Consider the following 55948-nt stretch of genomic DNA (forward strand, 5'->3'; position numbering starts at 1 on the left):
GCGGCAACATCCGCCAGGTGTTCCTCTTCAACCCCGAGCGGGTCTCCTTCACCGAGCGCGCGGGCGGGGACGCGACGACGGCGACCGAGGTCGTGCGGGCGGGCAAGCGGGCCGCGCTGAGCCACTCCCCCGGCCGGATCGACCCGCAGAACGAGGCGTGGACCAACAGCCGCAAGCCGCTGGCCGGGGAGTTCACCTTCCGTGGCCGCACGGTCATCGTGATCGCCAACCACTTCAGCTCCAAGGGCGGCGACGAGGGCCTCACCTCGCACCACCAGCCGCCGGTGCGCTCCTCGGAGACGCAGCGCCTCAAGCAGGCGCAGGCGGTGAACGGCTTCGTGAAGGACATCCGCGAGGTACAGCGCGACGCGGACGTCGTCGTGCTCGGCGACATCAACGACTTCGAGTTCTCGGCGACCGCCAAGGCCCTCCAGGACGGCGGCGCCCTGTACGCGGCCGTCAAGTCGCTGCCGAGGAGCGAGCGTTACTCGTACGTCTACCAGGGCAACTCGCAGGTCCTCGACCAGATCCTGACCAGCCCCGGCGTCGGCGACGGCTTCTCGTACGACAGCGTGCACATCAACGCGGAGTTCGCCGACCAGAACAGCGACCACGACCCGCAGGTGCTGCGCTTCAGGCCGTAGCACTTCAGGCCGTAGCTCTTCAGGCCGTAACGGGCAGGCGGCGGGGCCGGCTCAGCCGTAGAGGTGGTGGAGCCAGTCCTGCCAGGCCAGTTCGGTGCGCTTGGCGTCCGCGCGCGGGCCGAAGTCGTGCACGCGGACGGCCACCGGCGCGCCGAAGTGGTTGCGGCCGAAGAAGCGGTGCAGGGTGTCGTCCGTCCGCAGGCCGATGAAGTACCGGCTGCGGAAGTCGATCACGGCGTCCAGTTCCGCGCCCGGCGCCTCCACGCGGACGCGGGCCCCCTCGCTCGCGTCGTCGGGCAGGCCGAGGGCGCGGGCCAGGCGCGCGAAGGCGTCCGGTCCGGCCGAGCCGGGCGGACCGTTGAGGGCGCAGAAGACGGCGGCGCGGCCCCCGAAGTAGGCCAGGTACTGGCGCAGGGTGTGCAGATGGAAGTCGACGCGCTTCGCGGCGTCCTCGTACTGGTCGTGCCCGTGCTCGGTGAAGACGCCGCTGTGGACGTAGCGCAGCCAGGAGCGGCGGCCGCCGTCGCGGGGCTCGATGGTGTGGTCCAGCCGGTCGAGGCCCTGGCCGCGCACGCCGTCGGGGTCCTCGACCCGGGCGGTGAGGCGGTGCGGTGGGTCCCAGCGGGTGACGGTGCCGCCGAAGGGGGCGGCGCCGCCCTCGCGCGGTTCGTAGCGCATGGGCCACAGCCAGCCGCCGGTGCCGGTGGTGAGGGCGGCCCAGACCTCGGCCGGCGAGCCCTCGACCTCGAACTCGCGGGCTATCTCGAACTCCTTGCCGCCGCCGCTCATACCGACTCCCTCGGGGTCCCCGTCGACTCCGGTCGCCACCGAGCGGCGCCGTCCGCAGCCTTCCACCGTCCCGCCACCGTCCCGCCGCCGGCCCCGGCTGTCCAGGCGGGCGCGGCGAGCGGCGGCAGGCGGCCCGGGATCTACGCTCAGCTCGGTATGAGGCGGTACGCGAAGCGGTACCGGGCGACCGATCCGCCGGAGGCGACGCCGGGGAAGTCGCGCACCCGCCGCCACTGCGGTGTCGGCGAGCCGACGCCCTCGCCCGCCGCGGCGAGCGCGTCGATGTGGGCCTGCTCGGTCTCCCACCGCGCGTAGTTGACGACCCTGGTGCCGTCCGTGGTGGTGTGGAAGTGCGCCGAGATCAGCCCCTTGTCCTGGACCGGGTCGCTGTCCAGTGCCGTCAGCACGCCGTCGATCCAGGCGCGCTGCCGGTCGGCGTCGGGACCGTCGAAGTCGACCTGTACGACCACGATCGCGCCGACCGGCCGGTCGTCGCGGCCCGCGTCGGCGTACCAGCCGCGGTGGAGCCGCGTCTTGGAGAGGGAGAGGCGGGCGATGCCCGGCACGGCCGCGTCGATGTCGGCGTTGCGGGCGTCCCTGCCGTTCGCCGGGCTCGCGAAGAAGTCCTGGTAGGCCTCCTCGTCGCGCCACTGGGAGTGGTGCAGGAGCGTGGTGCCGTCACCGCCCGCGTACACCGTGTAAGACAGCAGCCCCTCGTGTGGCCAGGATCGGCTCTCCCAGGCCCGCGCGATGGCGTCCAGGGTGGCCTGCTGCCGTTCGGGCGAGCCGGTGTCCCACGTGCTGAAGAAGGTGAGGCCCGCGTCCGGGTGGTCCGGGTCGGGCAGGGTGGCGGTGCTGAGGGTCCTGGTCGCAGACATGACTGTCCATCCGTCCGTCGGTGCGTGTCGTCGCGGTGCCGGTGGGGTCCGGCTCCGGTGCACGCACCACGCTCCGACCTCAAGCGCGGTTCAGGTCAAGCCCGTTCACGCTCCGGTGTGCACCGCGCCGAGGACGGGGCGCTTGGCCTGCCGGCCGTCCCCCGACGAGCGCCCCCGCATCCGCCGCCACAGCCACGGCCCCATGAACCCCGCGAACCAGCGTGCCTCCGCCGTCACCTGCGCGAACACCGACGCCCGGGCGAGCGGCGGCAGCGCGGTCAGCCAGCTCCGGTGCCCCGGCAGGCCGAGGGCGTCCGCCATCCCGGCGGCGATCCTCGCGTGGCCCAGCGGGCTCGCGTGCATGCGGTCGCCGCTCCACAGGCGCGGGTCGGTGGTGATCCGGTGCGGGAACGTGTCGAGCACGGTCACGCCGTGCCGGTCGGCGGCCGCCCGGATCCGGGCGTTCAGGTCCAGGACGCGGGGCAGCGCGCGCCGCGCGAGCGGGGAGATGCGCCCGAGGTCGGGGAAGGTCACGGTGGCGACGTGCGCGCCCGCCGCGGTCAGTTCGGTGAACATCTCCTCGATGTCGGCGGCGACGCGCGCCGCGTCGAAGCCCGGCCGCACCAGGTCGTTCATGCCCGCCATGACGGTCACCAGATCGGGCTTCAGCGCGAGGGCGGGGCCCAGCTGCTCCGCCTTGATCCCCGCCGTCAGCCGGCCGCGCACGGCGAGATTGGCGTAGGTGAGATCGGGGTTGGCAGCGGCGAGTATCTCGGCGAGCCGGTCGGCCCAGCCCCGGTAGCCGTACGTCTCGTCGCCGTCCACGAGGCCTTCGGTCTGGCTGTCCCCCAGCGCGACGTAGCGTGCGTACGGATGGTGCTGCGTGGTGGTCATGGGCCGAGCTTCCTCCGCCCACCGGACCCCGTCAACGCGCCCTCACAGCCCTTCCCGGCCCACGGGCGACCCGCCCCGGCGCCCTCTCGCCGAAGGCCCACAACCCACGAAGGGCCCCCTGCCCGGGGTGCGCCACAAGGCGCCCGCCCCGGGCCGGGGGCCCCGCGAAGGGCGTTTCAGCCGGGCCAGCGGCCCGTCACACGGCGTACGCCGACCGCGCCGCCGCGTTCCACCGCCGCCTTGACCACGGCGAAGATCGCGCCCTGGAGCGCGGCGGCGGCGAGGATCTCGCGCAGGTTCCGGTCCTCGTCGTGGGCGTCCGGGGCGTCGTCCTCGCCCGCCACCGCCTTCCACGTACGGGCGAACAGGGCGCTCGCGACCATGCCGCCGAGCATGCCGAAGGCCATGCCGAGCGGCTTGTACAGCACCGTGGCCTTGCTCATCGGCGCCCACCCCGCTTCCGGCCGCGCAGCAGCACGTACGCGAGCAGCACGCCCGCTCCCGCCGCGACGAACGCGCCGGGGCGCCGGCTGCCGGCCCGTACGACGCCGTTCGCCACGGCCTTGACCTGCTCGGGGGTGTTCTCCTGCACGAGCCGGGCCGCCTCGGCGACCTTCTCCTCGGCCTGGGCCACGGCCTGGTGCTCCTCCGCACGCGCCTTGGCCCCGAGCACGGCGCCCTTCACCTGAGCGGCGCCCTCGATGGCCTTGCCCTTGGCCAGAGCGGCGCCCTCGATCGCCTTGCCCTTCACCTGGGCCGCGCCCTCGATCGCCTTGCCCTTGGCCTGCGCCGTCCCCTCGGCGGTCGCGCTCTGCGCGTGCCCCGCCTCGTCCGTCGCCTTGCTCTTCACGCGCGCCGCCTGCTCCGTCATCTTTTCCTTCACCTGTGCCGCCGTTCCTCGTACCTGGCCCTTGACCGCCTCGGCGCGCTGCCGGGCGCGGGTCTTCACATCCGCCTTGGCGGCCAGCTCCTCGACGGTCTCGCCGAGTCGGCCGCGGGTCTCCTCGATCTGCCGGCGCAGCTCGTCCGGACCCTTCACGCCCGTCTTCTCGGAATCCTTCGGCGTATTCGTCATCGGTGCGCCCTTTCCTTGATCTCCTCGACGTCCGCCTTGACGCTGTCGATGGCCTCCTGCGGCACGGGCGGAACCGCGCGGGCCAGCTGACCGCGCCCCATCACGGCCAGTACCCCGGCCACGACGAAGAGGACGCCGGTGACGATCAGAGCCGCCGCCCAGACGGGCAGGGCGAGCGAGAGCGCCGCGATCGCCGTGGCGGACAGGGCCATGAGCCCTACGTACGAGATCGCGCCGGCCGCGCCGATGAGCCCGCCGCCGCGGCCCGCGCGTTTGCCCTTCTCGGCCATCTCCTGTGCGGCGAGCCGCATCTCCTGGCGCACGAGCTCCGAAAGCTGTGTGGTGGCCTGCTCGACGAGCTGACCCACCGAGTGCTGCGCGTTCTCGCGCGTCGGCTGCTCGTCCATGGTCCCGGTCACGGGTGCCGCCTCCCTTCTGGCTGGGAGGCCCGAGTACCCGCGCCCGGCCGCGCTATCCCCGCTGATCCCCGGCCAGCCGGGACAACTCGGCCTGGAACCAGTCCAGGCGTGCCTGGAGGAGCGCGGCCTCGGCCATCAGTTCGGGCATCCCGACCCCCGCGAGCGGGCCCACGGGCCCGTCCGGGGCGGCGGGCGGGGCGGGCGCGACGACGGTGAGCCCCTCGCCCGCCAGCCGCGCGAACCCGGCGACGGACACGGCCTGCCGCCCGCCCCGGCACCGCCCGCACGCCGCTTCGAGCACCCGCCACCCCGGCCGGCCCCACCCGGCGTCGGCCAGGAGCGAGGCGGGGGCGCCGCAGCCGCACGGCGGCACGGTCGCGCCCCGCACCCGCTGCCTGGCGTACCGGAAGCCGCGCTCGAAGCGGATGTACGCCCCGAGCACCGTCACTTCGAGGAGCACCGCCCCGCGGTGTTCGGCGGTGCACAGCAGCCCCTCGGCGGTGGCGCGGTCGTGCACGCAGTGGAAGCCGCAGTCACAGCGGCGGCTGGGGGCGCTGTGCCGTCTGCCGTAGACGCAGCGCGCCTCGTCGAGCACTCCGTAGGGCAGGCCCGCGCCGAGGGAGACGCCGGTGAAGGCGGCCCGGGTGCCGTCGTGGGACAGCACCGGGCGGGCGATCTTGTATCCGGTCGGCGGCTCCGTCGGGCGTTCCTCGGGGAGCCGCGCCCTCATCGGGTGACCGCGGCCTCGACGGGCCGGGGCTCCGGCACCGACTCCGGGGCCTTCGGGCCGGGACGGGACGCGGACGCCCTGTCCGCGCGTGCCGTCTCATCCGCGCGCGCCGTCTCCTCCTGTCGCGGCTGTTCTTCGGCGATACCGGTCGCGAGTGCCTTGCCGAGCCTCATGACGCCTCCTAGGGACCGACTGTCGTGCCATGGTGACCCATACAGGGCCGAGTTGGCACCAGTGCGTACGTCATCTCCTCACCGTCGCGCACGGTTCCGCACCGCTCCTCACCGTTCGGCGAAGACCGGCGTCCAGCGTCCGGCGGAGTCCTCCTTCGCGGAGCGGTAGCCGCTGAGCGGAACGGTCTTGCGCTCGCCGATGGTGACCAGGACGAGCCGCTGCCGGTATTCGCTCGTGCCGGGTTCGATGTCCCAGGCGATGAGCCGCCGCGAGTCGGCCCAGGCGAGCAGCTGCTGGCCGGGCACCTTGGTGACGCGCTTGCCGGTCGCGGGGTCGATGATCTCGGACGCGGTGGTTCCGGCGCTCCCCGCGAAGTCGCCCGCGGCGAGCTTCCCGTCCGGCGAGAGCCCGGCCTCGTTGTACGGGCGCAGGTGCTTCTCCTTCGGCGGGGCGCTCCGCTCACGGCCCTCGAAGTCGTAGTACTGCTGGTACGGTGCGATGGTGAGACCGGAGAGGACGAGGGTGCCGTCCCGGCTGAACCCGAAGTCCTCCCGGGCGTTGATGCCGGAGAGCCCGAACTCGTCGGGCTTGTCGGACTTCATCTCCACGGCGCTCCAGTGGGCCTTGCCCGACGCCACGTCGATGACGTAGAAGCCGGTCCTGCTCGGTTCGCCGGGGCCGGGCCGCTTGTGGTTGCCCTCGTGGATCGGCCGGTCCATGTCGAGCCGGTCCGGGTTGTTCGCGTAGGTCGTGGCGACGAGTTTTCCGCCGTCCGGCGAGAAGGCGAGCCCGGCGACGCCCCGCCGCACCGGGATCCAGCGCTCGACCTCCCCGGTCAGCAGGTTCAGCAGACCGACCCGCTGTGCGGGCAGCCCGCGCTCGACGACGGCGGCGGTGCGCAGGCCGGGGGCGACGGCCAGCCACGCCCACCGGGCGTCCTTGCGGTAGGTGCCCGTCCGCTGGTCGAGCAGGTGGTAGGTGCGCTCGACCAGTTCGTCGCCGCCCGGCAGCTTGACGCGGCTGCGCGTGCTGTACGCGGCGAGCGCCGTGTTCCCGACGGCGATCAGGTCCCGGGGCGGTGTCTGCCCGGGATGCGCGACGATGTCACCGCTCCGCAACTCACTGGCCGGGCGCGCCTCGTGGGGCCCCGGGTCGCGACTCGGCACCGCGACGGCCACCACCGCGGCCGTCACGACGGCGAGCGACGCGCCGGTGAAGGCCCGGGCCCTGCGGCGGCGCCGCGCGGCCAGCACCCGGTCGGCGAGGTCACCCGGCGGGGGCGCGCCCTGGTCGGCCTGCTCCCGCAGCGAATCGCGCACCAGTTCTTCCACGTTCACGGTCATACCTCCATGGGCGAGAAGTCGCGGGACGCCGGCCGGGGTTCGCCGTCCGGCCGGTCGAGGCGCTCCAGGTCGGGAGCGAGGCTGCGCAACCGGGCGAGGGAGCGGTGCGTCGTGCTGCGCACCGTGCCGACGGAGCAGCCGAGGAGCCGGGCGACGTCCGCCTCCGGCAGGTCCTCGAAGTAGCGCAGCACCAGTACGGTCCGCTGGCGCGTGGTGAGCTTGGCGAGCGCCCCGCGCAGCACGACGCGCAGCTCCGCGGCGGACGCGCCGTCCCCCGAGGCGGCGCTCTCCGGCGGGTCGGCGACGGCCAGTTCGCGGCGCGGCCACTTCAGCCGCCACCGGCTGACCTGCTGGCGGTAGAGGACGCGCCGTACGTACGCCTCCGGCTCGTCGATCCGGCGCCAGCGGGCCGCCGCCTTGACCAGCGCGTTCTGCAACAGGTCCTCGCCGGCGTGCCGGTCGCCGCCGCTGAGCAGCACCGCGGTCTTCAGCAGCGCCGGCGATCTGCTCGCCACGAACTCCCGGAAACTGTCCTGCTCTTCGGCATCCATCGTCACCTTCGCTCCCTGGGGGGCCTGTTGCCCTCCCGTACCAGTGAGGACGGGTCCGGCAGGGCCCCGCTATGCCTCCTGCCGGGAGGAAAGAGAAAAAGGAGCGGCCACCCCGAAGGGCGACCGCTCCTGGAATGCGGGGAGAGGCGGGAATTCAGCTCCCGGTGGGGAAGCCCGCCGCCTTGGTCCAGCGCAGCGTGGTGCCGCCCCGGCTGAAGGTGACCTTCTCGCCCCCGGAGGCGACTGCGATCTTCTCCCAGCCGTCGAAGTTTTTGGTGAGGTGCTTGTCCCAGGTGGTCAGCCGGCCCGTGGCCACGGTGGCGACCGACTCGGTGGGCGGCTCGCCGTCCGCGCAGTACACACCGAAGTCCCCGAAGGCGGCGACGGTGCCGTCCTTGGCCTTGAGGGTGATGCCCTGGCAGGCGTCGGTCCTCGTCTTGTAGATCACGGCGGGCTTGGACCAGCCCCTGGCCCGGGGGCTGTAGTCCTGTACGAAGAGTCCCTTGCCCCGCATGTAGTGCATGGCCACGCGCCGCCCGTCGGCGAGCTTGACCTGGGCGTTGAAGGGGCTCGGGCTCCCGCTCCAGGGGATGTCGCTCTTGCGCAGCGGGTAACCGTGGTCGCCCGCCACGGCCCGGCTGACCTCCCGCTCGACGCCCCGGCCGTCCCCCTGGACCTGCCCGGCGCTCTGCCCGCACCCGACCAGCAGCCCGCACACGGTCACGGCCCCCAGAGCCAGCGCCCGCACACCTGTTCCACGCATAGGACTTCCCCCTGTCGCCCGGCCCCGCGCCCAGCGGCGGCCACCCCGCAGTTGTAGCAGGTCGACGGGCGCGGAGGGCCGGCGGCGGCTCGGCGCGCGCGGGGGGCGGGGCGGCCGCGGGCGCTCGGCCGCCCCGTCGTGGGTCAGTTGTGGCTGTGCAGGATCTCGTTCAGGCCGCCCCAGACCGCGTTGTTCGGGCGGGCCTCGACCGTGCCGGTGACGGAGTTGCGGCGGAAGAGGATGTTCGAGGCGCCGGACAGCTCGCGGGCCTTGACGATCTGCCCGTCGGGCATGGTCACGCGGGTGCCGGCCGTGACGTACAGGCCCGCCTCGACGACGCACTCGTCGCCCAGCGCGATGCCGACGCCCGCCTCGGCGCCGATCAGGCAGCGCTCGCCGATGACGATGCGGACGTTGCCGCCGCCGGACAGGGTGCCCATCGTGGAGGCGCCGCCGCCGATGTCGGAGCCGTCGCCGATGACGACGCCGGCGGAGATGCGGCCCTCGACCATGGAGGTGCCGAGCGTGCCCGCGTTGAAGTTCACGAAGCCCTCGTGCATGACCGTGGTGCCCTCGGCGAGGTGCGCGCCGAGCCGGACCCGGTCGGCGTCGGCGATGCGGACGCCCTTCGGCACGACGTAGTCCGTCATGCGCGGGAACTTGTCGACGGACGTCACGGCGAGGTGCAGCCCCTCGGCGCGGGCGTTGAGCCGCACCTTCTCGACGTCGTCGACGGCGACCGGGCCGAGCGAGGTCCAGGCGACGTTGGCGAGGAAGCCGAACTGGCCGTCGAGGTTGACGCCGTGCGGCTTGACCAGGCGGTGCGAGAGCAGGTGCAGGCGCAGGTAGACGTCGTGGGCGTCCAGCGGCTTGTCGTCGAGGGAGGCGATGACCGTACGTACGGCGATGATCTCCACGCCACGGCGGGCGTCCGGCCCGATGGCCTTGGCGGCGCCCTCGCCGAGCAGCTCCACGGCGCGCTCGGCGCTCAGCCGCTCGCTGCCGGCCGGGCCGGCCTCGGCGACGAGTTCGGGCGCGGGGAACCAGGTGTCGAGGACGGTGCCGTCGGCGGTGACGGTGGCGAGGCCTGCGGCGATGGCGCCGGTGGTGCGGGGTGCGTTCGTGTCGGTCATGGGTGAAACCTAACCGGAGCGGCCTCGCGCGGGCGAACCGGTCTCAGGGTCCGGGCCGCTCGCGCGCGGGCGCCAGCAGCCGGCCGAGCATCTCGCGTGCGTACGCCTCGTCGTACGTCCCGCCGGTGAGCAGCACCTGGAGGCAGATCCCGTCCATCAGGGCGACCAGGGCGCGCGCCGTGACGGGGTCGGTGCGGGGCGCGAGGACGTCGGTGACGCCCCGGCACCACTCGGCGGCCACGGGGCGCAGGGCGGGTCTGCGCAGGGCGGCGAGATAGAGCTCGTACTCCAGCTCGACGCCGGTGCGCTCCCCCGCGAGCCAGTCGCCGAGGAGCCGGGCGAGCTCCCCGGCGAGGTCGGCGCGCGGATCCGCGAAGGCGCCGCTCGCGGCCACCGCCTTCGCGAAGCCCTCGTTGGCCTGCCGCAGCGCGGCGACCAGCAGCTCGTCGAGCGTCTTGAAGTGGTACGTGGTGGAGCCGAGCGGCACGTCGGCCTCGGCGGCGGCCGAGCGGTGGCTGAGCCCGGCGATCCCCTTCGCGCCGACGACGCGGATCGCGGCGTCAATGATCCGCTGGCGGCGCTCGGGGTCATGGCGGCGGGGCATCAGTGGGCCCCGCCGAGGTTGAGCACGACGACGCCGACGATGACGAGGGCGAGGCCGACGAGCTTGACCGGACCGGCCGATTCCCCGAGGAAGAGCATGCCGATGGCGGCGACGGCCGCGGTGCCGACCCCGGCCCAGATCGCGTAGGCGGTGCCCACGGAGAGCGTCTTGAGGGTCTGCGCGAGGAGGGTGAAGGCGATCAGATATCCGGCGAGCGTGATCAGCGAGGGCCATAGCCTGCTGAACCCCTCGCTGTACTTCATGGCCGTGGTGGCCGCCACCTCCGCGGTGATGGCCCCGGCGAGCAGCGCGTATCCCATGCGTACGAGTGTACATATCGTTGTGTACGGTTGTACGTAAAGGCGTCCCGTTCGCAGCGGTTAGGGTGACGCGATCTCTGTGGGGGGCCACAGGACGCACGACGCACACCATGGAGCGCGAGAGCGATGCGGGACACGCCGGGGTGGGGACCACACGGATCGCAGGGGCCGCAAGGACCGCAACAGCCACCGGGGCCGCAGGCGGGGCCGGGTCCCGGGTGGGGTCCGTACGGCTGGCAACAGCACCCCTGGGGCCCGCCGCCGCCTCCCCCGCCGAAGCCCGGCGTCATCCCCCTCGCCCCGCTCGGCGTCGACCACGTGTTCGGCGGCGCCTTCGCCACGATGCGGCGTCACGCCAAGCCGCTCTTCGGCACGGCGGCCGCGGCGTACGGCCTGCTGGCCGCGGTGATGGCGGGCGCGCTCCTGCTGGCCTACGCCGTCACCCGCGACGAGTTCCGGGCGATGTACGCGCCGGGCGCCACCTTCTCCTGGGAGCACGGCCGGCCGCTGCTGCTGGCCTTCGGCGCCGTCTGGCTCACGGGACTGCTGGGCAGCCTCGCCGTCAACTCCTTCCTCCAGGCCGCGTGCGCGAAGACCCTGCAGGAGGCGGTCCTCGGCCGCCGGGCGACGTTCCGGGCGGTGTGGCGCGGGGCGTGGGCGCGCACCCCGTCGGTGGCCGCCGTGACGCTGCTGCTCGCCCTCGTCCTGCTGCTGCCGCTCGTGGTCCTCGCCGTGCTCTTCGTCGCCTTCTTCGTCTCCGTCATGACCGATTCGAGCGCCCCCTTGGGCCTGATCTTCCTCCTCTTCCTCCTCGTGACCCCGCTGTCGGCGTGGCTGTACGTCACCTTCGCCTTCGCCCCCGCCGCGGCGGTCCTGGAGACGGCGGGCCCTTACACGGCCCTCCGCCGCTCCGCCCGCCTCGTACGCGGTGCCCGGTGGCGCACGTTCGGCATCTCACTGCTCGCGGGGCTCATCGTGCTGATCGTGTCCCTGGCGCTGCGGCTCCCCCTCCAGCTCGCCGCCCCGGAGCCGCCCGTCGTGACCCCGGACAGCGACACGTCGGAGATCTTCTTCGACCAACTGCGCGGCCAGTTCGGCCTCTACGCCCTCGCGGGCCTGGCGGCCGGCCTCCTCACCCAACTCCTGGCCTCACTCTTCCTCCCCCTGGTGACGACCCTGCTCTACATCGACCGCCGCATCCGCACGGAGGGCCTCGCCCAGGCGCTGACGGAGGCGGCTTCGGCACACGGGAAGTAATGCCGGTCTCCCGGCGGCCCGCCCAGCGCTTGCAGCACAATGGCGCCGATGTCGTCGACACCACGGGGACCTTCCATGACCGATGCGCGTTACCCGGAGTTCGGAGCGGCGGTCCAGCAGCTCATACGTGATTCGGGCCTGTCACTCGACCGCATCGTGACGGCCAGCCGCACCCGGCGCCGCGTCCCCCTTTCCCGCGCCTCGCTGAGCAGTTGGCAGCGTGGCAAGGCCCGGCCCGCCACCTGGGCGTCCCTGCAGAGTCTGCTGAGCGTCGTGAGTGAGCTGTCGAAGCTCCCCCCGGCCCGCCTCGACCCACAACGCTGGCAGTCCCTCTACCGCCGCCCCGCCGCCCCCGCACCCGCCCGGGAGCCTGTTCCCGTACATCGGGACGTACGTCTCGTGCGGGACGCGGATCCCATCTTGCTCGGCGTCCGGCAGGCGCAGAGGACGGAGGGGCTCACCCCGGTGCCTCCCTATGTGGAGCGGGACGTCGACCCCGCCGTGGACAGGGCCCTGCTCAGAGCGGCTGGCACCGGCGGAATGGTTCTCCTCAAGGGCGATTCGACCGCCGGGAAGAGCCGCACGGCCTTCGAGGCCATGGTCCGCGTACTTCCGGACCTGCCCCTACTGTGCCCGCGACGGGAAAGCGCGCTCGACTCCTGCGTGACCACCGTCCGCGCCCTGGCCGAGCGGGGCGGGCAGAGTGTGATCTGGCTGGACGAGCTGGAGCACTTCTTGGGGCCCGGCCGCCTCGACGCCGACGCACTGCGGCAGCTGCTCGACTGCCGGGCGGTACTGGTGGGGACGATCCGTCTCTCCGAGTACAACAGCCGCGGGCCCCGCCCCGCACGTACGGCCAAGGGCAGCGATGCCTACGCCCGGATCGACGTCGCGGACCCCGTCGTCCGGACCGCCGAAGTGATCGACCTGCCCCGTGTGTGGAGCACGTCCGAACTGGAGCGAGTGGCGACGCAGACCGATCAGCGCCTGGTGGATGCTCTCCGCCACCACCAGCGGCACGGCATCGCCGAACATCTGTCGGCGAGCCCCTACCTCTGGGACCGCTGGCAGAACTCCCGCTACGTCGGCGGAAATCCGCGCGGCCATGCCCTGGTGGCCGCCGCTGTCGACCTCGCCCGATCGGGCCTGGGAAGCCCCCTCCCCACCGAGCTGATTACCGCGCTGCATACCCACTACCTCCCGGACGAGACCGGCGCATTACTCAGGGCGGAGTCGCTCGATGAAGCACTGGCCTGGGCCTGCGCGGACACGATCGGCGTCAGCAGTCTCCTGGAGCCTGTCGGAGTCGAAGTATGGCGGCCCTTCGATTATCTGGTCGACATGCTCGCGCTGGATCATGCCGCCCCAGCCGTGCCGGACAAGGTCAGAGAAGCGGCCGTCGCCCACGCCTCCTCGGAGCAGGAGCGCTACGGCGTGGGGGTCTCCTGCTACAACGCGGACCGGGTCGACCTCGCACTGCGCGTCTTCCTGCCCGCCGCGGAGGCCGGGCACACGGACTCCATGCTGTACGTCGGGTCGATCCTGCTGGATCAGGGCCGGGAGGAAGCGGCACAGGAGTGGTGGTTGCGTCTGGCGAAGGCCGGCGACGCCAAGGGCATGCTCAACCTCGGTGTGCGGTACTCACGCAGGGGACGCGGCAAGAAGGCCGAGAAGTGGTGGCGGCGGGCCTATGAGGCGGGGCTCGCGGAAGCGGGCGCCAAGCTCGCCAACGTCCACGAGGACCGCGGGGAGCACGACGAGGCCGAGCGCCTGTGGCAAGAGGCGCTCGAAGCGGAAGTTCCGGATGCCTTCTTCAGGTTCGGGATCCTCGCCTACAACCGGGGGGACCACGAGGAGGCGACGAGGCTCTACCTCGAAGCCGCGAGGAAAGGGCATCGGGAGGCGACGACCAACCTCGCTCAGGTCTTCTTCGCCCAAAACGACCTGGAAGATGCCGAGAGGCTCTACATCATCGCCGCAGAGGCGGGCGATGCCGTTGCCATGCGGGCACTCGGCATGCTCAACGAATGGCGCGGCAAGTTCTATCCGCCGGATGAGTCCCCGCACCAGCGGATGCGGCGGGTGTCCGATTCCCTGCAGAGGTTGTTCGACGAGGCCGAGCACGAGGGCAGGTGGAACGGGCAGGCCAAGACCGCCAAGTACTGGTATCGCCGAGCCGCCGAGCAGGGCGATCTGATGTCGCTTCGGCTGCTGGGAAATCTTTATCAGCGCTGCCACAAATACGAAAAGGCCCACAAGTGTTACCGGCGGGCGGCGAAGCTCGGGGACCCGCTCTCCGTCGCGTACTTCAATCAACCGCTGCTCACCGACGCCCGGCCGCCGGCCAGGGATCCGAACTGCTCAGACGAAGAGCTGCCTGACCCGTGGCGGCCCAGCCCTCGCACGCTGGCCGTCCTGCAGGCCGCATTGGAGATCGAGGCCGACATGGCCGCGGAGGCGCTGAAGAGTCTCGGGGGCCGTCCCGTCAGCCCGCACGACTGGGCCCTCGGCTGTTTCGACCTCCTGCCCGCCCAGACCTGGGAAAGGGACGCGCGATGGCGCCGGGAGATGGTTCGCTGCTTCGACGATCTCATCGACGACATCGCCCACGGCCGTCTCCCGCTGCCGCGCTGCACGGGCGAGGAAATGGCCCTGCATCTGGCCCTGGAGCAAGCGGCCGCCATCACGGAGGACACACCGGACCTGGCTGAGAGCTTCGCCGAGGGTATCCCGGAGCGGAGTGACGACTACGACTGGTGGACCTGCAAGGAAGCCCTCCTCGAGGACCACGACGTGCTGATGCTCTACGAGCCCTGGATGGAAGGCATCGAGCGTACCGACCATCACGTCAACCAGTACATGAGGTTGGTGAACCTCGCCCCCGAGGACTGGTTCACACCGTTCAGCGGGGACCGGTCCCGACCGGCCGAGCGCGGATTCCGGCACTGATCAGGACCGCCCTGACCCTCCGGTTCACAGCGGCTGACCTGCGCAGACGCCTGTACGGCGTGGTCCAGTCCGCGCCGGACGGCAGGGCCCGGCGCTTCGATCGGCGTGTCAGGCCACCAGGCCACCGCTGCTGAAGGGACCACCCATGTTGCCGACCGAGCTGATTCTCGTGATCCTCGTACCGCTCGTCTTCGTCCTCGCCCTGCTCACCGGGCTTCTCGCCGCGCTGCGCGGGCTGCGAGGAGCCCAGCGGCTCAGCGCCTTCCGGACGTTCGTCCGCGCGCTGCGTCGCTGAGCACACGAGCACGACGAAGCCCCCCGGAGATCCTCCGGGGGGCTTCGCGGTGTACGTGGCTCAGACGTTGAAGCCGAGCGCCCGCAACTGCTCGCGGCCGTCGTCCGTGATCTTGTCCGGGCCCCACGGCGGCATCCAGACCCAGTTGATCCGCAGCTCGTTGACGATGCCCTCCGTCGCGGACTTCGCCTGGTCCTCGATGACGTCGGTCAGCGGGCAGGCCGCCGAGGTGAGCGTCATGTCGATCGTGGCGATGTTGGCGTCGTCGACGTGGATGCCGTAGATCAGGCCGAGGTTGACGACGTCGATGCCCAGCTCGGGGTCGACGACGTCGTAGAGCGCCTCGCGGACCTCTTCCTCGGAAGCGGGCTTCGTGGTCAGGGTCTCGTTCTCGCTCATGCGGTCTTCCTCTCAGCGGCGGCGCCCGAAGCGGCGGCACCGTCGTTCTCGCCCAGCGCCTGCGCCGTCGCGTCCTTCCACGCCATCCAGCTCAGCAGCGCGCACTTGACGCGCGCGGGGTACTTGGAGACCCCGGCGAACGCGACCGCGTCCTCCAGGACCTCCTCCATGGCGTCGTCGGGCTCCACCTTGCCCTTGGACTGCATCAGCTCCAGGAACACTTCCTGGATCTTCTGCGCCTCGGCCAGTTCCTTGCCGACCAGCAGGTCGTTCAGGACGGACGCGCTGGCCTGGCTGATGGAGCAGCCCTGGCCCTCGTAGGACACGTCGGCGATCGTCGACCCGTCGTACTTCACGCGCAGGGTGATCTCGTCACCGCACGTCGGGTTGACGTGGTGCACCTCGGCGTCGCCATCGCGCAGACCACGCCCGTGCGGGTGCTTGTAGTGGTCCAGAATGACTTCCTGGTACATCGAATCCAGCTTCACGTGCTCAGCCAGCCCCTCAGCCGAAGAAGTTCCGTACGTGCTCCAGGCCGTCGACGAGGGCGTCGATCTCGCCGGGCGTGGAGTACAGATAGAACGACGCTCGCGTGGTCGCGGGAATTCCGTAGCGCAGGCAGACGGGGCGGGCGCAGTGGTGGCCCACGCGGACCGCGATCCCTTCCTCGTCCAGGACCTGGCCCACGTCGTGCGGGTGGATGTCGCCGAGCGTGAACGAGATCGCGGCGCCGCGGTCCTCGGCCGTCGTCGGACCGATGATCCTGAGGTCCGGGACCTCGAGGAGGCGCTTGACCGCGTACTCGGTGATCGCGTGCTCATGCGCGGCGATCTTGTCCATGCCGATGGCCGAGAGGTAGTCCACGGCCGCGCCCAGGCCCACGGCCTGGGAGACCGGGGGCGTGCCCGCCTCGAACTTGTGCGGCGCGGGAGCGTACGTCGACGAGTTCATCGACACGGTCTCGATCATCTCGCCGCCGCCGAGGAACGGCGGCAGGTCCTCCAGGAGCTCCTGGCGGCCCCACAGCACGCCGATGCCCGTCGGCCCGCACATCTTGTGGCCGGTGAAGGCCACGAAGTCGGCCTGGAGCGCCTGCACGTCCAGCGGCATGTGCGGCGCGGCCTGCGAGGCGTCGATGAGGACGAGGGCGCCGACCTCCTGGGCGCGGCGCACGATCGCCTCGACCGGGTTGAGCGTGCCCAGGATGTTCGACACCAGCACGAAGGAGACGATCTTCGTCTTCTCGGTGATGATCTCGTCGATGTTCGACAGGTCGAGACGTCCGTCGTCGGTGAGGCCGAACCACTTCAGCTTCGCGCCCGTGCGCTGCGAGAGCAGCTGCCACGGCACGATGTTGGAGTGGTGCTCCATCTCGGTGATGACGATCTCGGTCTCGTGGTCCACGCGGTAGGGCTCATCGGCCCAGCCCAGCATGTTGGCCACGAGGTTCAGCGACTCGGAGGCGTTCTTGGTGAAGATCACCTCGTTGCGGCTGGGCGCGTTGATGAACGCCGCGACCTTGTCGCGGGCGCCCTCGTACAGCGCCGTGGCCTCCTCGGCGAGGACGTGCACGCCGCGGTGGACGTTGGCGTTGTGCTGCTCGTAGTACTCGTTCAGTACGTCGAGGACCTGGCGCGGCGTCTGGGACGTCGCCGCGTTGTCCAGGTACACGAGCTTCTTGCCGTCGTGGATCGTGCGATCCAGGATCGGGAAGTCCTTGCGGATCGCCTCGGTGTCGAGGAGGCCCGGCAACTGTGTCACGCGGATGCGCCGCCCTTCGTGTAAGCCTCGTAGCCCTCGGCCTCAAGCTTGTCGGCGAGCTCGGCGCCGCCGGACTCGGCGATGCGACCGTTCGCGAAGACGTGCACGAAGTCGGGCTTGATGTAGCGCAGGATGCGCGTGTAGTGCGTGATCAGCAGGGTGCCGACCTCGCCGGTCTCGCGGACGCGGTTGACGCCGTCCGAGACCTGGCGCAGCGCGTCGACGTCCAGACCGGAGTCCGTCTCGTCGAGGATCGCGATCTTCGGCTTGAGGAGCTCCATCTGGAGGATCTCGTGGCGCTTCTTCTCACCGCCGGAGAAGCCCTCGTTCACGTTGCGCTCGGCGAAGGCCGGGTCCATCTGGAGCTGCTCCATCGCGGACTTGACCTCCTTCACCCAGGTGCGCAGCTTGGGGGCCTCGCCGCGGATCGCCGTCGCCGACGTACGCAGGAAGTTGGAGACCGAGACGCCGGGGACCTCGACCGGGTACTGCATGGCGAGGAACATGCCGGCGCGGGCGCGCTCGTCGACGGACATCTCCAGGACGTCCTCGCCGTCGAGGGTCACGCTGCCCTGGGTGATCGTGTACTTGGGGTGGCCCGCGATGGAGTAGGCGAGGGTCGACTTGCCGGAGCCGTTCGGGCCCATGATGGCGTGGGTCTCGCCCTGCTTCACGGTCAGGTCGACGCCCTTGAGGATCTCCTTGGTGGAGTTGTCGGCCTCGACGGTGACGTGCAGGTCCTTGATTTCAAGCGTTGCCATGGGTGCCTCAGGACTCCTGGGAGAGGGAGACGAGCACGTCGTCCCCTTCGATCTTTACGGGGTATACGGGGACGGGGCGCGTCGCGGGAAGGCCGGACGGCTTGCCGGTGCGGAGGTCGAACGCGGAGCCGTGCAGCCAGCACTCGATCTGGCAGTCCTCCACCTCGCCCTCGGAGAGGGAGACGTTCGCGTGCGAGCAGATGTCGTGGATCGCGAACACCTCGCCCTCGGTGTGGACGACCGAGACGGGCGTGCCGTCGAGTTCCACCCGCTTGGGGGTGTCCTCCGTCAGCTCACTCAGTCCGCAGACGCGTACGAAGGTCATGCGACCGTCGCCTCCAGCTCCTCTTCGATCTTGGCGAGGAGGCGCTCCTCGACGTCCGGCAGACCGATCTGCTGGACCAGCTCGGCGAAGAAGCCGCGCACGACCAGGCGGCGCGCGTCCTCCTGCGAGATACCGCGCGACTGGAGGTAGAAGAGCTGCTCGTCGTCGAAGCGGCCGGTCGCCGAGGCGTGGCCGGCGCCGACGATCTCGCCGGTCTCGATCTCCAGGTTCGGGACCGAGTCCACGCGGGCGCCGTCGGTCAGCACGAGGTTGCGGTTCAGCTCGTAGGTGTCCGTGCCCTCGGCGGCGGCCTCGATGAGGACGTCGCCGATCCACACCGCGTGGGCGCTGTCGCCCTGGAGCGCGCCCTTGTAGACGACGTTCGACTTGCAGTGCGGGGTGTTGTGGTCGACCAGGAGGCGGTGCTCCTGGTGCTGGCCCGCGTCGGTGACGTACAGGCCGAACAGCTCGGCCTCGCCGCCGGTGCCCGCGTAGGCGACGCGCGGGTGCAGGCGGACCAGGTCGCCGCCGAAGGTGACGACGACGGACTTGAAGGAGGCGTCGCGGCCGATCAGCGCGTTGTGCTGGGCGACGTGCACCGCCTTGTCGTCCCAGTCCTGGACGGAGACGACGGTGAGCTTGGCGCCGTCGCCGACGATGAAGTCGACGTTGGCGGCGAGCACGGCGTCACCGGTGTGGTCGATGACCACGAGGGCCTCGGCGAACGCGCCCACCTCGATCACCTGGTGCGCGAAGGCGGTGCCGCCCTCGCCGTGCACGGAGATCCGGATGGGCTCGGTGAGCACCGTCTCCTTGGGGACGGACACGACCGAGGCCTTCTCGAAGGAGGAGTAGGCCTGCGCGGCGACGCGGTCGACGGGCGTGCCCGCCCTGCCGACGCGCGCGTCGTCCCGGCCCACCGTCTCCTGGGTGACGCCGTCGGGGGCGCTCACCTCGACACGGATACCGCCGTCGGCCACCGCCGTGCCGTCGTGCAGCCCGCGCAGCCGCTCCAGCGGCGTGAACCGCCACTCCTCCTCGCGGCCGTGGGGGACCGGGAAGTCCGCCACGTCGAAGGACGGGGGGGCGCTCATGCGGGTGGCGACGGTGGACTCGGCGGCCACCGCGATGGATCCGGCGGTCGTCGATCCCACCGGGGAATTCTGGGCCTCAGCCATGGCTGTCGTCGTGCTCTCTCTCTGCGCTCTGCGTAAGAAGTCTGCTCGCTGCGGGGATGGTCGCCGGACTCAGCCGACCGACCCTTCCATCTGCAGCTCGATCAGCCGGTTGAGCTCCAGGGCGTACTCCATGGGCAGCTCCTTGGCGATCGGCTCGACGAAGCCGCGCACGATCATCGCCATGGCCTCGAACTCCGTCAGGCCGCGGCTCATCAGGTAGAAGAGCTGGTCGTCGGAGACCTTGGAGACGGTCGCCTCGTGGCCCATCGACACGTCGTCCTCGCGGACGTCGACGTAGGGGTAGGTGTCCGAGCGCGAGATCGTGTCGACGAGCAGCGCGTCGCACAGCACGTTCGACTTCGAGCCGTGAGCGCCCTCACCGATCTCCACGAGACCGCGGTACGAGGTGCGGCCACCGCCGCGCGCCACCGACTTGGAGACGATGTTGGAGGACGTGTTCGGCGCCATGTGGACCATCTTGGAGCCGGCGTCCTGGTGCTGGCCCTCGCCCGCGAAGGCGATGGACAGCGTCTCGCCCTTGGCGTGCTCGCCCATGAGGTAGACGGCCGGGTACTTCATCGTCACCTTGGAGCCGATGTTGCCGTCGATCCACTCCATGGTCGCGCCCTCGTAGGCCACGGCGCGCTTGGTGACCAGGTTGTAGACGTTGTTCGACCAGTTCTGGATCGTCGTGTAGCGGCAGCGGCCGCCCTTCTTCACGATGATCTCGACCACGGCGGAGTGCAGCGAGTCCGACTTGTAGATCGGCGCGGTGCAGCCCTCGACGTAGTGGACGTAGGCGCCCTCGTCGACGATGATCAGCGTCCGCTCGAACTGGCCCATGTTCTCCGTGTTGATGCGGAAGTAGGCCTGGAGCGGGATGTCGACGTGCACGCCCTTGGGGACGTAGATGAACGAGCCGCCGGACCACACGGCGGTGTTCAGCGACGCGAACTTGTTGTCGCCGACGGGGATGACGGTGCCGAAGTACTCCTTGAAGAGCTCCGGGTGCTCCTTCAGCGCCGTGTCGGTGTCCAGGAAGATGACGCCCTGCTCCTCCAGGTCCTCACGGATCTGGTGGTAGACGACCTCGGACTCGTACTGGGCCGCGACACCGGAGACGAGGCGCTGCTTCTCCGCCTCGGGGATGCCGAGCTTGTCGTACGTGTTCTTGATGTCCTCGGGCAGGTCCTCCCAGGACTCCGCCTGCTTCTCCGTGGAGCGCACGAAGTACTTGATGTTGTCGAAGTCGATGCCCGAGAGGTCCGAGCCCCAGTTCGGCATGGGCTTCTTGTCGAACAGGCGCAGCCCCTTGAGGCGGAGCTTGGTCATCCACTCCGGCTCGGACTTCTTGGCCGAGATGTCCCGGACGACGTCCTCGCTGATGCCGCGCCTGGCGGAGGCACCGGCGACGTCGGAGTCGGCCCAGCCGTATTCATACGTGCCCAGACCCTCGAGTTCGGGGTGGGCAGTCTCCGTGGGGAGCGTCATGCGGGGTTCCTCCCGGCCGTACTTGCTGATGCTGATGGGGTGGTCTGAGTGGTGCCGGCGCCGCTGCCGCCGCTGCGCGGGATGAACGTCGTGCAGACGCCGTCCCCGTGGGCGATGGTGGCCAGGCGCTGCACATGCGTGCCGAGCAGCGCGGAGAACATCTCTGTCTCCGCCTCGCACAGCTGCGGGTACTGCTCGGCGACATGGGCCACCGGGCAGTGGTGCTGGCACAGCTGCTCGCCGACCGGCGCGGTGCGCGCCGTGGCAGCGTACCCGTCGGCGGTCAGCGCCCTGGCCAGCGCCTCGGTGCGCTGCTCGGCGGGTGCGGCGTCGATCGCGTTCCGATACGTCTCGGCCTGGGCGGTGATCCTCGCCCGGGCGAACGCGACGACCGCTTCCTCGCCGTGCTGTTCGGTGATCCACCGGAGCGCGTCCGCGGCCAGCTTGTCGTACGACTGGTCGAAGGCGTCGCGCCCGCAGTCGGTCAGCGCGAATACCTTGGCGGGGCGGCCGCGGGTGCGGGCGCCGTAGACGCGCTGCTCGCGGGGCTCGACGACGTTCTCATGGGCGAGGGCGTCGAGGTGCCTGCGGACGGCGGCCTGGGTCAGGCCGAGGCGCTTGGCGAGATCGGCGACGGTGGAGGGGCCGTGGTCCAGGATGGAGCGCGCGACGCGGTTGCGGGTGGACCGCTCACCGGTCGCGAGTTCCTCCTGCGGAGCCTCGCCAACGTTTTTCACAACGCCATTGTTGCGTAATTCCTCAGAGGCTGACAACCCGCGCCATGATCACCGCGTGGTGCGCTGCATCACTTAGGCAAACCTAAGCTGACCTGCGGAAACGATCATTGACCGGTGCCCCGCCCGCCCGCCGCCCGCGATCCGTCCCTAGACTGGTCCACCATGCGAGAAGAGCCCGTCGTCCAGATCGAGAGTCTGGTCAAGCGGTACGGAACCAAGACCGCGGTCGACGGTCTCGATCTGACGGCCCGGGCGGGCATCACCGCCGTCCTCGGCCCCAACGGCGCCGGCAAGACCACCACGATCGAGACGTGCGAGGGATACCGCAGGCCGGACGCGGGCACCGTCCGTGTCCTCGGCCTCGACCCGGTGCGCGAGGCCGCCGCGCTGCGGCCCCGCCTCGGCGTGATGCTCCAGTCGGGCGGCGTCTACTCCGGCGCCCGCGCCGACGAGATGCTGCGCCACGTCGCCAAGCTGCACGCCCACCCGCTGGACGTGGACGCCCTCATCGAGCGCCTGGGGCTCGGCTCGTGCGGCCGCACCACCTACCGGCGCCTCTCGGGCGGCCAGCAGCAGCGCCTCGCGCTCGCGATGGCCGTCGTCGGCCGGCCCGACCTGGTCTTCCTGGACGAGCCGACCGCGGGCCTCGACCCGCAGGCCCGCCGGGCGACCTGGGACCTCGTACGCGATCTGCGCCGCGACGGCGTCAGCGTCATCCTCACCACGCACCACATGGACGAGGCCGAGGAGCTCTCCGACGACGTCGCGATCATCGACGCCGGCCGGGTCATCGCGCAGGGCAGCCCCGACGCGCTGTGCCGGGGCGGCGCCGAGAACACCCTGCGCTTCACCGGCCGCCCCGGTCTCGACGTCGGCTCGCTCCTCAAGGCGCTGCCCCCGGACTCGGCGGCGGCGGAGCTGACCCCGGGCGCCTACCGCGTGAGCGGCACGGTCGACCCGCAGCTGCTCGCCACGGTCACCTCCTGGTGCGCCCAGCACGGGGTGATGCCCGACAGGATCTCGGTCGAACGCCACACCCTGGAAGACGTCTTCCTGGAGCTCACGGGTAAGGAGCTGCGCGGATGAGCGCCGCCGGAACGTACACGCCGAGGCCGGGCGGCGCCCCGCTGCCGCGCATGATCGCCGCGCAGGCCGCGCTGGAGACCAGGATGCTGCTGCGCAACGGCGAGCAGTTGCTCCTGACGGTCGTGATCCCGACCCTGCTGCTCGTGCTGTTCAGTGCGGTCGACGTCGTGGACACGGGGGACGGTGAGGCCGTCGACTTCCTCGCGCCCGGCATCCTCGCGCTCGCCGTGATGTCGACGGCGTTCACCGGCCAGGCCATCGCGACCGGCTTCGAGCGGCGCTACGGCGTGCTCAAGCGGCTCGGCGCCTCCCCGCTGCCCCGCTGGGGCCTGATGACGGCCAAGACGCTCTCCGTGCTGGTCACCGAGGTGCTCCAGGTCGTGCTGCTCACGGCCATCGCGTTCGCGCTCGGCTGGTCGCCGCACGGCAACCCGCTGTGGGTGCTGCTGCTCCTGGTGTTCGGCACGGCGGCCTTCTCGGGCCTCGGCCTGCTGATGGCGGGCACCCTGAAGGCGGAGGCCACGCTGGCCGCCGCGAACCTCGTCTTCCTGCTGCTGCTGGTCGGCGGCGGGGTGATCGTGCCGCTCGACAAGTTCCCGGACGCGGCCCAGACGGTGCTCGGGCTGCTGCCCATCGCGGCGCTCTCCGACGGGCTGCGGGACGTGCTGCGGCACGGCGCGGGCCTGCCGTGGGCGGACCTGGCGATCCTCGCGGTGTGGGCGGTGCTCGGACTGGGCGCGGCGGCGAGGTTCTTCCGCTGGGAGTAGCGGACGGGAGCAACGCGCGGGGGCAGCACGCGGCAAAAGCCCGTGGAGCGGCGCGCCACGCGGCCCGAACGCCGGATACGTCCCCCTCGTGAAGCCGTGCACAAGCGGCCCCCTACGATGGTGGGCGTGCCAAACGTGACCCGAGCCGACCTCGCTCAAGCCGCGCGGAATCCGCTCGCCTTCATCGCCGAGCGCTGGACCCCCGCCCAGCGGACCGTCCAGCGGGCGGCCTTCCTCTCGCTCGCCATGACCGTCGTCATCGTGGTCACGGGCGGCGCCGTCCGGCTGACCGGCTCGGGGCTCGGCTGCCCCACCTGGCCCAAGTGCACGCAGGACTCCCTCACCGCGACCAGCGAGATGGGCTTCCACGGCGTCGTCGAGTTCGGCAACCGCATGCTCACGTACGTGCTGTGCGCGGCCGTGGGCTGGGCGATCATCGCCGCCCGGGCGCAGAAGCCGGTGCGGCGCGGCCTGCTCCTGCTCGGCTGGACCCAGTTCTGGCTGGTCATGGGCAACGCCGTGCTCGGCGGCATCGTCGTCCTGGTCGGCCTGAACCCCTACACGGTCGCCGCGCACTTCCTGCTCTCCACCGCGCTGATCGCGGTCGCCGCCACCATGTGGCAGCGCTCCCGCGAGGGCGACACCGAGCCGCGGCCGCTGGTCGGCAAGGCCGTGGCGCAGCTGGTGTGGTTCCTGGTGGCGGCGGCGGTGCTGCTGATCGCGGTCGGCACGGTCGTGACCGGCGCGGGGCCGCACGCGGGTGACTCCAGCGACGTGCCCCGGATGAACCTCGCCCCGGTCGGCCTGGACTGGGAGGGCGTGACCAAGCTGCACGCGGTCCTCGCCTGGATCGTGGTGACGCTGACGTTCGCCCTGTGGTTCGTCCTCAAGGCGGTCGACGCGCCGCACGGTCCGCTGGCCCGCACCCGCGACCTGTTCCTGGTCCTCCTCGCGCAGGGCGCCATCGGCTACGTCCAGTACTTCACGGACCTGCCGGAGATCCTCGTCGGTCTGCACATGTTCGGCTCGTGCCTGGTGTGGATCGCCGTGCTGCGCGTCCTGCTGTCGCTGCGGGAGCGGCCGCTGCCCGTGGTCGAGGTGCCCGCGCAGGCGGACGACTCACGGCTCTCCGCGGTCTAGCCCGTACACGCGGCGGGCGTTGCCCGCCGCGATCAGGCCCGCCACACGCTGCGCGTCGCCGAGCGACCAGGCCCCCTCGGCGACCCAGGTGCCAAGGACCCGCCCGAGCGCCTCACGGAACAGCTGGGCCCCCACGACGTGCAACTCGGGCAGGCCGTGCGCGCCGCTGGAGAACAGCAGCTTGCCGAAGGGCGCCAGTTCGAGGATCTCCGCGAGCACGGCCGCCGCCCGCGCCCCGGTGCGGACGAGGGCGGGGCCGAGGTCGGCGTAGACGTGCGGGAAGACGGCGGCGAGGTGGGCGGCGCCCCGGTGGTAGGGGTAGCCGTGCAGGAGCACCAGGTCGGTGCCGAGGCCCGCGGTGGCGCGCGCGAAGTCCCCGAAGTACGTCTGCGGGTCGCCGGCCCCCGCGTGCAGTTGCAGCGGCCGCCCCGAGGCGACGGCCACCCACAGCAGGTGCCGCAGCAGCACGGGGTCGCCGAGCGCCCCGCCCACCTCGCGTGCCGCGAGCCAGCGCCCCACCGCGTCGCGCACCTCGCCGGGGCCCGGTGGCCGCGCCGCGAGGGCGAGCGGGTGCCGGGCGCCCGCCACGGAGGTGAAGGCGACGGCTCCCGCGGCGGCGGCGTGCACGGCCTCGGCGAGGTTGGCGAGGAAGGAGTCGGCGGTGCCCGAGGTGTCGGCGACCTGCTCGGCGAGCAGTTCCAGGCGGACGATCTCGCGGGCCTCGGCGCCGCCGGTGGCGGCCATCTCGCCGGGCCCGGTCAGGTCCCCCGGCAGCCCCGTGTCCACGAGGTAGGTGGTGATGCCGCTGCCCCGAAGCAGCCGTCGGCCCGCCTCCAGGACGCCCAGCTCGCGGCGCCGGGCCAGATAGCGGGCGGGCGGGCAGTGCGGTTCGAGGCCGAGCAGCGGCGGGCACCAGCGGCGTACCGCGAAGCCGGTCTGGGTGTCGAAGAAGGTGGTGCCGGGGGCGGGCGGACCCTCGCCCCGGCCGAGGTGGGCCTCGAAGGTGCCGAGGCCCAGCTCCGTACGGAGGACGCCGTGGCAGTACTGGTCCACCAGGGACGGCGTTTCGATCATGCGGACCCCCGCTGGATGGACCTGGCTCCTACGGTCCTAACGGGTGACCCCTGCGTCAGGTGTTGCTCCCCGGCGTTCTTCAAAGCGCCTCAGGCACTCTTCAGCGCGCCCCAGACGTTCTCCGGTGCGCCCCAGGCGTTCTCCGGCGCGCCTCAGGCGTTCTTCGGTCCGCCGATCTGGATTCCGGCCATGCGCGTCCACTCGTAGGGGCCGGTCCGCACCTTCGCGGCGAAGTCGCCGTCGAAGTCCTCGTGGAGGGTGACGCCGGCCTTCTCCAGGGCGCTGAGCGCCACGGCGTGGCTGGGCGCCACCAGGTTGCCCCAGCCGCCGTCCTCGCCGACGAGGGCGATGCGGGCGCCCCGCTGACCGAGGTAGGCGACCTGTCCCTCGGCACCGCCGTGCTCACGGGCGAAGGCGCCGATCTCCTTGGCGAGCCGGGCCGCCTTGCGCTCCGCGCGGGCGGCCTTCTTGCCGTCGTCCGTCTGCTCGTCCACCTGCTGCGTGTCTGCCATGGACAGGATGCTACCGACGGGTAGCCGCTCGGGTCGACAGCCCTCCGACGTGGCGTCGCCCACGCACCGCGCGCGAAACGCCCGGCGCCCGGCGCCTAGCGCAGGAAGGGGTCCACCGCCACGGCGACGAAGAGCAGCGAGACGTAGGTGATGGACCAGTGGAAGAGCCGCATCTCCTTCAGCTTGCCGCCCGTGACCTCGGCCTTGGCGCGGTTCTGCAGGCCGTGCGCCTCCCACAGCCACCAGCCGCCGGTCACCAGCGCCACCGCGGTGTAGAACCAGCCGGTGTAGCCGAGGGGCTGCAGCAGCAGGGAGACGGCGACCATGACCCAGCTGTAGAGGACGATCTGCCGGGCGACCACCTTGTTGGAGGCGATGACCGGCAGCATCGGCACGCCCACGCGCGCGTAGTCCTCCTTGACCTTCATGGACAGCGGCCAGTAGTGCGGCGGCGTCCAGAAGAACATGACCAGGAAGAGGATGACCGGCGCCCACGAGAGGGAGTCGGTGACCGCGGACCAGCCGATGAGGACCGGCAGGCAGCCCGCGATGCCGCCCCAGACGATGTTCTGGGAGGTGCGGCGCTTGAGGATCATCGTGTAGACGACCACGTAGAAGAGCAGCGCGCCGAGCGAGAGCCAGGCGGAGAGCCAGTTGACGGCGAGGCCGAACAGCGCGGTGGACACGACCGCGAGGGTGATGCCGAAGACGAGGCACTCGCGGGGGCTGACCATGCCGGTCACCAGCGGCCGCTGCGACGTGCGGTCCATCAGGGCGTCGATGTCGCGGTCGATGTACATGTTGAGCGCGTTGGCGCCACCGGCGGACAGATAGCCGCCCAGGCAGGTCACGAGGACCAGCCACAGGTCGGGCACGCCCTGCTCGGCGAGGAACATCACCGGAACGGTGGTGATGAGGAGGAGCTCGATGATCCGCGGCTTGGTCAGCTCCACGAACGCCTTGACACGGGCCCCGAACGGCCGATGGCTCGGGCTAAGGTCCGTCCCGGAAACCCCCGCTGGACGGGATTCAACGGCCGTCACGCACACCCCTGACAGAGACATCCCAGCGAACCGGCCGGGACCTTCAGACATGAAGATCCGGTAAAGGCTCGCGCGTACCACGCCACTGTAGTCGTTGCCCATACCTAGCCCTTCGCGGGGGTGGGGTCGTGTTGAGGTGCCGGACGCGGGGTACGGCGAGCGCGTGGGGTACTCCCCCCAGAGGTGTGAACCGCCCATGGAGCGGACACATGAGCGGACACATGAGCGTTGCCGAACGACCTTTGAGCGGACATCTGAGCGGTTCCCTATTCACATGGCGAATCGCCGCGCATTCCTTTCGGGAGGCGGATCCCCACGGGGCCCGGCAGTCTGGAATGACTCGAAAAAATGCACGTTCCGGCAACGGTAGGCTCGACAACGGCCGGTGGGATTCTCATCGCCGGCATTCGACATGTGGAGAGGAGCCCTGACTCAGGGTGAGCACCAAGCCGACCACCACAGACCTCGAGTGGACCGAACTGGACCAGCGAGCCGTTGACACCGCTCGCGTCCTGGCCATGGATTCCGTACAGAAGGTCGGCAACGGCCATCCCGGTACGGCCATGAGCCTCGCGCCCGCCGCGTACACCCTTTTCCAGAAGGTGATGCGCCATGACCCGGCGGACGCGGAGTGGACCGGTCGCGACCGTTTCGTCCTCTCCGCGGGTCACTCGTCCCTGACCCTCTACATCCAGCTGTACCTGGCCGGATTCGGCCTGGAGCTGGACGACCTGAAGGCCTTCCGCACCTGGGGCTCCAAGACCCCGGGCCACCCGGAGTACGGCCACACCACGGGCGTGGAGACGACGACGGGCCCGCTGGGCCAGGGTGTCGCCAACGCCGTGGGCATGGCGATGGCCGCCCGCTACGAGCGCGGTCTGTTCGACCCGCAGGCCCCGGCCGGCGAGTCGCCGTTCGACCACCACATCTTCGTCATCGCCGGTGACGGCTGTCTGGAGGAGGGCATCTCCGCGGAGGCGTCCTCGATGGCCGGGCACCAGAAGCTCGGCAACCTCGTGATGCTGTGGGACGACAACCACATCTCGATCGAGGGCGACACGGCGACCGCGATCTCCGAGGACACCCTCAAGCGGTACGAGGCCTACGGCTGGCACGTCCAGCGCGTGGAGCCCAAGGAGAACGGCGACCTCGACCCGGCCGCCCTGTACGCCGCGATCCAGGCCGCCAAGGCCGAGACCGGGCGTCCCTCCTTCATCGCGATGCGCTCGATCATCGCCTGGCCCGCCCCGAACGCGCAGAACACCGAAGCCGCGCACGGCTCGGCGCTCGGCGACGAGGAAGTGGCCGCCACCAAGCGCGTCCTCGGCTTCGACCCGGAGCAGACCTTCGAGGTCTCCGACGAGGTCATCGCGCACACCCGCAAGGCGCTCGACCGGGGCCGTGAGGCCAAGGCCGAATGGGAGAAGGGCTTCGCCGCCTGGCGCACCGCCAACGGCGAGCGCGCCGCCGAGTTCGACCGCGTCGCCGCGGGCGAGCTGCCCGAGGGCTGGCAGGACAAGCTCCCCGTCTTCGAGACCGGCAAGGCCGTCGCCACGCGCGCCGCGTCCGGCAAGGTCCTCCAGGCCCTCGGCGCGGTCATCCCCGAGCTGTGGGGCGGCTCCGCCGACCTCGCGGGCTCGAACAACACGACGATCGACAAGACGTCGTCGTTCCTCCCCGCGGACAACCCGCTGCCGGAGGCCGACCCGTACGGCCGCACGATCCACTTCGGCATCCGCGAGCACTCCATGGCCGCGGAGATGAACGGCATCGCGCTGCACGGCAACACCCGGATCTACGGCGGCACCTTCCTGGTGTTCTCCGACTACATGCGCAACGCCGTGCGCCTGTCCGCGCTCATGCACCTGCCGGTGACGTACGTGTGGACGCACGACTCCATCGGTCTCGGCGAGGACGGCCCGACCCACCAGCCGGTCGAGCACCTGGCCTCGCTGCGCGCCATCCCGGGCCTGAACGTCGTCCGCCCGGCCGACGCCAACGAGACCGCCATCGCGTGGCGCGAGATCCTCAAGCGCTACACCAAGGAGTTCGGCAAGGGCGCCCCGCACGGCCTCGCACTGACCCGCCAGGGTGTGCCGACGTACGAGCGCAACGAGGACGCGGCCAAGGGCGGCTACGTCCTGTTCGAGGCCGAGGGCGGCGCTCCCGAGGTCGTCCTGATCGGCACCGGCTCCGAGGTGCACCTCGCCGTCGAGGCCCGCGAGCAGCTCCAGGCCGCCGGCGTTCCGACGCGCGTGGTCTCGATGCCGTCGGTCGAGTGGTTCGAGGAGCAGGACCAGGGGTACCGCGACAGCGTGCTGCCGCCGTCGGTCAAGGCGCGCGTGGCGGTCGAGGCGGGCGTCGGTCTGACCTGGCACCGTTTCGTGGGCGACGCCGGACGCATCGTCTCGCTGGAGCACTTCGGTGCCTCGGCGGACGCCAAGGTGCTGTTCCGGGAGTTCGGGTTCACCGCCGACGCGGTGGCCCAGGCGGCGCGGGAATCCCTCGCCGCCGCCCAGCGCTGACGCCCGTATACGACGAAGTAGGAGATGTAATTCCATGACAGACGCACTCAAGCGCCTCTCCGAAGAAGGCGTCGCGATCTGGCTGGACGACCTGTCGCGCAAGCGGATCACGTCCGGCAACCTCGCGGAACTGATCGACCAGCAGCACGTCGTGGGCGTCACCACCAACCCGTCGATCTTCCAGAAGGCCATTTCGCAGGGCGACGGTTACGACCAGCAGCTCTCCGACCTCGCCGCCCGCGAGGTCACGGTCGAAGAGGCCATCCGCATGATCACGACGGCGGACGTCCGGGACGCCGCCGACATCCTGCGCCCGGTCTTCGACGCGACGGACGGCCAGGACGGCCGGGTGTCCATCGAGGTCGACCCGCGCCTGGCGCACAACACCAAGGCCACGACCGCCGAGGCCAAGCAGCTCGCGTGGCTGGTGGACCGCCCGAACACGCTCATCAAGATCCCGGCCACCGAGGCCGGCCTCCCGGCGATCACCGAGGTCATCGGCCTCGGCATCAGCGTCAACGTCACGCTGATCTTCTCGCTGGAGCGCTACCGCCTGGTCATGGACGCCTACCTGGCGGGCCTGGAGAAGGCCAAGGAGCGCGGCCTGGACCTCTCCAAGATCCACTCGGTGGCGTCCTTCTTCGTGTCCCGCGTGGACACCGAGATCGACAAGCGCCTGGACGGCATCGGCACGGACGAGGCCAAGTCCCTCAAGGGCAAAGTCGCGCTCGCCAACGCCCGCCTGGCCTACGAGGCCTACGAGGAGGTCTTCTCCTCGGAGCGCTGGGCCGCCCTGGACAAGGCGCAGGCCAACAAGCAGCGTCCGCTGTGGGCCTCGACCGGCGTCAAGGACCCGGCGTACAAGGACACCCTGTACGTCGACGAGCTGGTCGCGCCCAACACGGTGAACACCATGCCGGAGGCGACCCTGGAGGCCACCGGCGACCACGGTTCCATCACCGGCAACACCATCGCGGGCACGTACGAGCAGGCTCGCGCCGAGATCGCCGCCGTGGAGAAGCTCGGCATCTCGTACGACGAGGTCGTGCAGCTCCTCGAAGACGAGGGCGTCGACAAGTTCGAGGCCTCCTGGAACGACCTGCTCAAGTCGACCGAGGCCGAGCTGAAGCGCCTCGCTCCTTCGAAGGGCTGACCACTTTGTCAAGCAGCAATCCGCTGCGTGACGCCGCAGACCGACGGCTCCCGCGTATCGCGGGGCCGTCGGGCCTGGTCATTTTCGGTGTCACGGGCGATTTGTCCCGTAAAAAGCTGATGCCCGCCGTGTACGACCTCGCCAACCGAGGTCTGCTGCCGCCGGGCTTTTCCCTCATTGGTTTCGCCCGTCGCGACTGGGAGGACGAGGACTTCGCCCAGGTCGTCCACGACGCGGTCAAGGAGCACTCGCGCACGCCGTTCCGCGAGGAGGTCTGGCAGCAGCTCATCCAGGGGATGCGCTTCGTCCAGGGCAACTTCGACGACGACAAGGCGTTCGAGCAGCTCAAGGCCACCATCCAGGAGCTCGACAAGGCCCAGGGCACGGGCGGCAACTTCGCCTTCTACCTCTCGGTGCCCCCCAAGTTCTTCCCGCAGGTCGTCCAGCAGCTCAAGAAGCACGAGCTGGCGGACGCCCCCGAGGGCTCCTGGCGCCGCGCCGTCATCGAGAAGCCCTTCGGCCACGACCTCGCGTCGGCCAAGGAGCTGAACGCGATCGTGCACGAGGTGTTCGCCCCGGACCAGGTGTTCCGGATCGACCACTATCTCGGCAAGGAGACCGTCCAGAACATCCTGGCGCTGCGCTTCGCGAACCAGATGTTCGAGCCGATCTGGAACCGGTCGTACGTCGACCACGTGCAGATCACGATGGCCGAGGACATCGGCATCGGCGGCCGCGCCGGCTACTACGACGGCATCGGCGCCGCCCGCGACGTCATCCAGAACCACCTGCTCCAGCTGATGGCGCTGACCGCCATGGAGGAGCCCGCCTCCTTCGACGCCGACGCGCTGGTCGCCGAGAAGGCCAAGGTGCTCGGTGCGGTGAAGCTGCCCAAGGACCTCGGCAAGGGCACCGTGCGCGGGCAGTACTCCGCGGGCTGGCAGGGCGGCGAGAAGGCCGTCGGCTACCTCCAGGAAGAGGGCATCGACCCCAAGTCGAAGACCGACACCTACGCGGCGGTCAAGCTTCAGGTGGACAACCGCCGCTGGGCGGGCGTCCCCTTCTACCTGCGCACCGGCAAGCGGCTCGGCCGGCGCGTCACGGAGATCGCGGTGGTCTTCCAGCGCGCGCCCCACTCCCCCTTCGACCACACCGCCACCGAGGAGCTGGGCCAGAACGCGATCGTCATCCGCGTCCAGCCCGACGAGGGCATCACGGTCCGCTTCGGCTCCAAGGTGCCCGGCACCTCCATGGAGATCCGGGACGTCTCGATGGACTTCGCGTACGGCGAGTCGTTCACCGAGTCCAGCCCGGAGGCGTACGAGCGGCTGATCCTGGACGTCCTGCTCGGCGACGCCAACCTCTTCCCGCGCACGGAGGAGGTCGAGCTGTCCTGGAACATCCTCGACCCGATCGAGGAGTACTGGGACAAGCACGGCAAGCCCGCGCAGTACCCGGCGGGCACCTGGGGCCCGACCGAGGCGGACGACATGCTCGCACGAGACGGACGGAGCTGGCGTCGGCCATGAAGATCGACCTTACGGACACCACCTCCAGCAAGATCAACAAGGCGCTCGTGCAGGGCCGCCGCGCGATCGGCACCCCGGCCGTCGGCATGGTCCTGACCCTCGTCATCGTCACCGACGAGGAGAACGCCTACGACTCCCTGAAGGCCGCCAACGACGCCTCGCGCGAGCACCCCTCGCGCACCCTCGTGGTCATCAAGCGCGCCGCCCGCTCGCCCCGTGACCGCACGACCTCGCGCCTGGACGCCGAGGTGCGGGTCGGCGTCGAGGCGGGCACCGGCGAGACGGTGGTCCTGCGGCTGTACGGCGAGGTCATCAACCACGCCCAGTCGGTCGTCCTGCCGCTGCTGCTGCCCGACGCGCCCGTGGTCGTGTGGTGGCCGGTGAACGCCCCGCTGGACCCGGCCAACGACCCGCTCGGCGCGCTGGCCCAGCGCCGCGTCACCGACACCTACGCGGCCGAGCAGCCGATCCACGAGCTGACCGCCCGCGCCGAGGCCTACCACCCCGGCGACACGGACCTGTCCTGGACGCGCATCACGCCGTGGCGCTCCATGCTCGCCGCGGCCCTGGACCAGGTCACGTGCGAGGTCACCTCGGTGCAGGTGGAGGGCGAGGAGTTCAACCCGAGCTGCGAGCTGCTCGGCATGTGGCTCGCCGACCGCCTCGACGTCCCCGTCAAGCGGTCGCTGTCGCCGGGCCCCGGCCTGACCGGCGTACGCATGGAGACCGACTGCGGTCCCATCGTGCTCGACCGTGCCGACGGCTCGCTGGCCACGCTCTCCATCCAGGGGCAGCCCGACCGCGCGGTGGCGCTCAAGCGCCGCGAGACGGCCGAGCTGATCGCGGAGGAGCTGCGCCGCCTCGACCCGGACGACACCTACGCTTCCACGCTGAAGTACGGCGTGGAGCGCCTCGGCGGACCCGACTCGGAGCCGAAGGCGGAGTCCACGGCGGGGTCCAAGGCGTCCAAGGCCGAGGGCGCCGACACGCCCGCGGCCGGCGGAAAGCCCGAGGACGCCGGGCAGGCCGAGGACGGGCAGGACGCTTCGGCGCCCGCCACCAAGAAGGCCGCCGCGAAGAAGGCGCCGGCCAAGAGGGCCGCGGCGAAGAAGCCCGCCGAGAAGAAGGCGGTGACCAAGTGAGCACGGCCCCGCAGCTCGTCGTCCACCGCGACAAGGACCTGATGGCGCAGGCCACGGCGGCCCGCCTCATCACGAAGGTCGTCGACGCGCAGGCCGCGCGCGGCCACGCCTCGGTGGTCCTCACCGGCGGCCGCAACGGCAACGGCCTGCTGGCGGCGCTCGCCTCCTGCCCGGCCCGCGACGCGATCGACTGGTCGCGCCTGGACCTGTGGTGGGGCGACGAGCGCTTCCTGCCGGAGGGCGACCCGGAGCGCAACTACACGCAGGCCCGCGAGGCGCTCCTGGACGCCGTGCCGCTCGACCCGGCCCGGGTGCACCCGATGCCGGCCTCCGACGGGCACTACGAAGTGGACGCCGCGGCCGAGGTCTACGCGGCCGAACTGGCCGCCGCCGCGGGTCCGGAGGACCACGGCCCGGTGCCGACCTTCGACGTCCTGATGCTGGGCGTCGGCCCGGACGCGCACGTCGCCTCGCTCTTCCCGGAGCTTCCGGCGGTGCGCGAGAGCGAGCGGACGGTGGTGGGCGTGCACGGCGCGCCGAAGCCCCCGCCGACCCGGGTCACGCTCACCCTGCCGGCGATCCGCTCGGCACGTGAGGTGTGGCTGCTCGCGGCGGGCGAGGACAAGGCGGGGGCCGCGGCCATCGCCCTGTCCGGCGCGGGCGAGGTGCAGGCCCCCGCGGCCGGCGCCCGCGGCCGCTCGCGCACGCTGTGGCTGCTGGACGCGGCGGCGGCCTCCCAGCTCCCTCCGGAGCTGTACCGGTCGGCCAGCGCTTGAGTGCTGCGCGACAAGGGCCCCGCACCTCATCCGGTGCGGGGCCCTTACGCGTGGGCGGGGACGCGGCGGTAGCTGCTGCCGTCCCGTTCGCGCACCAGGAGGCCGTCCATGACGCAGTACCTGCGCAGTGCGGAGGTGTCGTCGTGGACGGTGCGGAACGCGTCGTTGACCTCGCGCTCGCTGTAGGCGCGGTCGGCCCGGAAGAGGGTGTCCGTGAGGTGGACGAGGAGTTCGTGGCGTACGACGGGCCGTACGGGGATGGTCGTGAGGCGGCCGTGGGAGAAGAAGCCGGTGAGACGCCGGGGCACGGTGGCGGGGGCGTCCACCGGGGCGGGCGCGCGCCGGAAGACGCCGGGGTCGGCGCGGAGCGACCCGTCGGGCTGCCGCTTCAGGAGCCCGGCGGCGAGCAGCCGGTTCAGGTGCTTGCGGGCGGCGGGAGAGTCCGCCTCGCCGGGCGGCAGCTCGTCGAGGACGACGCGCGCGTACAGCCGCAGTCTCTCGGGGTCGGCGAGCGCGGTGAGCAGCTGGTCCATGACGGGGTCCCTCCCGGCGGGTGACAGAGCCGAAGCAGTGTCACCCGCCGGACCTCGGACACGCACGCGATTAACCGGCGGCGTCGCTCAACGGTCGCGCAGATCCCGGTACTTGGCGACGAGGGCCGTGGTGGAACCGTCCAGGTCGGGCACCTCGGCACCCTCGGTGAGGGCGGGCTCCACGCGCTTGGCGAGGACCTTGCCGAGTTCGACGCCCCACTGGTCGAAGGAGTCGATGTGCCACACGGCGCCCTGGACGAACACCTTGTGTTCGTAGAGGGCGATGAGCTGACCGAGGACCGAGGGCGTCAGTTCCTTGGCGAGGATGGTGGTCGTCGGGTGGTTGCCCCGGAAGGTCTTGTGCGGGACGAGTCCCTCCGGCACACCCTCGGCGCGCACCTCCTCGGGCGTCTTGCCGAACGCCAGTGCCTGCGTCTGGGCGAAGAAGTTGGCCATCAGCAGGTCGTGCTGGGCGGCGAGACCGGGCGCGAGGCCGGCGACCGGCTCGGCGAAGCCGATGAAGTCGGCCGGGATCAACTTCGTGCCCTGGTGGATGAGTTGGTAGTAGGCGTGCTGGCCGTTGGTGCCGGGGGTGCCCCAGACGACCGGGCCCGTCTGCCACCGCACCGGGCGGCCCTCGCGGTCCACGGACTTGCCGTTGGACTCCATGTCGAGCTGCTGGAGATAGGCGGTGAACTTCGACAAGTAGTGCGAGTACGGCAGCACGGCGTGGGACTGCGCGTCGTGGAAGTCGCCGTACCAGATGCCCAACAGGCCGAGGAGCAACGGGGCGTTGGTCTCGGCCGGGGCGGCGCGGAAGTGCTTGTCGATGAGGTGGAAGCCGTCGAGCATCTCGCGGAAGCGGTCCGGGCCGATGGCGATCATCAGGGAGAGGCCGATGGCGGAGTCGAAGGAGTAGCGGCCGCCGACCCAGTCCCAGAACTCGAACATGTTGGCCGTGTCGATGCCGAAGTCGGAGACCTTCTCGGCGTTCGTCGACAGGGCCACGAAGTGCTTGGCCACCGCCTCCTGACCGGCCTTCAGTTCCGTGCGGAGCCAGTCGCGGGCGGAGGTGGCGTTGGTGATCGTCTCGATGGTGGTGAACGTCTTCGAGGCGATGACGAACAGCGTCTCGGCGGCGTCCAGGTCCCGCAGGGCCTCGTGCAGGTCGGCGCCGTCCACGTTCGACACGAAGCGCACGGTGAGGTCCCGGTCGGTGAAGGAGCGCAGCGCCTCGTACGCCATCGCGGGGCCGAGGTCGGAGCCGCCGATGCCGACGTTGACGACGTTCTTGATGCGCTTGCCGGTGTGACCGGTCCACTCCCCCGAACGGACCTTCCGGGAGAACGCGCCCATCTTGTCGAGGACGGCGTGCACCTTCGGCACCACGTTCTCGCCGTCGACCATGACGACGGCGTCCCGCGGGGCGCGCAGGGCGGTGTGCAGGACGGCGCGGTCCTCGGTGGTGTTGATCTTCTCGCCGCGGAACATGGCGTCCTGCAGCCCGAACACGTCGGTGGCCGCGGCCAGTTCGCGCAGCAGCCGCAGTGTCTCGTCGGTGACGAGGTGCTTGGAGTAGTCGATGTGCAGATCACCGACCTGGAGGGTGTACGCCGTGCCGCGCGCCGGGTCCGCGGCGAACAGCTCCCGCAGTCGCACCTCCCCGAGCTGCTCGCGGTGGGCGGCGAGCGCCGTCCACTCGGGCGTCTGATCAAGCCTGCCGCGGCTCTCTGCGTTCATCTCGGACGTCAGCCTTCTCTCGTACCCGCGTACGTGCAGTGCCCCCGTGGCCCAACCTAATGGATCAGGCACCGGGCAGGCGCCTCACGCACCGGGCACGACCTCACGTACCTCACGTACCGGGCACCCGTCGAACAGCTGACGGAACGAGAGAACGGCCGGGCACCTTCGTCGGTGCCCGGCCGTACTCCAAGTCTCAGATCTCGCCCCGCAGTTTGGCGAGCGCCTCCGCGAGAATCGCCTCGCCGTCCGCGTCGCTGCGCCGCTCACGCACATACGCCAGGTGCGTCTTGTACGGCTCGGTGCGCGGCGGGTCCGGCGGGTTGTCCCGGTCCTGACCGGCCGGAAAGCCGCAGCGGGGGCAGTCCCACGTATCGGGGACCTGCGCGTCGCTGGCGAAGCTCGGCTGCGTCTCGTGCCGGTTGGAGCACCAGAAGGAGATGCGCAGTCGCGGCGCGGACTCACCGCGCTCGGCCTCGCCCATCGGCCCCGCCCCGACCCGACTTCCTCGGATCGCGTTGCCACTTGCCACGGTCGTAACTCCCTGCGTGATGGTGCTGCTGCGGGCGCCTCAGTTTACGTAAGGCCCAACGCGCGTCCAGTGTGCGGAGTTACACCCCACCCCGGACGCCAGCCCATGATAAGCCGCGTACGCGCGCTCGCACCGGACAAGCGACCAGTGCCTGGCGTCAGTTGTTCGCCTTCGTCAGCAGGGCCAGCGCGACAATGCACGCGAACCACAGCAGACCGACCACGACGGTGATGCGGTCCAGGTTGCGCTCCGCGACGGAGGAGCCGCCGACGGACGACTGCATGCCGCCACCGAACATGTCGGACAGACCGCCGCCCTTGCCCTTGTGCATCAGCACCAGCAGCATCATCAGCAGGCTGAAGACGATCAGGGCGATCGAGAACCCCATAACCACGGCTGGACCAACTTCCTCGGATCTGACTCGGATCTGAATCGACTCTGTATCGACGACGGGGGCCGGAGCCTCGATGACCGAGGCCGCCCGGCCCCCGCAAGGGTACGACGTATTGCCGCTAGCGCATACTCACTGGTCGCGGAAGCGGACGATCTTGACGAACTCGTCCGCGTCGAGCGCGGCGCCGCCCACCAGGGCGCCGTCGACGTCCGGCTGCGCCATGATCGCGGCGACGTTCCCGGACTTCACCGAGCCGCCGTACTGGATGCGCACCTTGTCGGCGAGCTCCTGCGAGTACAGCTCGGCGAGGCGGCCGCGGATCGCGCCGCACACCTCCTGCGCGTCCTCGGGGGTCGCGACCTCGCCGGTGCCGATCGCCCAGACGGGCTCGTAGGCGATCACGATGGACTCGGCCTGCTCGGCCGGGACGTCCTTGAGGCCGCCGTCGACCTGGTTCAGCGTGTACTGGACCTGCTGGCCGGCCTTGCGGATCTCCAGGCCCTCGCCGACGCAGAGGATCGGGGTCAGGCCGTGCTTGAAGGCCGCCTTCACCTTGGCGTTGCAGAGCTGGTCGGTCTCGTTGTGGTACTGGCGGCGCTCGGAGTGGCCGACGGCCACGTAGGAGCACTTGAGCTTGGCCAGCATCGGGCCCGAGATCTCTCCGGTGTAGGCACCGGAGTCCTGCGCCGAGATGTCCTGGGCGCCGTACTTGATCTTGAGCTTGTCGCCGTCGACCAGGGTCTGCACGGAGCGCAGGTCGGTGAAGGGCGCCAGGACGGCGACCTCACAGGCCTCGTAGTCCTTGTCGGCCAGGGCGAAGGCGAGCTTCTGGACGTGGGCGATGGCCTCGAGGTGGTTGAGGTTCATCTTCCAGTTGCCCGCCATCAGCGGGGTGCGCGTAGTCATCAGGTGTCAGTTCTCCAGTGCCGCGAGGCCGGGGAGCGTCTTGCCCTCGAGGTATTCGAGGGAGGCGCCGCCGCCGGTGGAAATGTGGCCGAATGCGTTCTCGTCGAAGCCCAGGGTCCGCACGGCGGCGGCGCTGTCGCCACCGCCGACGACGGTGAAGGCCGGGGAGTCGAGGAGCGCCTGGGCCACCGCCTTGGTGCCCTCGGCGTAGTCGGGGTGCTCGAAGACGCCCATCGGGCCGTTCCAGAAGATGGTGGCCGCGTCGGCGAGCTTCGAGGCGTAGAGCTTACGGGTCTCGGGGCCGATGTCGAGACCCTCCTGGTCGGCGGGGATGGCGTCCGCGGCGACCGTGGTGGGGTTGGCCGGGGCCTTGGTCTTCAGGTCCGGGAAGACCGGCGAGATGAGCACGTCGACGGGCAGGACGAACTCGACGCCCTTCGCCTCCGCGCGCTCCATGTACTCCTTGACCGCCGGGATCTGGTCCTCCTGGAGGAGGGAGATGCCGACCTCGTGGCCCTGGGCCTTGAGGAAGGTGTAGGCCATGCCGCCGCCGATGAGGATGCGGTCGGCCTTCTCCAGGAGGTGGTCGATCACACCGAGCTTGTCGGAGACCTTGGCGCCGCCGAGGACCACGGCGTAGGGCCGCTTGACGTCGTCGGTGAGCTTCTTCAGGACGCCGACCTCGGTGGCGATGAGGTACCCGGCGTAGTGCGGGAGCTTGGCCGGCAGGTCGAACACGGAGGCGTGCTTGCGGTGCACCGCGCCGAAGCCGTCGCCCACGTACACATCGGCGAGGGCGGCCAGCTGCTCGGCGAACTCGCCGCGCTCGGCGTCGTCCTTGCTGGTCTCGCCGGCGTTGAAGCGGAGGTTCTCGATGACGGCGACCTGGCCGGACTCGAGGCCGCCGACCGTGTCATGGGCGGCGGGGCCCACCGTGTCCCGCGCGAACGCGACGGGCTCGCCGAGGAGTTCCCCGAGCCGCTCGGCGGCGGGGAGCAGCGAGAAGGCCGGGTCCGGGGCGCCCTTGGGGCGGCCCAGGTGCGAGGCCACGACGACCTTGGCGCCCGCGTCGGCGAGGGCCTTGACGGTCGGCAGGACGGCGCGGATGCGGCCGTCGTCGGTGATGGTGCCGTCGGCGAGCGGCACGTTGAGGTCGGCGCGGACGAAGACCCGCTTGCCGTTGACCCCTTCGGCGAGAAGTGCGTCGATCGTCTTCACTACTGGGCTCCTTGGGAGGGCGGTGACATGCAACAGGGCCCGTCCGGCGCGGCGGTGCGCGGGACAGACCCTGTGCTCACATCGAAATGCCTGCTCTGGATATTAGAGCTGACCGCCGACGAAGGCCGTGAGGTCGACCAGGCGGTTGGAGTAGCCCCACTCGTTGTCGTACCAGCCGAGGATCTTCACCGACGTACCCTCCTGGACCATGGTCATCAGGGAGTCGAAGGTGCAGGAGGCGGGGTCGCTGACGATGTCCGAGGACACGATCGGGTCCTCGGTGTAGTACAGGATGCCCTTGAGGTCGCCGTCCTCGGAGGCCTTCTTGAACGCGGCGTTGACCTCGTCCTTGGTGACCTCGCGCTGGAGCTCCACGACCAGGTCGGTGGCCGAACCGGTCGGGACCGGGACGCGCATCGAGACGCCGTCGAGCTTGCCCTTGAGCTGCGGCAGGACCAGGGCGGTGGCCTTGGCGGCACCCGTCGTGGTCGGGATGATGTTCTCGGCGGCGGCGCGGGCGCGGCGCAGGTCCTTGTGCGGGAAGTCCAGGATGCGCTGGTCGTTGGTGTACGCGTGGATCGTGGTCATCAGACCCTTGACGACGCCGAAGTTCTCGTCGAGGACCTTCGCCATCGGCGCCACACAGTTGGTGGTGCAGGAGGCGTTGGAGATGACGTGGTGGTTCGCCGGGTCGTACTTGTCCTGGTTGACGCCCATCACGATGGTGATGTCCTCGTCCTTGGCCGGAGCCGAGATGAGGACCTTCTTGGCGCCGCCGGCGATGTGCTTCTCGGCGTCGGCCTTCTTGGTGAAGATGCCCGTGGACTCGATCACGATGTCGACGCCCAGGTCGCCCCAGGGGATGTCGGCGGGGTCGCGCTCGGACAGCACCTTGATGGTGTGGCCGTCGACGGTGATGGTGTCCTCGGTGTGCGACACCTCGGCCTTGAGGCGGCCCAGGATGGTGTCGTACTTCAGAAGGTGCGCGGTGGTCGCGGTGTCACCCAGGTCGTTGACAGCCACGACTTCGATGTCCGCACCCTGCTCGAGCAGCGCGCGGAAGTAGTTGCGACCGATGCGGCCAAAGCCGTTGATGCCTACGCGGATCGTCACGAAACCGATCTCCTCGTTGGTACGCCGGTTTTAGACCCCGGCGAGTTGTATGGGATGTCCCCGACCGCCTCCGACCCTACCTCTCCGAGGCCCGTGAAGTGACATCGAGAGGGGCTGCGGGCGGCACAAAGGTCCGTACCCCTCAGTAGGGATACGGACCACGGGACCTTCGTCCCGATTACGCAGCGTCAGCTGCGCAGATGTGCCAGGGAGGCGCCCATAAGAGCGGCCCTTTCGGCGTTTCCGGGTACGTGTTCGAAGCCGAACCCGAGGAGGACGCTGTCACGCGCTGTGACCGCCGCGTGGGGCCGGTGGAGCTCCCCGGTGCGGCTCCAGTCGCCTGTGATATTGGGGCTCCCGGCCGGGGGCGCGGCGGCGGTCCAGGAGCCGAGCGAGGACTCGAATCCCTCGCTCTCCTTGACAGCCCCGCCGACGACCAGTTCCGCGTTGTCGGCGAAGAGGCCGCGCCCTCCGCTGGAGGGGTCGGTGATCGCGCTGAGGGAGACCTCGACCTTCTTGCCCGCGTAGGCGCTCAGGTCGAAGGCGACGGGCTGCCAGCCGCCGGACGAGCCCGTGAAGCTGTTCCAGGAGCCGCTGGTGCCGGAGGCCGTGCAGCCGTCCGAGCCGCGCGTCAGGTAGTGGCCGAGGAAGGGGTGGCCGTTGAGGAGGAACCCGGCGGCGCACTCGGCGGGCACGGTGGCCCGGGAGTTTCCGTTCCTGTCGGGCAGGGTCGTCCAGTCGTCGGCGCCCGGGGTGTGGGCCTCCAGTACCCCGTGGTCGTAGCCGGGCTCCAGGTTCCAGTTGAGCGCGAACCGCAGTTCGGGCCGGTCGGCGGCCGTGACGCCCGTCAGGTCCAGGGTGCGGGTGAGCCGTTTGTAGTCCCGGTCGGCGTGGGTGGCCGAGGCCATGCCCTGGCCCGCGAAGGGCGCGTACGGATTGGCGAGGCCGGGGTAGGAGCCCGCCGCAGCGCTCCGGAACTGCGGGAACCGCGCGGGCGGGAGGTTGTGGGAGGTGACCGTGAAGCGGCCGGCCTTGTCGAGGGGGTTGGCCGCGGCGTCCGCGAGCGGGGCCTGCACCCCCCTGAGGGCGCCGCTGCCCTCGAAGCCCTTGACGCCGGGGGCGGACAGACGTTCGTACGCGCCCAGGTAGTACTGCGCGAAGTCGTCGGTGAGGGCCTCCCCCAGGTCGACGTCGCCGCCGGCGCGCTCGCCGGCCTCGATGAGCTTGCCGCCCTCGTTGAGGTAGGCGCGCAGGGCGAGCTGGGTGGGCGCCCCGGGCACGGCGTCGCCGGTCGCGTGGACGACCACGGAGAAGTGCGACAGGACGCCCAGCGGGTGCGGTGCGCCCTTCTCGGCGACGTCCCAGACGGCGGCGGCGCGCCCGTTGGCCTTCAGCGCGTCGACGTACTTCTTGGTCCCGGTGGCCGGTGCGCCTTCCTCGGCGACGACCAGCGCGCTCGCCCTCGGGCGTTCGGCGACGGTGTACGTGAAGTGCTCGCTGTGCGTGCGGCCCTTCTTGGTGCGGCCGGTGAACCACACCTCCACCTTGTCGCCCACGCGGGCGTCCGCGATCTTCGCGCGGTACTGATCGAAGTGGAGGTTGTCCTGCCCGCCGTAGGTCTCGCCGCCCTTCCAGGCCCTGAGGTGCTTCTCCTGCGTGCGTCCGCCGTTGACGCGGTACGTCACCTCCTTGTCGCGCACGGACCTGCGGGCGGTCACGGCGACCTCCTGGTCGCCGCCGCGCGCGTACGAGGTGGCGAAGGTGTCCGGGGTGAAGTCCGGGGCCTCGGCGCCGGTGACGGAGACCGGCTTGTCGGGGTGGAGGGCGGTCTCCGCGACGGCGAGCGCGAAGGGCACGTTCTTCGCGAACTCCTGCTGGATGAGCTTCTCGTCGTCGGGGAAGGTGAAGACGGACGCGCAGTCGCCGGGCTTCCAGGCGTCGTCGGGGTCGACGTTCGAGGCGGTCTGGCAGGTGGACATCTCGGGGGTGAACATCGAGATGCCGTTGACGTTGCCCGCGTGCCCGTCGGCCTCGCCGTTGGTGGTGTACAGCTCGGAGGCGACCTGCGGGTGGTAGCCGGGGATCGCGGGCTTCTCCGGGGTGCCGGCGAGCGCCCGGTGGAGGACGTCGTCGGGGGTGGGCGTGGCGACCTGCCAGCCCACTCCGTAGAGGATCAGTTCGGCCGCCGAGTGGTAGTTGACGCCGTACTCGAAGCCGATGCGCTTTTCGAAGCGGTCGAGCGCCTTGGTCTCCGGCTCGGACATCGGCGCCGCGCCGCGATAGGTCTCGGAGGAGGCGTCGGGGGACGAGCCCTCGTTGTCGTAGCCCCACTTGTAGGCGAAGTTGCGGTTGAGGTCGACGCCGTCGCCGGGGGCGATGGCGCCGTCGCCGTCGATGTCGCGGAGGTTCTTGCGCCACTGGCGGTCGCCGTCGGCGGCGTGCGTGAAGTCGTAGCCGTCGGGGTTGGCGGAGAGCACGAACCACAGCTCGGTGGAGTCCACCAGTTCGGTGATCCGCTTGTCCTTGCCGTAGTTGTCGAGGTAGTGGTGCATCAGGCGGCGGGTCATCTCGGGGGTGATCCACTCGCGGGCGTGCTGGTTGGACAGGTAGAGCGTGGCCGGCTTGACGCCGTCCCTGGTCTTCCCGGCGTTCTTGGAGACCTTCAGAGCGAGGATGTCCTTGCCCCGGACGGTCTTGCCGATGGAGACGACCTTGGTGAGGCCGGGGTGGGCCTGCCCGGTCCTGACGATCTCCTCCTTCAGCCCGCCCCTGCCGCTGTACGGCCGGTAGACGCCGTCCCCCGCGGCCCGCACCCGCTTCTCGGCGGCCGGGGAGACCGTGTGCTCGCGCAGCTCGACGCCCCGGCGTTCGATCGCCGCGGCCTGGCCCTCGGTCAGGTACAGCTCGACGCGGCCGGTGCCGTGCTCGGGTGCCTGCCCCGCCAGTTCGTGGGCGTCCTGGCCCGCCTCGATCAGGAGGGGGATCTGCTCCTTGGTGACCTCGGCCCGGTAGACCTTCACGGCCGCCGGGTCGTCGGCGGCCGGTGACTTCGCGGGTCCGCTCGCCTGGGCGTGCGGTGCGGCGGCGAGACCACCGATGAGCAGTGCGGAAGCGGCGAGGATCGATCTCGCGCTCGCTCTTCGTCTCATGAGCCCCCCTTGCGGTTGCCCGGCACGGATGTGCGGGATGCCAGGCTCGTGACAGTGCATGATCATGTCAATACGGCGGCGGGGGGCGGCCGGAGGTGTCCGCGGGCAAGCGGAAGCCGCCGGTGCCCCGGGAGGCGTCGGCGGCTGTCGCTGCTCGTGGGGCGGTCAGACCGCCATGTTGTCCGCGAGTTCCTCGGTCAGATTGGACTCCGTGCCGGGGATGCCCAGGTCCTGGGCCCGCTTGTCCGCCATGGCGAGCAGGCGGCGGATGCGGCCCGCCACCGCGTCCTTGGTCAGCGGCGGGTCGGCGAGCGCGCCCAGCTCCTCCAGGGAGGCCTGCTTGTGCTCCATGCGCAGCCGGCCGGCCGCCGCGAGGTGCTCGGGGACCTCCTCGCCGAGGATCTCCAGGGCCCGCTGCACCCGGGCGCCCGCGGCGACGGCCGCGCGGGCCGAGCGGCGCAGGTTGGCGTCGTCGAAGTTGGCCAGGCGGTTGGCGGTGGCGCGCACCTCGCGCCGCATCCGCCGCTCCTCCCAGGCGAGGACCGACTCGTGCGCCCCGAGGCGGGTCAGCAGCGCGCCGATCGCGTCGCCGTCGCGCACGACGACTCGGTCCACGCCCCGCACCTCGCGCGCCTTGCTCGCGATCTGGAGTCTGCGGGCGGCGCCCACCAGGGCCAGCGCCGCCTCCGGACCGGGGCAGGTCACCTCCAGGGAGGAGGAGCGGCCGGGCTCGGTGAGCGAGCCGTGCGCGAGGAACGCCCCGCGCCAGGCCGCCTCCGCGTCGCAGGTGGCCCCCGAGACCACCTGCGGCGGCAGGCCCCGGATGGGGCGGCCGCGGCCGTCCACGAGGCCGGTCTGGCGGGCGAGCTGATCACCGCCCGCGACCACCCGAACGACGTAGCGCGAGCCGCGCCGCAAGCCGCCGGGGGCCATCACGATCAGCTCCGAGCTGTGCCCGAAGATCTCCAGGATGTCCCGCTTCAGGCGGCGTGCCGCCATCGCGGTGTCCAGCTCCGCCTCGATCACGATGCGGCCGCTCACCAGGTGAAGGCCGCCCGCGAACCGCAGGATCGCCGAGACCTCTGCCTTCCTGCAACAGGTCCGGGTGACGGGGAGCCGGGAGATCTCGTCCTTCACCGCTGGCGTCATCGCCATGGGCCGATCCTTCCATGCATCCGAAAAATACGGTCGTACGCGGCTGCCAGGAGCTCCGGATCGTGCCTCGGAGTCCCGTCGGGCCGGGCCACCGCTGCCAGCTCGACCGTGGCACCGAGCCGCTTCGCGGCGTCGGACAGCGACTCACGGTCGGGCACGGCGTCCTCGTCGGCCAGCACCACGTCCAGGGCGAGTTTAGGGGCGTGTCGGGCCAAAACCTCCAAATGACGCTGCGGAGAGAAGCCATCGGTTTCTCCCGGTTGCGGCGCGAGGTTCAGCGGGAGGACCTTGCGGGCCTTCGTCTCGGTCAGCGCGTCCAGCAGCTCGGGGACCAGGAGGTGCGGGATCACCGAGGAGAACCAGGAGCCCGGGCCGAGGACCACCCAGTCCGCGTCGAGGACGGCGGCGACCGCCTCGGGGACGGCCGGCGGGTCGGACGGCACGACGTGCACCGACTGGACCTCGCCGGGGGTGAGGGCCACCGTGGCCTGGCCGCGGACGGTGTCCACGTCGTCGGGGCGGCTCGGGTCGTGGCCCTTGACCAGCGCCTGGAGCTCCAGCGGCACGGCCGACATGGGAAGGACGCGGCCCTGCGCGCCGAGCAGGCGGCCGACCAGGTCCAGGGCCTGGACGTGGTCGCCTAGCTGCTCCCACAGGGCGACGATCAGCAGATTGCCGACCGCGTGCTCGTGCAGCGCGCCGCGGGACTGGAAGCGGTGCTGGATGACGCGGGCCCAGGTCTGGCCCCAGTCGTCGTCGCCGCAGAGGGCGGCGAGCGCCTTGCGCAGGTCGCCGGGGGGCAGCACGCCCAGCTCGTCACGGAGGCGGCCGCTGGAGCCGCCGTCGTCGGCGACGGTGACGACGGCGGTGAGGTCACCGGCCCCGGTGATGCGGCGCAGCGCGGCGAGCGAGGCGGACAGGCCCATGCCCCCGCCGAGCGCGACCACCTTCGGCTGGGTGCCCCGCTTGCGGCCCAGACGGCTCAGGCGGACGGTCCGGCGGGTCGGCTTCACTCGCGCCCCATGTCCCGGTGGACGATGACGGTCTCCACGCCCTCGGACGCCAGGCGCGCCCCGAGCTTCTCCGACATGGCCACCGAGCGGTGCTTGCCGCCCGTGCAGCCGACCGCGATCGTCACGTACCGCTTGCCCTCGCGGCGGTAGCCCCCGGCGATGAGCTGGAGCAGCTCGGCGTACCGGTCGAGGAACTCCTTGGCGCCGGGCTGGTTGAAGACGTACGCGGCGACCTCCTCGTTGAGGCCGGTGTACTGGCGCAGCTCGGGGACCCAGTGGGGGTTGGGCAAAAAGCGCATGTCCACGACCAGGTCGGCGTCGACCGGCAGGCCGTACTTGAAGCCGAAGGACATCACGGTGGCCCGCAGCTCGGGCTCCTCCTCGCCGGCGAACGAGGCGTCCATCTTGGCGCGCAGCTCGTGCACGTTCAGGCTGGAGGTGTCGATGACCAGGTCGGCGTCGCCGCGCAGCTCGCGCAGCAGGTCGCGCTCGGCCTCGATGCCGTCGACGATGCGGCCGTCGCCCTGCAGCGGGTGCGGGCGGCGGACCGACTCGAAACGGCGGACCAGGGCCTCGTCGGAGGACTCCAGGAAGACGATGCGCCGCGTGACGTTCTTGGACTCCAGCTCGGCGAGGGACTCGCGGAGGTTGTCGAAGAAGCGCCGGCCGCGGACGTCGACGACGACCGCGATGCGGGCCACGTTGCCCTGCGAGCGGGCGCCGAGCTCCACCATGGTGGGGATCAGCGCAGGCGGCAGGTTGTCCACGACGAACCAGCCGAGGTCCTCCAGGCACTTGGCGGCCGTGCTGCGGCCGGCGCCCGACATGCCGGAGATGATCACCAGCTCGGGGATCGCCGCCTCGGGGACCCCTGGTGTCTCGATCGGCGCGCCCGTGCTCACTTGCTCTCCACCTTCGTCGTGCTCGCTCATGTCTCCTGCCCCCGTCGTTCCTCCGAGGCGCCCGCGGTCACGGGCTCCTCTCCTGCGCTGTCCGAGGTGCCCGCGGCGGTGGGCTCCTCGTCTTCCATGATCTCTCCGGTCGCCATGTTCACCGCGGGGCCGGCGGGCACCGCGCCGGCGAGGGCCGCCACGATGACCTCGGCCGTCTTGCGGCCTATGCCGGGGACCTCGCAGATCTGGTCGATTGTCGCGGACCGGAGCCGCTTCACCGAACCGAAGTGCTTGATCAGGGTCCGCTTGCGGGCGTCGCCGAGGCCCGGCACCTCGTCCAGCGGGCCCGCCTTGAAGCGCTTGGCCCGCTTGGCGCGCTGGTAGGTGATGGCAAAGCGGTGCGCCTCGTCCCGTACGCGCTGGAGGAGGTACAGCCCCTCGCTGGTGCGCGGCAGGATGACGGGGTCGTCCTCGGCGGGGACCCAGACCTCCTCCAGCCGCTTGGCCAGGCCGCACACCGCGATGTCGTCGATGCCCAGCTCGTCCAGGGCCCGCTTGGCGGCGGCGACCTGCGGCTGCCCGCCGTCCACGACGACGAGCTGCGGGGGGTAGGCGAACCGCTTGGGGCGGCCGTCCTCCTCGGTGAGGGCGCTCTCCCCCACTTCGCCGGTGTCCTCGTCCACCCACTCCCCGGTGCGCTCCTTGTCGGCGAGGTAGCGCCGGAAGCGGCGGGTGATCACCTCGTGCATGGACCGGACGTCGTCCTGGCCCTCGAAGCCCTTGATCTGGAAGCGGCGGTACTCGCTCTTCCTGGCCAGGCCGTCCTCGAAGACGACCATCGACGCCACGACGTCGTCGCCCTGGAGGTGCGAGACGTCGTAGCACTCGATGCGCAGGGGGGCGCTGTCCAGCTCCAGGGCGGCGGCGATCTCCTCCAGGGCGCGGGAGCGGGTGGTGAGGTCGGAGGCGCGCTTGGTCTTGTGCAGGACGAGGGACTGCCGGGCGTTGCGCGCGACGGTCTCCATCAGGGCCTTCTTGTCGCCGCGCTGCGGGATGCGCAGCGAGACGCCGGCCCCGCGGCGCTCGGTCAGCCACTCCTGGACCGGCTCTATGGGGTCGGGCAGGGCGGGGACGAGCACCTCCTTGGGCACGGCGTCGCCGCTCTCCTCGCCGTAGAGCTGCTGGAGCGCGTGCTCCACGAGGTCGGCGCTGGTGACCGCCTCGACCTTGTCGGTGACCCAGCCGCGCTGGCCGCGCACGCGGCCGCCCCGGACGTGGAAGATCTGGACGGCGGCCTCCAGCTCGTCCTCGGCGAGGGCGATCAGGTCGGCGTCGGTGGCGTCGGCGAGGACGACGGCGCTCTTCTCCATCGCCTTCTTGAGGGCGTCGATGTCGTCGCGCAGGCGCGCCGCGCGCTCGTACTCCATCTCCTCGGCCGCCTGCGCCATCTGCCGCTCCAGGCGGCGGATGTACGTGCCGGTGCGGCCCGCCATGAAGTCGCAGAAGTCCTCGGCCAGTTCGCGGTGGTCCTCGGGGGTGACGCGCTCCACGCAGGGCGCCGAGCACTTGCCGATGTAGCCGAGCAGGCAGGGGCGGCCGGTGCGGGTGGCGTTCTTGAAGACGCCCGCGGAGCAGGTGCGCACCGGGAAGGCGCGCAGGAGGAGGTCGACGGTGTCGCGGATCGCCCAGGCGTGGCCGTAGGGCCCGAAGTAGCGCACGCCCTTCTTCTTGTGGCCGCGCATCACCTGCACGCGCGGGAACTTCTCGTTCATCGTCACCGCGAGGTAGGGATAGCTCTTGTCGTCGCGGTACTTGACGTTGAACCGGGGGTCGAACTCCTTGATCCAGGAGTACTCCAGCTGGAGCGCCTCGACCTCGTTGTTCACCACCGTCCACTCCACGGAGGCGGCGGTCGTGACCATCGAACGGGTGCGGGGGTGCAGATTGGCCAGGTCCTGGAAGTAGCTGGCCAGGCGCTGACGCAGGCTCTTGGCCTTCCCGACGTAGATCACCCGGCGGTGCTCGTCGCGGAACTTGTAGACCCCCGGGGCGTCGGGGATCTGTCCCGGCTGGGGGCGGTAGCTGGAAGGGTCGGCCATGTCGGACAGCCTACTGGCGTGCACTGACACTCCGGGTCGGCCGCCACCGGCCCGGGGGCGGCGCGCGGGAACGGCGGCCGGCCGGTGGGTGGGCGGCGCGCGGGAACGGCGGCCGGCGTCCCGGCCGCCGTTCGCGTGCCTCAGCCCTGGTGCCGGGCCCGGCGGCGCCTCACCAGCATCGTCCCGGAGAGGCCGAGGGCGGCCAGGGCGCCCGCGCCGGCCAGCGTGGAGGCGACGGTGACGGGGCCCTGGGCAGGGCTCGGCGCGGGGCTCTGGGCGGTGGTCCGCCCGGACTCCGTCTCCTCGTAGCCGCCCGCCTTGCCGGACCGCTCGTACGCGGAGCCCGGCAGCTTGTCGCCGTACGCCTTGCGCACGCGCTTGCCGTAGGCGGCCAGCGAGGTGCCCTCGGCGCCCACGGCACGCACCGCGTCCTTGTCGAGCGGCAGCACGCGCGCGTGCCCCTGCACGTACCAGGCGTTGATCTGCGGCTCGTGGAAGACGGTGCCTCCGGGGAGCTTGGCGGCGCCCACGCGCGCGTAGTGCGTCTCGTCGTCCCCTGTGGCGATGTTCACGACCTGCCAGGAGCCGCCCCGGCGGACGGTCCAGAGGGAGGCCTCCTGGCCGTCGGAGGAGACCGCCTTGCTGGCGAGGAACTCCAGGCGGGCGACCGGCGCGCCCTTCTTGCCCGCGACGAACTCCGGCGAGAGGTAGTAGACGGGCACGGCCCCGCCCTGGACGCGCGGGTGGGCGGCGGCCTTGGTGACCGCTCCTTCCCGGGCGAAGAAGCGGGAGAGCGTCTCCAGGGTCTTCGGCGCCTTCGCCGCCTCGTGCGCGGCCTCGCGGGAGGCCGTGGAGGGCGCGGCGGGGGCCGAGGGGTCCGGTGCGGCGGAGGCCGCGGGGACCGCGAGGCCCAGGAGGAGGGTGACGGCCGAACCGGCGAGCGCGGTCCTGGCCAGGCGGCGCGGGAGGTGACGGGTCATCGCTCTCACGCCCCGATCCGGTAGAGCGAGTGGGTCCAGGAGAAGGTGTCGTTGTCGACGTACCAGGCGTGCGAGGCCCAGTTGTAGCGGTCGCTGGAGGGCCACGGGTCGCCCCAGTAGACCCAGCTGTCGGCGTCGTCGTAGCCGTAGACCACGTGCATGTGGCCGCCGCCGTTCGCCCACTGGATGCGGGTCTCGACCGGGCGCCCGGCGTTGATCTCGGACTGCACGGTGGAGTAGCGGAGCCAGCCGGTGACGTACGAGCCGGGGTTGATGCCCGCCCAGCGCAGACCGCTCTGGACGTTGCCGAGCGTGGCCTGGTTGTTGGGGCACTCGGTGTTCTGGCTGCGTCCGAAGGCCGCGTTGCAGAACTGGTTCTGGCTGTAGTTGCGGCCCAGGAAGGTCGCGATGGTGTTGCCGCCCGCCGCCCAGCACCAGTTGGTCTTCTGCTGCGCCTGCATGGTGATGTTCAGGCGCTTGGCGGCGAGGACGGAGGCGTCGGCGGCGCTCCGGCCCCCGCTCGCCTGCTGGACGGAGGCGGGGGCGGGGGCCGCCGTCGCGGTGGCCGTGGGCGCGGCGAAGAGAGCCGCGGTGACGAGGGCGAGCGCGGACAGACGTCTGCGTCTGCCTGTGCCGCCGCTCTTGTTGATCGGTGAGCGCATCGCGTTCCTCCCGAGCGGGATGTGGGGTGTGGAGGAGCGCGTCCGGACGCTTGCGATTGAGCATCGAGTGTTGTCGGGTGCAGGTCAACACGCTTCAATGCGGAATTACTTGGGCCGTGAACGGCGGCCCACAGATGTGAACGCACGCCGCGCGCCGACCTGGTGGCCCGCCGTGACCGGCCCGAACGCCGTGGCGGCGGAAGTGAACGTTCACAAGGAAGGGGCCCTCATGCGGTACGACGCACGGCTCGCACAGGGCGCACGCTCGAACGACGTGGCGCGGACGAACGAGGCGGGGCGGGCGAGCGAGGTGGCGCGGGCGCATGGGGCGGCGCGGGCGTACGAGAGCGGTGGCGCTCGGGGTCGGCCCGAGGCGGGGCGGGCGGCGGACGGTGATCCGGCGGAGCTGACGGCCGCCTTGCGCACCGGGCCCTTCCACATCGCGCTGCGCACCGCGATCGCCACCCGGCGGCTGCCGTTGCAGCGGGTGCGCCACCATCTGGCCCAGTACGGCATCACCGTCGGCGTGACCAGCCTGAGCTACTGGCAGCAGGGCGCCCGGCGCCCCCAGCGCGCCGAGTCACTGCGCGCCGTGCGGGCCCTGGAGGAGATCCTCCAGCTCCCCGAGGAGTCACTGCTCCGGCTCCTTGACCACCCCTTCGAACGCTCCGACGCCGAACGGCCCTCCGCCCGTTCGTACCGCTCCCTGGTCGAGGCCTCCGACGTGCTGCGCGGACTCCTCGCCGAGCTCGGCTCCCCGGTCGACGGGGGGCTGCACACCATCGGCCACCACGAGCGGGTGCGGATCGGCGCGCGCCGCGAGCTGCTCGGCCGCGAGTCGCAGCACGCCGTACGCGCGCACCAGGACGGCGTGGACCGCTATGTGGCGATCTACTACGGCGACCCCGGCTGCGCGCCCGAGCGCATACGGGTGCGGGCCCTGGAGAACTGCCGGACGGGACGGGTGCGGTGGCACGCGGGGGCGGGGGTGCTGGTCGCGGAGCTGCTCTTCGACGCGCGGCTGCGGGCGGGCGAGACCCATCTGTTCGGCTACGGCTTCGAGGACGGCACGGCGGGAACGGCCACCGAGTACGTGCGCGGCTTCACCTACGCGGGCGGGCAGTACGCGCTCCAGATCCGCTTCGACGCCGGCGCCCTGCCCGTACGCTGCCACCGCTTCGCCCAGCAGTCGGCGGCCGCCCCGCGCGGCGGCCGGCAGGAACTGACCCTGAGCGGCAGCCACCGCTCGGTGCACCTGGTGGAGCCGCAGGTGCGGGCGGGGCTGCTGGGGATCGCCTGGGACTGGCAGTGACCGGGGCCCCCGGCGGGGGTGCGGCTGAGGGCGAGGCGGCGGGGGCGGTCAGGCCTTCTTCTCCGGGCCCGCGATGAGCTTGCCGTTCCGCACCTTCACGGGCAGCTCGCGCAGCGGCTCGTCCGCCGGCTCGTGCAGCACCGCGCCGTTCGTGGCGTCGAACTGGCTGCCGTGGCACTGGCAGATGAGCTTGTGCCCCTCCAGCGTGTTGATCGGGCAGCGGGCATGGGTGCAGATCGTGCTGTACGCCTTGTACTGGTCGTCGGAGATCCGACTGACGACCACGTTCTGGTCCGTGTACAGCTTCGAGGCGCCCACCTGCACGTCGTCGGAGTTCCCGAGGTCCACCGGCGCGGTCGGCGCCGACCGGTTCGAGCCTTCGTCGCCGGCCGAGCAGGCGGTGAGGCCGAGCCCGACGGCGGGGGCGAGAGCGGCGGCCCGCAGCACGGTGCGGCGGGCGGGGGGCGTGCCGGGCATGGTGTCTCCACAGGTCAGGGGCATCGGTGACGGATCAGACCATACCGGCGGCAGAGCGGCGGACCGGGTGGGGTACGCAGGGGCCCGCGTCCGCTGCCCGCGCACGGCCCGGCGGTCGCGGACGGCCTAGCCTGGGCGGGACGCCCGGCCGCGCGACGTGCGGCCCGGCGTCCCGCCCAGGACCGAGCCCAGGCAGCGCCCGAGAGGAACCGCCCGTGATAGTCGTCGCCGGAGAGGCCCTGATCGACCTCGTGCCCGAGGGACGGGAGGCGGGGGCCGGGCTCCCCGTGCTCGCGCCGCGCCTGGGCGGCGGCCCGTACAACACCGCCGTGGCACTCGGTCGCCTCGGCTCCCCCGTCGCCTTCTGCTCGCGCGTGTCGCGGGACGCCTTCGGCGAGGCCCTGCTGGACGGGTTGCGGGCGGCCGGTGTCGACCTCTCCTGCGTCCAGCGCGGCCCGGAGCCGACGACGCTCGCCGTCGCCTCGATCGGCGCGGACGGCTCGGCCGGGTACTCCTTCTACGTCGAGGGCACGGCCGACCGGCTCTTCAGCGCTCCGGAGCACCTTCCCGAGGGCGTGCGCGCGATGTCGTTCGGCACCTGTTCGCTCGTTCTGGAGCCGGGCGCGAGCGCGTACGAGGAGCTGCTGCGGCGGGCGGCGGGGCGCGGGGTGTTCACGGCGCTCGACCCCAATGTGCGGGCGGCGCTGATCCCCGACGCGGACGCCTACCGGGCGCGGTTCCGGAGCTGGCTGCCGTCGGTCTCGCTGCTCAAGCTGTCGCAGGAGGACGCCGACTGGCTCGGCGGCGGGCCCGAGGAGTGGCTGGCCGCCGGGCCCTCTGCCGTGGTGGTCACCCGGGGCGGCGAGGGCCTGTGGCTGTACACGCGGGACGGCATGGAACTGCGGGTGCCCGGCGAACGGGTCGACGTGGTGGACACCATCGGCGCGGGCGACACCGTCAACGCGGCGCTGCTGCACGGCCTCGCGGCGCGCGACGCGCTCTCGGCGGAGGCCTCGGCCGGATTGGGCGCCGCCGGCTGGCGCGACGTGCTGCGCTTCGCCGCGCGCGCGGCGGCGATCACCTGCTCACGACCGGGCGCGGAACCCCCGTATGCGGCGGAGCTTCGCTGACCGTCGGGGCGGCCTGTCGGGGTCCGCTCGGGGCGCTGCCCATCCGGGTCCCCTCGGAGCAGCGTGCCCGGGTCCCCTCGGGCCTGCTTGTCGGGGCCCGCTCGGGGCTCTGCCCAAGCGGATCCCCTCGGGGCTGCCCTTCCCGCCCGCTCGGGGCAACGCGCCCGGGTCGGACACGGGGCTGCCTGCCCGGGTCCCCTCGGGGCTGCCTATCGGGGTCCGCTCGGGCAATGCGGCCGGTTGCTCAGGGCAGCCCATCCGGTTCCCCTCGGGCCAGTGCGCCCGGGTCGCATACGGGCTGCCCATCCAGTCCCCCCCCCGGGGAGGGCCGGGGCCGCGCGCCCTGCCCCCAGGGTGCTCACCCCTCCGGGAACGTGCCGTGGCGTCCCGCGCCCGCCGTGAAGCGGGCGGCGCCCTCCGTGGCCTCCGCGAGGGAGTGCCGGCCGTGGCGCGACTCTCCCGCCATCGCTTCCCGCTCGGGCAGGCCGCCCTGTTCGAGGAGGGAGAGCCGGTCGTGCCGCAGGCAGGTCTGCGGGAAAGCGGCGATCTCGGCGGCGAGGCGTTCGGCGGCGGCGCGCGAGGTGCCGGTGGGGACCGTGCGGTTGACCAGGCCCATGCCGAGCGCCTCCGCCGCGCCCACCGGGCGGCCCGTGAGGATCAGGTCCATGGCACGGCTCTCGCCGATCAGCCGGGGCAGCCGCACCGTTCCGCCGTCGATGAGGGGGACGCCCCAGCGGCGGCAGAAGACCCCGAGGACGGCGTCCTCCTCGGCGACCCGCAGATCGCACCAGAGGGCGAGTTCGAGGCCGCCCGCGACGGCGTGACCGGAGATCGCCGCGATCACCGGCTTGCCCAGCCGCATCCGGGTGGGGCCCATGGGGCCGTCCCCGTCCGCCGTCACGTCGTTGCCCTCGGGCGTCCCGATGGCCTTCAGGTCCGCACCCGCGCAGAAGGTCCCGCCCTCGCCCCACAGGACGGCGACGGACGCTTCGGGGTCGGCGTCGAAGGCGCGGAAGGCGTCGGCCAGGGCGTGGGCGGTCGGCCCGTCGACGGCGTTCCGCACCGCGGGCCGGGAGAGCACGATGGTGGTGACGGGGCCGGTGCGTTCACTGCGTACGGACATGTCCTCCAGCCGACCACGGCCAGGGCCGCCCCCACAAGGACGCGCCACCCCCTGCGCCACACGGCGAAGCGCCCCGCCCCCGGACGTGGGGGCGGGGCGCTTCGGTCGACCGGTGACGCCGGTCAGGCCTTGCGGCCGGTGACGCCGGTCAGGCCTTGCGGGCCCGCGTCGTCTTCTTGGCGGCCGTCTTCTTGGCGACGGCCGCCTTCTTCGCAGGCGCGGCCTTCTTCGCGGAGGCAGCCTTCTTCGCGGGGGCAGCCTTCTCGGCGGCCACCTTCTTCGCGGCGCCGGCCTTCTTCGCGGGGGCGCCCGTCCTGACCGTGGCCGTCTTCTTCGTGGCCGTGGCGCTCGCCGCCACCGCCCGCTTCGCGGCCGGCTTCTTCGCCGGGGCCTTCTTGGCCCGCGCCCGCCCCTGCGAGGGCAGCGCGTCGCTGATCCGGTCCGGCGGGATGATGTCCCGCAGGAACTTGCCGGTGTGGCTCGTCGTCACGCCCGCGACCTCCTCGGGCGTGCCCTCGGCGACGACCAGGCCGCCACCGTTACCCCCCTCGGGGCCCATGTCGACGACCCAGTCCGCGGTCTTGATGACGTCGAGGTTGTGCTCGATGACGATGACCGTGTTGCCCTTGTCGACGAGCCCGGACAGGACCGTGATCAGCTTGCTGATGTCCTCGAAGTGCAGACCGGTGGTCGGCTCGTCCAGGACGTACACGGTCCGGCCCGTGGACCGCTTCTGGAGCTCGGAGGCCAGCTTCACGCGCTGGGCCTCGCCTCCGGAGAGCGTGGGGGCGGACTGGCCGAGGCGCACGTACCCGAGGCCGACGTCGGTGAGCGTCCGCAGGTGCCGGGCAATGGCGGGCACGGCCTCGAAGAAGCCGAGCGCCTCCTCGATCGGCATGTCGAGGACCTCGGCGATGGACTTGCCCTTGTAGTGCACGTCCAGCGTCTCGCGGTTGTAGCGCGCGCCGTGGCAGACCTCGCACGGGACGTACACGTCCGGCAGGAAGTTCATCTCGATCTTGATGGTGCCGTCACCGGAGCAGTTCTCGCAGCGGCCGCCCTTGACGTTGAAGGAGAAGCGCCCGGGGAGATAGCCCCGCACCTTCGCCTCCGTGGTCTCCGCGAACAGCTTGCGGACGTGGTCGAAGACGCCGGTGTACGTCGCCGGGTTCGACCGGGGGGTGCGGCCGATGGGCGACTGGTCGACGTGCACGACCTTGTCCACGAGGTCGTCGCCGTCCACGCGCGTGTGGCGGCCGGGAACGGAGCGGGCGCCGTTCAGCTCCCTGGCCAGGTGCGTGT

General features: G+C 71.4%; 56 protein-coding genes (2 of these 56 only partly in view). 14 read left to right on the plus strand and 42 right to left on the minus strand.

Going from position 1 to position 55948, the window contains the following annotated elements; translation table 11 throughout:
- Positions 1-644, plus strand: the 3' end of a protein-coding gene (locus ACZ516_RS00545; protein ID WP_469007838.1) for an endonuclease/exonuclease/phosphatase family protein. It extends 1204 nt beyond the left edge of the window; only the last 644 of its 1848 coding nucleotides appear in the window; its start codon lies off the left edge, out of view; it ends in the stop codon at positions 642-644.
- A 51-nt stretch (positions 645-695) separates the two neighbouring features.
- Here the strand turns inward: ACZ516_RS00545 and ACZ516_RS00550 are convergent, their stop codons facing one another.
- The 14 genes from ACZ516_RS00550 to ACZ516_RS00615 all read right to left on the minus strand — a co-directional run bounded on the left by ACZ516_RS00550 (position 696) and on the right by ACZ516_RS00615 (position 10317).
- A complete protein-coding gene (locus tag ACZ516_RS00550; RefSeq protein WP_469007839.1) occupies positions 696-1433 on the minus strand; it encodes an SRPBCC family protein in 738 nt (245 codons plus the stop codon).
- Positions 1434-1579: 146 nt separating this feature from the next.
- Positions 1580-2311 carry an antibiotic biosynthesis monooxygenase gene (locus tag ACZ516_RS00555; protein ID WP_469007840.1) on the minus strand — a complete coding sequence of 244 codons (732 nt, stop codon included), beginning with the start codon at positions 2309-2311 and terminating at the stop codon, positions 1580-1582.
- Positions 2312-2416: 105 nt separating this feature from the next.
- Positions 2417-3205 carry an SGNH/GDSL hydrolase family protein gene (locus ACZ516_RS00560; protein WP_469007841.1) on the minus strand — a complete coding sequence of 263 codons (789 nt, stop codon included), beginning with the start codon at positions 3203-3205 and terminating at the stop codon, positions 2417-2419.
- A gap of 176 nt (positions 3206-3381) precedes the next feature.
- Positions 3382-3648, minus strand: a complete 267-nt coding sequence (locus ACZ516_RS00565; protein WP_469007843.1) for a DUF4235 domain-containing protein — start codon at positions 3646-3648, stop codon at positions 3382-3384.
- Positions 3645-4280 carry a DUF3618 domain-containing protein gene (locus tag ACZ516_RS00570; RefSeq protein ID WP_358586285.1) on the minus strand — a complete coding sequence of 212 codons (636 nt, stop codon included), beginning with the start codon at positions 4278-4280 and terminating at the stop codon, positions 3645-3647. Before ACZ516_RS00570 ends, ACZ516_RS00565 begins: the two co-directional genes overlap by 4 nt.
- Positions 4277-4699, minus strand: a complete 423-nt coding sequence (locus tag ACZ516_RS00575) for a phage holin family protein (protein WP_358586287.1) — start codon at positions 4697-4699, stop codon at positions 4277-4279. Before ACZ516_RS00575 ends, ACZ516_RS00570 begins: the two co-directional genes overlap by 4 nt.
- A 52-nt stretch (positions 4700-4751) precedes the next feature.
- Positions 4752-5429, minus strand: a complete 678-nt coding sequence (locus ACZ516_RS00580; protein ID WP_469007844.1) for a hypothetical protein — start codon at positions 5427-5429, stop codon at positions 4752-4754.
- Entirely contained in the window at positions 5426-5602 is a 177-nt protein-coding gene (locus ACZ516_RS00585) for a hypothetical protein (protein WP_361084324.1), read from the minus strand. Before ACZ516_RS00585 ends, ACZ516_RS00580 begins: the two co-directional genes overlap by 4 nt.
- Before the next feature lie 108 nt (positions 5603-5710).
- Positions 5711-6940 carry a WD40 repeat domain-containing protein gene (locus ACZ516_RS00590; protein ID WP_469007846.1) on the minus strand — a complete coding sequence of 410 codons (1230 nt, stop codon included), beginning with the start codon at positions 6938-6940 and terminating at the stop codon, positions 5711-5713.
- 2 nt (positions 6941-6942) lie between these two features.
- Entirely contained in the window at positions 6943-7497 is a 555-nt protein-coding gene (locus ACZ516_RS00595; protein ID WP_361084330.1) for a SigE family RNA polymerase sigma factor, read from the minus strand.
- Between the two features lie 154 nt (positions 7498-7651).
- Positions 7652-8260: a hypothetical protein gene (locus ACZ516_RS00600; protein WP_361084333.1), complete on the minus strand. Its 609-nt coding sequence runs from the start codon at positions 8258-8260 to the stop codon at positions 7652-7654.
- A gap of 143 nt (positions 8261-8403) precedes the next feature.
- Complete coding sequence (dapD, locus tag ACZ516_RS00605) at positions 8404-9393, minus strand: 2,3,4,5-tetrahydropyridine-2,6-dicarboxylate N-succinyltransferase (protein ID WP_358583768.1); 990 nt, start codon at positions 9391-9393, stop codon at positions 8404-8406.
- Positions 9394-9436: 43 nt separating this feature from the next.
- Positions 9437-9997, minus strand: a complete 561-nt coding sequence (locus ACZ516_RS00610; protein WP_469007847.1) for a TetR/AcrR family transcriptional regulator — start codon at positions 9995-9997, stop codon at positions 9437-9439.
- Positions 9997-10317, minus strand: a complete 321-nt coding sequence (locus ACZ516_RS00615; protein WP_358583771.1) for a DMT family transporter — start codon at positions 10315-10317, stop codon at positions 9997-9999. The genes ACZ516_RS00610 and ACZ516_RS00615 overlap by 1 nt, the downstream gene beginning before the upstream one ends.
- 318 nt (positions 10318-10635) lie before the next feature.
- Here ACZ516_RS00615 and ACZ516_RS00620 point away from each other — a divergent pair, with 318 nt between their 5' ends.
- The 3 genes from ACZ516_RS00620 to ACZ516_RS00630 all read left to right on the plus strand — a co-directional run bounded on the left by ACZ516_RS00620 (position 10636) and on the right by ACZ516_RS00630 (position 14818).
- Positions 10636-11574 (plus strand): DUF7847 domain-containing protein, encoded by a 939-nt coding sequence (locus ACZ516_RS00620; RefSeq protein WP_469007849.1) that lies wholly within the window; start codon positions 10636-10638, stop codon positions 11572-11574.
- A 465-nt stretch (positions 11575-12039) separates the two neighbouring features.
- Complete coding sequence (locus ACZ516_RS00625) at positions 12040-14523, plus strand: tetratricopeptide repeat protein (RefSeq protein WP_469007850.1); 2484 nt, start codon at positions 12040-12042, stop codon at positions 14521-14523.
- Positions 14524-14668: 145 nt separating this feature from the next.
- Positions 14669-14818: a hypothetical protein gene (locus tag ACZ516_RS00630; protein ID WP_469007852.1), complete on the plus strand. Its 150-nt coding sequence runs from the start codon at positions 14669-14671 to the stop codon at positions 14816-14818.
- Between the two features lie 60 nt (positions 14819-14878).
- Here the strand turns inward: ACZ516_RS00630 and ACZ516_RS00635 are convergent, their stop codons facing one another.
- The 8 genes from ACZ516_RS00635 to ACZ516_RS00670 form a co-directional block, all read right to left on the minus strand.
- A complete protein-coding gene (locus ACZ516_RS00635; protein WP_030784222.1) occupies positions 14879-15217 on the minus strand; it encodes a metal-sulfur cluster assembly factor in 339 nt (112 codons plus the stop codon).
- Positions 15214-15705, minus strand: coding sequence for a Fe-S cluster assembly sulfur transfer protein SufU (gene sufU / locus ACZ516_RS00640; RefSeq protein WP_361084346.1), 492 nt, complete (start codon positions 15703-15705; stop codon positions 15214-15216). Before sufU ends, ACZ516_RS00635 begins: the two co-directional genes overlap by 4 nt.
- Positions 15706-15721: 16 nt before the next feature.
- Entirely contained in the window at positions 15722-16978 is a 1257-nt protein-coding gene (locus ACZ516_RS00645; RefSeq protein ID WP_358583777.1) for a cysteine desulfurase, read from the minus strand.
- The gene (sufC, locus tag ACZ516_RS00650) at positions 16975-17739 is read right to left on the minus strand and encodes a Fe-S cluster assembly ATPase SufC (RefSeq protein WP_125512037.1); all 765 of its coding nucleotides are present in this window, start codon (positions 17737-17739) and stop codon (positions 16975-16977) included. The genes ACZ516_RS00645 and sufC overlap by 4 nt, the downstream gene beginning before the upstream one ends.
- Before the next feature lie 7 nt (positions 17740-17746).
- Positions 17747-18064, minus strand: a complete 318-nt coding sequence (locus tag ACZ516_RS00655; RefSeq protein ID WP_469007853.1) for a bifunctional 3-phenylpropionate/cinnamic acid dioxygenase ferredoxin subunit — start codon at positions 18062-18064, stop codon at positions 17747-17749.
- A complete protein-coding gene (sufD, locus tag ACZ516_RS00660) occupies positions 18061-19242 on the minus strand; it encodes a Fe-S cluster assembly protein SufD (RefSeq protein ID WP_361084355.1) in 1182 nt (393 codons plus the stop codon). Before sufD ends, ACZ516_RS00655 begins: the two co-directional genes overlap by 4 nt.
- A gap of 69 nt (positions 19243-19311) precedes the next feature.
- A complete protein-coding gene (sufB, locus tag ACZ516_RS00665; RefSeq protein ID WP_358583783.1) occupies positions 19312-20733 on the minus strand; it encodes a Fe-S cluster assembly protein SufB in 1422 nt (473 codons plus the stop codon).
- Complete coding sequence (locus ACZ516_RS00670; RefSeq protein WP_358583785.1) at positions 20730-21470, minus strand: helix-turn-helix transcriptional regulator; 741 nt, start codon at positions 21468-21470, stop codon at positions 20730-20732. The genes sufB and ACZ516_RS00670 overlap by 4 nt, the downstream gene beginning before the upstream one ends.
- 162 nt (positions 21471-21632) lie before the next feature.
- On the opposite strand from ACZ516_RS00670, the gene ACZ516_RS00675 reads away from it, so the two are divergent.
- The 3 genes from ACZ516_RS00675 (at position 21633) to ACZ516_RS00685 (ending at position 24463) form a co-directional block, all read left to right on the plus strand.
- On the plus strand, positions 21633-22556 hold the full coding sequence (locus ACZ516_RS00675) for an ABC transporter ATP-binding protein (RefSeq protein ID WP_358697623.1): 924 nt from the start codon (positions 21633-21635) through the stop codon (positions 22554-22556).
- Positions 22553-23323: an ABC transporter permease gene (locus tag ACZ516_RS00680; RefSeq protein ID WP_469007855.1), complete on the plus strand. Its 771-nt coding sequence runs from the start codon at positions 22553-22555 to the stop codon at positions 23321-23323. The genes ACZ516_RS00675 and ACZ516_RS00680 overlap by 4 nt, the downstream gene beginning before the upstream one ends.
- A gap of 117 nt (positions 23324-23440) precedes the next feature.
- Positions 23441-24463: a COX15/CtaA family protein gene (locus ACZ516_RS00685; RefSeq protein WP_358583791.1), complete on the plus strand. Its 1023-nt coding sequence runs from the start codon at positions 23441-23443 to the stop codon at positions 24461-24463.
- On the opposite strand, the gene ACZ516_RS00690 is transcribed toward ACZ516_RS00685, so the two are convergent.
- The 3 genes from ACZ516_RS00690 to ACZ516_RS00700 form a co-directional block, all read right to left on the minus strand.
- On the minus strand, positions 24443-25537 hold the full coding sequence (locus tag ACZ516_RS00690) for an amidohydrolase family protein (RefSeq protein ID WP_469007857.1): 1095 nt from the start codon (positions 25535-25537) through the stop codon (positions 24443-24445). The two genes, ACZ516_RS00685 and ACZ516_RS00690, sit on opposite strands and share 21 nt — an antisense overlap.
- A 152-nt stretch (positions 25538-25689) precedes the next feature.
- Complete coding sequence (locus ACZ516_RS00695) at positions 25690-26049, minus strand: hypothetical protein (protein WP_361084370.1); 360 nt, start codon at positions 26047-26049, stop codon at positions 25690-25692.
- A gap of 95 nt (positions 26050-26144) precedes the next feature.
- A complete protein-coding gene (locus ACZ516_RS00700) occupies positions 26145-27098 on the minus strand; it encodes a heme o synthase (protein WP_358583829.1) in 954 nt (317 codons plus the stop codon).
- Positions 27099-27529: 431 nt separating this feature from the next.
- Between ACZ516_RS00700 and tkt the strand changes: the two genes are divergently transcribed.
- The 5 genes from tkt to pgl are packed head-to-tail and all read left to right on the plus strand — an operon-like array spanning position 27530 to position 34217.
- Positions 27530-29617, plus strand: a complete 2088-nt coding sequence (gene tkt / locus ACZ516_RS00705; protein WP_469007859.1) for a transketolase — start codon at positions 27530-27532, stop codon at positions 29615-29617.
- Positions 29618-29651: 34 nt separating this feature from the next.
- Positions 29652-30770: a transaldolase gene (tal, locus tag ACZ516_RS00710; RefSeq protein ID WP_358583799.1), complete on the plus strand. Its 1119-nt coding sequence runs from the start codon at positions 29652-29654 to the stop codon at positions 30768-30770.
- 5 nt (positions 30771-30775) lie between these two features.
- Complete coding sequence (gene zwf, locus ACZ516_RS00715; protein ID WP_467465286.1) at positions 30776-32299, plus strand: glucose-6-phosphate dehydrogenase; 1524 nt, start codon at positions 30776-30778, stop codon at positions 32297-32299.
- Positions 32296-33441, plus strand: coding sequence for a glucose-6-phosphate dehydrogenase assembly protein OpcA (opcA, locus tag ACZ516_RS00720; protein WP_469007861.1), 1146 nt, complete (start codon positions 32296-32298; stop codon positions 33439-33441). The genes zwf and opcA overlap by 4 nt, the downstream gene beginning before the upstream one ends.
- The gene (gene pgl / locus ACZ516_RS00725) at positions 33438-34217 is read left to right on the plus strand and encodes a 6-phosphogluconolactonase (RefSeq protein WP_469007862.1); all 780 of its coding nucleotides are present in this window, start codon (positions 33438-33440) and stop codon (positions 34215-34217) included. The genes opcA and pgl overlap by 4 nt, the downstream gene beginning before the upstream one ends.
- 44 nt (positions 34218-34261) lie before the next feature.
- Here the strand turns inward: pgl and ACZ516_RS00730 are convergent, their stop codons facing one another.
- The 14 genes from ACZ516_RS00730 to ACZ516_RS00795 form a co-directional block, all read right to left on the minus strand.
- Positions 34262-34543, minus strand: a complete 282-nt coding sequence (locus tag ACZ516_RS00730; protein WP_358583833.1) for a DUF2087 domain-containing protein — start codon at positions 34541-34543, stop codon at positions 34262-34264.
- A gap of 294 nt (positions 34544-34837) precedes the next feature.
- Positions 34838-36490 (minus strand): glucose-6-phosphate isomerase, encoded by a 1653-nt coding sequence (pgi, locus tag ACZ516_RS00735; protein WP_469007863.1) that lies wholly within the window; start codon positions 36488-36490, stop codon positions 34838-34840.
- A 196-nt stretch (positions 36491-36686) separates the two neighbouring features.
- Positions 36687-37022, minus strand: a complete 336-nt coding sequence (locus ACZ516_RS00740; protein WP_078935388.1) for an RNA polymerase-binding protein RbpA — start codon at positions 37020-37022, stop codon at positions 36687-36689.
- Positions 37023-37179: 157 nt separating this feature from the next.
- On the minus strand, positions 37180-37410 hold the full coding sequence (secG, locus tag ACZ516_RS00745) for a preprotein translocase subunit SecG (protein WP_358583805.1): 231 nt from the start codon (positions 37408-37410) through the stop codon (positions 37180-37182).
- Positions 37411-37545: 135 nt separating this feature from the next.
- Entirely contained in the window at positions 37546-38322 is a 777-nt protein-coding gene (gene tpiA / locus ACZ516_RS00750) for a triose-phosphate isomerase (RefSeq protein ID WP_361084383.1), read from the minus strand.
- A gap of 6 nt (positions 38323-38328) precedes the next feature.
- Entirely contained in the window at positions 38329-39540 is a 1212-nt protein-coding gene (locus tag ACZ516_RS00755; RefSeq protein ID WP_468749537.1) for a phosphoglycerate kinase, read from the minus strand.
- A 102-nt stretch (positions 39541-39642) separates the two neighbouring features.
- Positions 39643-40653: a type I glyceraldehyde-3-phosphate dehydrogenase gene (gene gap / locus ACZ516_RS00760; protein ID WP_358583811.1), complete on the minus strand. Its 1011-nt coding sequence runs from the start codon at positions 40651-40653 to the stop codon at positions 39643-39645.
- A 188-nt stretch (positions 40654-40841) separates the two neighbouring features.
- Entirely contained in the window at positions 40842-43802 is a 2961-nt protein-coding gene (locus ACZ516_RS00765; protein WP_469007865.1) for a M14 family metallopeptidase, read from the minus strand.
- Positions 43803-43967: 165 nt separating this feature from the next.
- The gene (gene whiA / locus ACZ516_RS00770; RefSeq protein ID WP_358583815.1) at positions 43968-44957 is read right to left on the minus strand and encodes a DNA-binding protein WhiA; all 990 of its coding nucleotides are present in this window, start codon (positions 44955-44957) and stop codon (positions 43968-43970) included.
- Positions 44948-45970 (minus strand): gluconeogenesis factor YvcK family protein, encoded by a 1023-nt coding sequence (locus ACZ516_RS00775; RefSeq protein WP_358583817.1) that lies wholly within the window; start codon positions 45968-45970, stop codon positions 44948-44950. Before ACZ516_RS00775 ends, whiA begins: the two co-directional genes overlap by 10 nt.
- Positions 45967-46902 (minus strand): RNase adapter RapZ, encoded by a 936-nt coding sequence (rapZ, locus tag ACZ516_RS00780; RefSeq protein ID WP_358583818.1) that lies wholly within the window; start codon positions 46900-46902, stop codon positions 45967-45969. Before rapZ ends, ACZ516_RS00775 begins: the two co-directional genes overlap by 4 nt.
- The gene (gene uvrC, locus ACZ516_RS00785; RefSeq protein ID WP_358583820.1) at positions 46899-48962 is read right to left on the minus strand and encodes an excinuclease ABC subunit UvrC; all 2064 of its coding nucleotides are present in this window, start codon (positions 48960-48962) and stop codon (positions 46899-46901) included. Before uvrC ends, rapZ begins: the two co-directional genes overlap by 4 nt.
- A gap of 140 nt (positions 48963-49102) precedes the next feature.
- Positions 49103-49942 carry a hypothetical protein gene (locus tag ACZ516_RS00790; protein WP_469007867.1) on the minus strand — a complete coding sequence of 280 codons (840 nt, stop codon included), beginning with the start codon at positions 49940-49942 and terminating at the stop codon, positions 49103-49105.
- Positions 49943-49947: 5 nt separating this feature from the next.
- Entirely contained in the window at positions 49948-50604 is a 657-nt protein-coding gene (locus ACZ516_RS00795; RefSeq protein WP_469007869.1) for a papain-like cysteine protease family protein, read from the minus strand.
- A 229-nt stretch (positions 50605-50833) separates the two neighbouring features.
- Here ACZ516_RS00795 and ACZ516_RS00800 point away from each other — a divergent pair, with 229 nt between their 5' ends.
- Positions 50834-51916, plus strand: coding sequence for a hypothetical protein (locus ACZ516_RS00800; RefSeq protein ID WP_469007870.1), 1083 nt, complete (start codon positions 50834-50836; stop codon positions 51914-51916).
- A 48-nt stretch (positions 51917-51964) separates the two neighbouring features.
- On the opposite strand, the gene ACZ516_RS00805 is transcribed toward ACZ516_RS00800, so the two are convergent.
- Positions 51965-52393, minus strand: coding sequence for a Rieske (2Fe-2S) protein (locus ACZ516_RS00805; RefSeq protein WP_358698080.1), 429 nt, complete (start codon positions 52391-52393; stop codon positions 51965-51967).
- Positions 52394-52608: 215 nt separating this feature from the next.
- Here ACZ516_RS00805 and ACZ516_RS00810 point away from each other — a divergent pair, with 215 nt between their 5' ends.
- Complete coding sequence (locus ACZ516_RS00810; RefSeq protein ID WP_469007871.1) at positions 52609-53523, plus strand: carbohydrate kinase family protein; 915 nt, start codon at positions 52609-52611, stop codon at positions 53521-53523.
- A gap of 358 nt (positions 53524-53881) precedes the next feature.
- Here ACZ516_RS00810 and ACZ516_RS00815 read toward each other — a convergent pair whose 3' ends face one another.
- Positions 53882-54646 carry a crotonase/enoyl-CoA hydratase family protein gene (locus ACZ516_RS00815; RefSeq protein WP_469007872.1) on the minus strand — a complete coding sequence of 255 codons (765 nt, stop codon included), beginning with the start codon at positions 54644-54646 and terminating at the stop codon, positions 53882-53884.
- Between the two features lie 148 nt (positions 54647-54794).
- Positions 54795-55948, minus strand: partial view of an excinuclease ABC subunit UvrA gene (gene uvrA / locus ACZ516_RS00820; protein ID WP_469007874.1) — the final stretch only. The gene runs 1978 nt beyond the window's last position; the window shows 1154 of its 3132 coding nt (coding positions 1979-3132); its start codon lies beyond the right edge, outside the window; it ends in the stop codon at positions 54795-54797.

The sequence above is a fragment of the Streptomyces sp. NPDC034037 genome (assembly GCF_055575715.1).

Bases quoted from the DNA above. Each gene is read 5' to 3' on its own strand.
- ACZ516_RS00550 (WP_469007839.1), bottom strand. From the start codon at position 1,433: ATGAGCGGCGGCGGCAAGGAGTTCGAGATAGCCCGCGAGTTCGAGGTC.
- ACZ516_RS00555 (WP_469007840.1), bottom strand. From the start codon at position 2,311: ATGTCTGCGACCAGGACCCTCAGCACCGCCACCCTGCCCGACCCGGAC.
- ACZ516_RS00560 (WP_469007841.1), bottom strand. From the start codon at position 3,205: ATGACCACCACGCAGCACCATCCGTACGCACGCTACGTCGCGCTGGGG.
- ACZ516_RS00565 (WP_469007843.1), bottom strand. From the start codon at position 3,648: ATGAGCAAGGCCACGGTGCTGTACAAGCCGCTCGGCATGGCCTTCGGC.
- ACZ516_RS00570 (WP_358586285.1), bottom strand. From the start codon at position 4,280: ATGACGAATACGCCGAAGGATTCCGAGAAGACGGGCGTGAAGGGTCCG.
- ACZ516_RS00580 (WP_469007844.1), bottom strand. From the start codon at position 5,429: ATGAGGGCGCGGCTCCCCGAGGAACGCCCGACGGAGCCGCCGACCGGA.
- ACZ516_RS00585 (WP_361084324.1), bottom strand. From the start codon at position 5,602: ATGAGGCTCGGCAAGGCACTCGCGACCGGTATCGCCGAAGAACAGCCG.
- ACZ516_RS00595 (WP_361084330.1), bottom strand. From the start codon at position 7,497: ATGGATGCCGAAGAGCAGGACAGTTTCCGGGAGTTCGTGGCGAGCAGA.
- ACZ516_RS00600 (WP_361084333.1), bottom strand. From the start codon at position 8,260: ATGCGTGGAACAGGTGTGCGGGCGCTGGCTCTGGGGGCCGTGACCGTG.
- dapD (WP_358583768.1), bottom strand. From the start codon at position 9,393: ATGACCGACACGAACGCACCCCGCACCACCGGCGCCATCGCCGCAGGC.
- ACZ516_RS00610 (WP_469007847.1), bottom strand. From the start codon at position 9,997: ATGCCCCGCCGCCATGACCCCGAGCGCCGCCAGCGGATCATTGACGCC.
- ACZ516_RS00615 (WP_358583771.1), bottom strand. From the start codon at position 10,317: ATGGGATACGCGCTGCTCGCCGGGGCCATCACCGCGGAGGTGGCGGCC.
- ACZ516_RS00630 (WP_469007852.1), top strand. From the start codon at position 14,669: ATGTTGCCGACCGAGCTGATTCTCGTGATCCTCGTACCGCTCGTCTTC.
- ACZ516_RS00635 (WP_030784222.1), bottom strand. From the start codon at position 15,217: ATGAGCGAGAACGAGACCCTGACCACGAAGCCCGCTTCCGAGGAAGAG.
- sufC (WP_125512037.1), bottom strand. From the start codon at position 17,739: ATGGCAACGCTTGAAATCAAGGACCTGCACGTCACCGTCGAGGCCGAC.
- ACZ516_RS00655 (WP_469007853.1), bottom strand. From the start codon at position 18,064: ATGACCTTCGTACGCGTCTGCGGACTGAGTGAGCTGACGGAGGACACC.
- sufD (WP_361084355.1), bottom strand. From the start codon at position 19,242: ATGGCTGAGGCCCAGAATTCCCCGGTGGGATCGACGACCGCCGGATCC.
- sufB (WP_358583783.1), bottom strand. From the start codon at position 20,733: ATGACGCTCCCCACGGAGACTGCCCACCCCGAACTCGAGGGTCTGGGC.
- ACZ516_RS00675 (WP_358697623.1), top strand. From the start codon at position 21,633: ATGCGAGAAGAGCCCGTCGTCCAGATCGAGAGTCTGGTCAAGCGGTAC.
- ACZ516_RS00680 (WP_469007855.1), top strand. From the start codon at position 22,553: ATGAGCGCCGCCGGAACGTACACGCCGAGGCCGGGCGGCGCCCCGCTG.
- ACZ516_RS00685 (WP_358583791.1), top strand. From the start codon at position 23,441: ATGGTGGGCGTGCCAAACGTGACCCGAGCCGACCTCGCTCAAGCCGCG.
- ACZ516_RS00690 (WP_469007857.1), bottom strand. From the start codon at position 25,537: ATGATCGAAACGCCGTCCCTGGTGGACCAGTACTGCCACGGCGTCCTC.
- ACZ516_RS00695 (WP_361084370.1), bottom strand. From the start codon at position 26,049: ATGGCAGACACGCAGCAGGTGGACGAGCAGACGGACGACGGCAAGAAG.
- tal (WP_358583799.1), top strand. From the start codon at position 29,652: ATGACAGACGCACTCAAGCGCCTCTCCGAAGAAGGCGTCGCGATCTGG.
- opcA (WP_469007861.1), top strand. From the start codon at position 32,296: ATGAAGATCGACCTTACGGACACCACCTCCAGCAAGATCAACAAGGCG.
- pgi (WP_469007863.1), bottom strand. From the start codon at position 36,490: ATGAACGCAGAGAGCCGCGGCAGGCTTGATCAGACGCCCGAGTGGACG.
- secG (WP_358583805.1), bottom strand. From the start codon at position 37,410: ATGGGGTTCTCGATCGCCCTGATCGTCTTCAGCCTGCTGATGATGCTG.
- tpiA (WP_361084383.1), bottom strand. From the start codon at position 38,322: ATGACTACGCGCACCCCGCTGATGGCGGGCAACTGGAAGATGAACCTC.
- ACZ516_RS00765 (WP_469007865.1), bottom strand. From the start codon at position 43,802: ATGAGACGAAGAGCGAGCGCGAGATCGATCCTCGCCGCTTCCGCACTG.
- whiA (WP_358583815.1), bottom strand. From the start codon at position 44,957: ATGGCGATGACGCCAGCGGTGAAGGACGAGATCTCCCGGCTCCCCGTC.
- rapZ (WP_358583818.1), bottom strand. From the start codon at position 46,902: ATGAGCGAGCACGACGAAGGTGGAGAGCAAGTGAGCACGGGCGCGCCG.
- uvrC (WP_358583820.1), bottom strand. From the start codon at position 48,962: ATGGCCGACCCTTCCAGCTACCGCCCCCAGCCGGGACAGATCCCCGAC.
- ACZ516_RS00790 (WP_469007867.1), bottom strand. From the start codon at position 49,942: ATGACCCGTCACCTCCCGCGCCGCCTGGCCAGGACCGCGCTCGCCGGT.
- ACZ516_RS00795 (WP_469007869.1), bottom strand. From the start codon at position 50,604: ATGCGCTCACCGATCAACAAGAGCGGCGGCACAGGCAGACGCAGACGT.
- ACZ516_RS00800 (WP_469007870.1), top strand. From the start codon at position 50,834: ATGCGGTACGACGCACGGCTCGCACAGGGCGCACGCTCGAACGACGTG.
- ACZ516_RS00805 (WP_358698080.1), bottom strand. From the start codon at position 52,393: ATGCCCGGCACGCCCCCCGCCCGCCGCACCGTGCTGCGGGCCGCCGCT.
- ACZ516_RS00815 (WP_469007872.1), bottom strand. From the start codon at position 54,646: ATGTCCGTACGCAGTGAACGCACCGGCCCCGTCACCACCATCGTGCTC.